This is a genomic window from Pseudoalteromonas rubra, from assembly GCF_000967655.1.
GTDB lineage: Bacteria > Pseudomonadota > Gammaproteobacteria > Enterobacterales > Alteromonadaceae > Pseudoalteromonas > Pseudoalteromonas rubra_A.
In genome coordinates, this window is sequence record NZ_JXYA01000011.1 from 57,672 (window position 1) to 115,342 (window position 57,671).

The following is a 57,671-nucleotide window of genomic DNA, read 5'->3' on the forward strand; positions in this document are numbered from 1 at the left end:
GACGACAGCACTTTTGATTTTCATGCCGTCAAAGCGGCTATCAGATTGGAGCCGTGTTCGTTTATAGGGGATTTAGACCGCCTGGCGGCTGAAAACGGCTACACGATGGAGTGCACTTGGAGCCAGCTGGCGGCGGACAAGCTCGACCTGATCTTTACCCGCAAAGATGAGGTAACCCGACCGGCTATCTTGTCCAGATACAGCTATAACGCGGTTAAACTAATCAATAAGCCTCAATTAGGCAAGATTTCAAACGTTCTGATCCCCGAAGTGAAGCGTTATATATCAGGCCAGTTGCCCAAACACTTGTTGCCCGATGCCTATATATTGCTGGAAGACTTCCCGATCAATTTCAACGGAAAACTCGATTTGAAGAAGCTGCCAAAGGTAAATGTATTTGATGATAAAGGCTATGTTGTCCCACAAACTGAAATGGAAGGGGTACTTCAGGCTGCCTGGCAGCAGGTCCTGAACCAGGAGAAAGTGAGCGCTGACGCCGACTTTTTTGAAGTGGGCGGCAATTCACTGCTGGCGGTTAGGCTGGTATCTGAAATTCGTCAACACCTGGAAATTGATATGCCGGTCAAAGCCGTATTTGAACATTCGGGTTTGCAAGCTATGGCCGTTTACGTGGATGACTTTATTCAGAGTGCGCAATTGTTGAGTCGTATGAATGCCATGCCCGTGGCCGATAAAGCCGATGAAATCGAGTGGTAATATGAATAATATTAAAAGCATTATCGCATCGTTGGCCGATCAAGGTATTAAAATATACCTTGAAAATAACAAGCTAAAAACATCGAGTGCCCCGGGCGCAATTACGGCGCAAATTGCACAGCAGATCAAAGCGAATAAAGAGGCACTGATAGAATGTCTGTCTGTGCTTTCGTCGCAGGGCAAGCAGGGTAAAGTGACCCGGCAGGCACGCGGCGATACTGCCGTGCCCCTGTCATTCCCCCAGAAGCGGATCTGGTTTATCGACCAGTTGCAAGGTGAAACACCGGAGTACAATATGCCGTTGGCGTTAAAGGTCAGCGGTCGCTTGAATCTGGAGTGGGCAGAGCGGGCGTTGCGCGAAATTGTCCGGCGTCATGAGGTTCTACGCACAGTGTACGTCAAGTACCAAGGGAATGTTGTGCAGACGGTGCGTGACGATCTTGAGTTTAACCTGAGCCGCTATGATCTTACCAATTTACCACTTTGCCAACGTCAGACTCATTTGCATGAGCTGGTGAAAAGGGAGGCTGATAGACCCTATGACCTGAGTGCGGATTTAATGATCCGGGCTACCTACGTCTTACTGGAAAATGAAGCCGCGGCTGAGCCCCAAGGTGCATTGTTGCTAAATATGCATCACATTGCCTCGGATGGCTGGTCAATGGAAGTCCTGTTCAATGAGTTCGCCGGCTTGTACCGTGCGTTTTCAGAAGGCCAAGCCAGCCCGTTGCCACCGTTAGCCCTGCAATATTCGGATTATGCCCTTTGGCAGCGAAACACGTTTCATGGTGCTGCGCTGGAGACGCAGCTGGCGTACTGGGAGGCCCAACTGGCAGGTATGCCTCAGGAACATGGCTTACGGTTGGACACAGCCCGAGGTGATAAGAAAAGCCATCTCGGCGCTGAGGTATGTGATCAATTACCGGCGCAGCAGGCGCAAGCCCTTCTGGCGTTGTGTAAGGAGCACACCCTGACCCCCTTTATGTTGCTGCATGGTGCGTTAGCCCTGTTGTTGGCCGCGCATAGCGGTCAACATGACATCGTGATTGGTACACCGGTCGCAAACCGGACCCAGGCCGAGCTTGAACCGCTGATCGGATTTTTCGTCAATACCCTGGTGCTCAGAGCAGATACGCGCTGCGAAACGGTGAGCGATTACTTTGCGCATATCCGCCGGGTAAATCTGGAGGCGCAATCGAATCAGGACGTGCCCTTTGAGCAGCTGGTAGAGCGGTTGGGTATGCAGAGAAACGCAGCCAGTACGCCCTTGTTTCAGATCATGCTGACAACAGGTACGGATTTTTCTCTTAAGAGCGCAGCCGGGCTCGAACTGCCTGGTGTGACTTTCAGCGGTTTGGCTGCCAGTGCACCGGCGGTTAAATTTGATATGGATATCCATATAGATTTAGATGCGTCTGGTGTGTATTTAAATTGGACCTATGATAAGGCGCTATTTAGCGAAGCCCACATCAAACGACTGAATACGCACTTATGTAGGATATTGCTTAGCTTGGCTGGGCTTGCATCCGGCCACAGCCGCTGTGACATGCCGCTTACACAGTTGCAGATGCTGTCCGATGCGGAGGTGGATCGCTTACTCAATGGCCTTAACGACAATACCCGGGCCTATGACCGCACCTCTTGTATTCACGAGTTGTTCGAACGACAGGCCGCAGAAGCCCCGGATGCGATAGCGCTGGTTTATCAGGAACAGGCCATCAGCTATGGTGAATTGAATCAACGCAGTAACCGGTTGGCGCATTACCTAGTCGAGACCTATCAGGTCAAACCGGATATGCTGATCGGCATTTGTGTCGAACGCTCTTTGGACATGATCATTGGCCTGCTGGGCATTCTCAAAGCCGGCGCGGCCTATGTGCCACTGGATCCCGATTATCCCGCATCTCGCTTAAGTTATATGTTGGACGATGCCGATTTAAAGCTGGTGCTGACACAGCAGGCGATCCAAGACAGGCTGGATTTGCAAGGCCGTCACGGGGTGATCTTAGATGCGCCTCAGCATTGCGAGTGTGTTCAGGGGTATCCGACCGACAACCTGGCGAAACAGGAGTTAGGTTTGACGTCCGCGAATTTGGCGTACGTGATCTATACCTCGGGGTCGACGGGTAAGCCCAAGGGCGTGCTGATCGAGCACCGCGCTTTATGTGGTTCGACGCTCAACCGGCTCGCTACCTATCAGAACATCGATGCTTTCTTGCTGTTGTCTTCGTTTTCCTTTGACAGCTCGGTCGCGGGCATTTTTTCCACCTTGTGCAGTGGCGGCAAACTCTGCCTGGTGGCGCAATTTTCGAATAAAGACATAGCACAAATTACCTCGGCGTTGGCCGAGTTTCAGATATCGCACTTTCTGACGGTGCCCAGCTTGTACGAAGCCCTGCTCAGGTATGCCAAGGGCGACGCGCTGAGGCATCTTCGGCAAGTGACGGTAGCTGGAGAAGCCTTTTCTTCACAACTGGTGGAGTTACACCACAATTCAACGGTGTTTTCAGGCGCCGCTCTATTTAATGAGTACGGCCCTACTGAGGGCACTGTTTGGTTTTCAGTCAAGCACTTGTTGCGCGGCGCTCAGGTCTCTATTGGAAAGCCCATCGCCAATGCCCAAGCATTTGTTTTAAATCAAGCGCAGCAGCTGGTGGCACAAGGCGTGGCGGGGGAGCTCTATATCGGCGGTGAAGGTTTGGCGCGCGGTTACCTCAACCGGACTGAGCTGACAGCCGAGAAATTTATTCGCAACCCCTTTGCCGATGTGATGAAAGTGGCTTCCAGCGCCCGTTTATATCGGACCGGCGATTTGGTCAGGATGCTGCCAAATGGAGAGCTGGAGTTTATTGGCCGTACCGATGAGCAGGTTAAGGTACGGGGATACAGGATAGAAACCGGTGAAATAGAACAGCAGCTGATCGAGCGGTCCGAGGTGCGTACCTGTGTGGTCTGCATCAGTGCGTTACAGCAAATCCGGGCGTATGTAGAGCTGGAGTCAGGGGTGAATGAAACTCAGGTCGCGGATGCAGCGGCCGAGCTTAAACACCACCTTGCACAGAACTTACCCGAATACATGGTGCCCAGTTCTATTCTAGTTGTGGATCGGTGGCCGCTGACGCCTAACGGCAAAGTGGATAAAAATGCCCTGGCGCAGTTAAACGACAGCTTTGGGGCGCAGTCCTATATTCCACCTGAAAATGAAACTGAATTGGAGCTGGCATCTATTTGGGCAACCGTTTTAAATCGGCAAGTCGATGAGATCAGTGCCGATGCTTGTTTTTTCGAACTGGGTGGGCATTCGCTGCTGACACTTAAGCTGATGGCTGAAATAGAGCTGCGCTATCCGAATACCCTCTCACTGGAACAGGTATTCAAGTTCAAAACCGTACGCCGCCTGGCCGACAGGATCAATCAGGTGAGCAAGGGACACAGTGATGAAGATACAGCGCCAGCGCAAAGCCAGTTGGTTGTAATTAAACGCCATGACTCGAGGGCTAAATCGGTCTTCTTTATCCCGGGCATTGCCTCTTTATCCCATGTGTTTGCTGAGGTATTTCAGGCACTAGGCAACAGCCCCCTCAACCTGTTTGCATTTAATCACCCGGGTATAGTTGACCAGAGCCCGGTGTTTACCTCGATAGAAGACAATGTAGCCTGTTTTAGCGAAGCGATTTTAGCTGCAGCAGGGGGCGAGGAAGTTGTCATCGCAGGTCACTCATACGGCGGTGTGCTGGCGTTTGAAATTGTTAAGGCCCTGTCTGAAAAAGGCGTAAAAGCTAGGCTTGTCTTGTTGGACACCTACTTAGTTCAGCAGGGGCGGGTAATATTTGACGATCTGAACGAGTCGGACTGCGAGGCGGCATATGCAATGGCCGACTGGCGACGTGTGTCAGACAAGATCAACGCCAGCTATCGGATCCAAGCGAGATTGTTAGAAGCCTATCAGGCGCAAGCGTTTGTCGAGGAAAGCAAACCTATAATCTTGTACTCGAACGATCAAAAAGATTCTTACAAACAACAGCTTAATGGTGTTTGTTCGCTTTTCCCAGGAGGGGTGAATAGCGTCCGCGTCGCCGGTGATCATTTCTCCATGTTGACGGGCGAAGGCGCTCTGGCGATCGCGCAAGAAGTAAAAAACATAATCTAAAGTCAAGCAGGCGGACACCGCCTGCGTTAAGGAAGCAGTATGGTTTTAAACATAATAAAGAAATACACCCGACAAATTGTACTTTGCAGTATTGTCGGGGCGGTCAGCGCCTTTTTCAGCATTTGGCTGATCTCTCTGATCTCGGAAAGCCCCCTTGAAAGCATCAATGCCGATGCACAGCGCTGGGCACTGCAGTTTTTCCTTGGCATCGTCGGGCTCTTTACCATCAGCTCACTGGCCAATTACTTTATGACAAAACTAAGTGTGAATATCATATTCGAAGTGCGGGATAACTTAGTTAAACGCATATTGAACACTAAGTTTTCTACCTTAGACAAAATTGGAGGACACAAGGTACTGGCGACTGTGTCCTCGGATGTGAGTGATATCTCCCGCGCCATCTCAGCCATGCCCCAATACATTTATAACCTAGTCACTGTGTTGGTCTGCTTAGGGTTTTTAGCCTATAAATCGCCAGCCCTGTTCGGCGTACTGGTCGCGGCTTTGCCATTCGGCCTGGCCGTCTCGGTGCTTTTGGTCAATCGGGCGGAAAAGTACGATGAAATCTGGCGTGATAACTACGATGTTATGTACGAGCAGTTCAAGTGTTTGGCCGACGGCGCAAAAGAGTTAAACAACAATCAAAAGCGCAAAGGCGTTTTTTACAATAATGGTTTTATCCCTTCATTAAAGCAAATCAAGCAGTCTAACCTGAATTCGGAGCTGCTGTGGAACCTGAGTGAAAACTGGGGACAAACCTTAATTTTTATTCTGCTGGGTGTGATTCTGCTGTCACACAGCGTTTTCGGGCTCGGCGAAAGCTCAGCCATATTATCTTTTATCTTTGTTTTGATCTTTATTCAGGGGCCTGCAGATGTATTGCTGTCACATCAGGAGTCCATCGCAAAAGCCTTTGTTTCTGTACGCAAAATAGACAGCCTGGATATTTCCGAAGACACCCGCATGCATGAATATATAAAGGATGAAGCGCTGTGCGGAACGTTTGAGACCCTAAAAATAGAAGGGCTGAAATTCAAGCATGACAGCGAAGACTCAGTGTTTGAAGTGGGGCCTGTAGATCTTAACATCAATAAAGGGGAGTTGCTGATCATCAACGGCGGCAACGGCTGTGGTAAGTCCACCTTCGGCAAATTGCTTGTCGGTCTCTATGAGGCAGGTTCTGGCTCTATTTCTATCGACGATCTCAAAGTCGAGGAACACAACAAAAATCAGTATTTAAACTTGTTCAGTGTGATCCATTCCGACTTTTACTTGTTCGACACCTTGATCGACCGCGATGGCAATACACCTTCGGACGCTAGTATCGGCAAATACCTAGAGAAACTGAATCTGCACGACAAGGTCACCGTGGTGGACGGTCGCTTCTCGACTACTAAATTATCTCATGGTCAGCGTAAGCGACTGGCACTGTTAGTAGCCTATCTGGAAGATGCGCCTGTTTACTTCTTCGATGAATGGGCGGCCGACCAGGACCCGTACTTCAGGGAGTTCTTCTATATGGAGTTATTACCCGAGATGAAGAAAAACGGCAAGACCATCATAGTGATCAGCCACGACGATAAGTACTTTCACATTGCCGACCGGCTTGTAACTTTCGACGCTGGCAAGATCAGCCGCATTGAAACGAACCAGACCGACCACAGCAGCGAAATGTCTGTATCCGCCTGAAAAATAAACCGGGTTAAACCTAGTGTACCCAAGGAATAACCAGAGCAAATTATGAGAAAGGAGTAATTATGGAAGCAGTACTGGATTTTCATCAACACAATCTTGCTACCGACATTCAGACCGGCACTAATGCTTGTACGCTGAGCAAGAGCAGCCTGGCTGAAATACTCAGTGCCATCCGTGCGGAAAAATTGAGCTATACGAATGAAAATTTTGAAGAGTTCTATTGGCAGTGCTTTTATGCCTCATTCAAGCTGCCAGTGGATTTTCAGAAGTTTTTGTTTGATTTTAAAGCTCTTGAAAGTGAGAGCTACTTGCATATCAAGGGGTTGCATATACCGGAAAACTTGGGGCCGACGCCTTTGTCATTTGCCCAAGCCAAGAACGTCAAAGTGAATGAAATCAGAACTTTAATGTCAGTCATTTTATCCAGGTTTGGCCTTGTTTACGCATTCAAAGGGAAAAAGAATTTCGATTTCATTGATGATGTCTTTCCTATTGAAGCCCATAAAACCGAACAGTTGGGCACTAATAACAGCTTCCTCGAATGGCACGTTGAAGACGGCTTTCACGATGCTAAGGCTGACTGGGTGGCCCTGTACTGCTTAAAAGGGGATCTGGACGCACAAACGTATCTGTTTCAAAGCAAAGACATAAGGCTGGATGAGCAGACCATGGCAGAGCTGCGCAAACCCAATTTTGAGATCCAAGTTGATCCGACCTTCAGTGGTGCAGGCGCGCCGAATAAGCGAGTGGCGATCTTGAGCAGACACGCGGAGCCTGAAATCGTTTTCGATCCGGCTTACATGGTATGCCTGACCGAAGAAGCGCAGGCGGCGCTTACTAAGTTGCAAGATTTTATCAATGAAAATAAGCGGAGTATCACGTTAGCACCGGGGGAAATGCTGGTGTTTGACAACCGCAAAGTGGTGCATGCAAGAAGTGAATACCAGCCGTTATACGACGGCACCGACAGGTGGTTACTAAGAGCTCTTGTACTGGAATCTAAATTTAAAGCCAGAGAGTGTTTTTCTGCTGGCACACTAATGGTTGAGTAGAACAATGAAAAAAATAAACGGATTAAGTATCAGTGCTGCAGCACTGATACTGAGCGGTTGTACTTTTGCGGATCACAATAAAACGCATGTAGCATCTGATCAGCAAAACACAGAGGGTTACCAGGCAAAAATTATTAGAACCGATTTTGGCGTACCACACATCTACGCCGATTCCCTGGGCGCACTAAGCTTTGGGAACGCCTATGCACAAGCGCAGGATAATATTTGCCTGTTGGCTGATAACTATATCCGGGTCAATGGCGAGCGCTCTTTATATCACGGTCCGGATCGCAAGGAGACAGGTGACAACCTGAACTTAGTGGGAGATTTCGGCTTTAAGTCCCTTGAGCTCGTTGCCAAAGCTCGTGAATTATGGCCGGGCCTTTCAGCAGACTCGAAGGAAATCGTTTTGGGGTATGTCGCCGGTTACAATACTTACCTCAAAGATATCGAGCTGAAAAATGCATCGTTACCAGCTGCCTGCAATACGGCGGCCTGGGTTAGGCCAATTGAGAAAGAAGATGTATTGGCACACCTGTTCTCAATTGCGATGATCCCGGGTATCGGCCAATTTTTTGATGAGCTGTATGCGGCGAGTCCGTCACACAGTGATGTGCAGGTTGCGCGGCGACTGATAAAACAGCAGCCTGCGCTCGGCTCTAACGCGTGGGCGATCGGCAAGGAGAATGCGCAAAACCACAACAGTGTATTATTGGCCAATCCGCACTTTCCCTATGAAGGCAGCCTCAGGTTCTGGCAGGTTCATCACACTTTAAATGATGGAATGGATGTGATGGGTGCGTCCTTGATTGGATTCCCTGGCGTCGTGAATATCGGGTTTAATCAGGCGATCGCCTGGACCCATACATTTTCAGAATCCGAACATTTTGTGCTATACAAAATGCAAACCGGCGGTGTGGATCCAATGCACTATGAAATTGACGGCGAAGTCAAGCATGTCTCTAAGAAACGAGTGAGTGTAAAAGTAAAAACCTCGCAAGGAACTCAGTCGGTAGACAGGGACTTTTATTATACGGATGTAGGCCCCGTTCTTGTAAATGATGACTTGCCATGGACACAAGACAGCTTTTTTGTGATCAAAGATGTGAACTTGTACAACACTGATATGATCGATCACTGGCTGGCGCTGAACCGTTCAAACACAATAGCCGATGTACAGGATGCGTTTAAAAAGTACAACGGGCTGGCGTTCAACAATACGCTTTTGACTTCGAAAAGTGGAGATGCGCTGTATTACGGGGATGTGTCTGTTCCTAAGTTATCGCAACTGGCCATAGATACTTTGACTGAAGAAGCGGAGCTGGCGTATATACGCCAGCATTATGGCGTCACTGTGTTGCCCGGTCACGTGTCGGCGTTCATATTTGATGGGTTCGAGGACTATACAGGCACGCCCAAACTGCTCAATCAGACGTATGTGCAAAACTCCAACGATTCTCATTGGCTGACAAATCCACAGACGCCCCTGACCGGCTTTTCTCCGTTATTCGGAGATGAAAAGGCCATTCAGTCATTGCGAACGCGCATGGGGCTGAAGCTATTAAAAGAGGAGTTGAACGACCCCGAAGGGATCTCTGTGTCTGACGCCCAAAAAGCGTTGTTCTCGCAGCGAGCGTACTTATCTGAGCTGATCCTGTCGGATTTAAAGGCCTTGTGCATTAAAGCCAGTACGGCTGAGTTGAGTCAGACCGTTCGCGCGCAGGTCAATGCAGGTTGCGATACGCTGCGGACCTGGGACGGCGTATTTGATGCAAACAGCCGGGGCGGATTTGTGTTTCGGGAGTTTGCATTTTTATTGGACCAGCGGGCTCATTTTGACGTGCCGTTCAACGTCAATGAGCCGACAACCACCCCCAGACAGTTAAAACAGGACCCTACTGTACTTGAAGTCTTGGCCAGAGCAGTGGCGAACATTCAAGGGTCTGGTCTGGCATTGGATACGGAAATAGGTGCACTTCAATTTGTTCAAAGCACAGATAAATCGGGTGCGCCGTTGAAGGCGATCACAAACTGGCCGGGTTTGTTTGAAGAAGAAGGTGGCTTCAATATGATTTCTTCTCTGAACTGGAACAGCTCAGTGTTTCCTCAATATCAGCACCCTGTTGTGTACGACAGTGTGACACGAGAGCCTCTGGCTTCCGGCTTGACAGAGCGCGGTTATCACATTCGCTTTGGTCCAAGCTGGTTGATGGTGGTCGGATTTAGCGATCAGGGGCCTGAGGCGAAAGGCTTGCTAACCTACTCTCAATCGACACACTCTGAGTCTGCATTTTTTAAGGACCAGACCGAGTTTTATGCCGAAAACAAGACGTTGCGAAAGCTTCCATATACTAAGGAAGAGGTCCAAGAAGCTAAGATTTCTACAACACTCGTCAAGGAACACACACGTTAACTGGAGCTAAAAAGGCTGCGCCGTTATCACTGATCTCCGGTGCAGTCAGAAAATTGAGTATGAACAAGAATAACTATGTTGAAGAGGTGTTTGTCGCACGTGAGACAGACGCAATTTGTTATGCACAGCGCTTAGTGGCGTTTGAATCTGTGACCCCTTCAGACGGGGGCAGTCATCAATGGCTTAGAGAGCGGCTGGAAGCCATGGGGGCCAGCGTTGAAGAGTGTAATCGTAACGGTGTCAGCAACCTCATTGCTTGTATAGATAAAGGCGAAGGGATGAACCTAGCCTTTTGTGGGCATACGGATGTAGTGCCTGCTGGCAATATGCAAAAATGGTCATTTGCGCCGTTTTCCGCAACGCTCCACAATGGCTATCTCTATGGCCGCGGCGTTGCCGATATGAAAGGTGCGATTGCCGCTGCTCTTGATGCGTTGGCATATTGGGCTGAGGATGATGCGGTTACCGGAAAATTCTGGATGTTAATCACCAGTGACGAAGAAGGGGAAGCCGAATTTGGCTCCAGAGAGATTATCAACCTGCTGCGATCCAGAGGGGTCACACTGGACTACTGTATTGTTGGTGAACCCACGGCGGACCGATATTCAGGGGACCTAATAAAAATAGGGCGCCGGGGCTCCGTCAGTATGGACATCGATTTATATGGCAAAAGCGGGCATGTTGCGTATCCGGAGCAAGGTGTGAACGCGGTCCACAAAATGAGTCAGGTGGTGGCGCAGCTGGCAGCTATCGACTGGCAGGATGAAACTGCGGAATTCAACGGCACCAGCCTGCAAGTTACTTATATCAACTCGGGCTGCTGGACAGATAATGTGATCCCGGAAAAAACCTCGATCAGTTTGAATGTCCGTTATGCACCAACAACCGATGAAGCGCTCATCACAGAAAAAGTGACTCAGGTGATCCGGGAAATTTGGCCACATTTTGAGCTCAAAAGCTACCGCAGCTGCGTGCCTTATCACTCAGTGAGCGTGCCACTGCAACACCGCAGTCTGATTGGTGCCGCTGCAGAATCGATCCGCGAAACCGTCGGCATCGAGTGCCAGTACTCGACCTCGGGTGGCACCTCGGACGGGCGCTTCTTTCAGGAGATTAGTCATCAGGTAATCGAGCTTGGCCTGCCCAATAAAACCATACATCAGGAGAATGAAAGGGTGGCGGTGACGGAAATCGAAAATCTGGCCAAGATCTATAAACAGTTATTCAGCAAGTTGACACACATTTAAAGTGGGTATCTGCGCAGTAGAATTAGGAAACACAATGAATTCAGAATTACATACCAACCCAGGCGAGCCGGTCGACTTTAAAAGTAATCTAAAGTTGTTGCAGGTTGAGCGAAACGACATGAAAACCATGGAATGGGTGACTGAAAACGGTGCTTTTATTGAACAGCAATTGAAGCAATGTGGCGCCTTGCTGGTAAGGGGGCTCAATGTGTCCAGCAGCAAGCAGTTTGCGGGCATACTTGAACGGGTTTTCGGCGGCGAACTGATCGATTATACGTACAGATCGACGCCAAGGACCGAACTTAAAAGCAAAATTTATACAACGACTGAATACCATGCCGATAAGCAGATACTGCTTCACAATGAAAACGCGTATTCTAATCAGTGGCCGCTCAGGATAGGTTTCTTGTGTATGTTGCCTTCGCAGACGGGTGGGGAAACCCCAATCTGCGACAGCAGGGTCATTTATAAGGCCCTTCCCAAAGAAATCGTTGAGGAGTTTGAGCGTAAAAAAGTGAGATATGTAAGAAACTACGGCAGTATGGATTTGCCTTGGTCTGAAGTCTTTCAGACCGATAATAAAAAAGAAGTGGAGCATTTTTGTCAGTTGAATAATATCGGGTTCGAGTGGACGGGGGAGAGCGAGTTAAGGACCTTCCAAATTAATGAGGCGAGCAAAGTGCACCCCCATACAAAGGAAAAGGTGTGGTTTAACCAGGCGCACTTATACCATATCACTAGCCTGGATGAAGATGAAAGAAACAACCTGCTCACAATAGTGGGAGAGGACTGCCTGCCGCGCAATGCGTATTTCGGAGACGGTACCGATATTGACCCTCAGGTGCTGGACATCATTCGAAACGTTTACAAAGAAAATATAATAGCCTTCCCGTGGCAAAAAAACGATTTATTGTTGCTGGACAACATGTTGTTTGCGCATGGTAGAAACGCGTATAGCGGGGAGAGAAAAGTGTTAGTGGGCATGTCACAGCCTTTCTCGGCAGCATAAGGCGATCACGCTTTATTATTAATCTAAGAGCGGCGAGTTTGCTTAATCTCAAAGCGCAGCCAACTTCATGTTTAACTTCAGGCTTCAACCTGAGTTGTTGGTCATGGCGGTTGCGCACTCGACCGACTACAAGAGAAGTACTATGAAAGAAATTGATACCTTGCTCCAGCAGCACCAAGTGCCAAAGGGGCCGGGTTATTCCGTCGCTGTTTATCAAAACGGTAAGGTGGTTTATAGCGGTGCGGCAGGTCTGGCGGATATAGAGCGAAGCGTGAGTCTGACTGCGGCGTCGGTATTTGACATTGCCTCGGTATCTAAGCAGTTTACTGCCGCAGCCTTGGTGATACTGGAGAAACAAGGCTTACTCAGTTTGGACGACAGGCTGGTCGATTATATCGATGGTTTGCCCGAATACTGCAACAGCATTAGCCTCAGACACTTGCTGAACCATACCAGTGGTTTGCGTGATTACAACGAGTTGCTGTTTCAGGCGGGTGTTCAGCTCGATCAAGCCGTGAGCGACAGTCAGGCCCTGGCCATGATCAAACGTCAGTATGCACTGGAATTTGCGCCGGGAGAGAAATTCGAATACTCAAACACAGGGTATTTTTTACTCGCTCTGGTGGTTCAGGTCGTGACTGGCAAAACGCTTAGCCAGTTCAGCCAGCAAGCGATCTTGACGCCCCTGGAGATGACCAATAGCTATTTCTGGGGAAGAGCAGGCCAGGATCAGCCCCCGGTGGCAAAGGCCTATTGCGACGAAGGTATCGGCGGTTATGAGCCACAGATGGGCAACTGGCAGACGCTGGGAGACGGCGCGCTTTGCACAAATACGCAAGACTTGCTCAAGTGGGACAACATTTTTTACACGCAAGATCCATACTGGCGGGATGTCGCCGCGCGATTGCAGCAACCGGGTATGCTCAACAATGGAATGCCGACAGAGTACGGGCTGGGGCTCGAGTTTAGCTGCTATCGGGGCCAGCCAATCGTGTTTCACGACGGTTGCTGGGGTGGTTATTTGTCGCAATATCTGCGTTTTCCCGAGCAACAGCTGTCCGTGATTGTGTTGAGCAATGACGCAGACGGCGACCCTATTGGGCTGGCTGAAAGTATCGCTGATATTGTGCTTGCCAATGACCTGGTCGACGATCAGGTCCTGCCTGAGTTGGCGCAAAGAGAAGCGTTTAGCGAGTCTATGCTGCAAGCCCTGCCAGGCAGGTATGAGTTTTTGCATGAACCTGAAAACGGCTTTGAAATTGTGCGCAGTGGCGAGCAAATTACTTTGCTGTTTGGTGGTGAGCAGGTTTTATATCATGCAGGCGACGGCCAGTTAGTCAACGACGCTGGCCAGTTAACGGTGATATTTGATATGCAACAAAACCAGGTTGTGTGCTGGTTAGGCGCACGCACCGGCAAAGCCTATAAAGTTAGAAAAATTAACTATTTTCAACCTTCTAAGGCAGATTTAAATAGACTGGTTGGTCTTTACTTTAGTGAAGAGTTGGACACTCAACTTGAAATTAGTCATAACGGGCGAGCATTAGTGATGATCAGCGCTGAAGAAGTGTACCAACTGGAATATAGCGAGTCAGATTTACTAAAGACCAGTCATGAGGATATAAGCAGGTTGAGAATTCAACAATGCCAAGGCACTGTGAGTTTGTTCACGGGTGTGCATAATGTATTGAATATAGAATTTGTTAAAATTTAAATGCTGTTGAGTGAGCTGTGTTGTTGAAGTTTCGCAAAGAAAAGCTCTATTTGCTGCCCGGTATGATTGACCACAACAAAGACGCTCAGCGGCAGTAGCTAAATTCAGTTTAGTTAATTACATTGTAAAAACCGCTCTGTGATTTAGAGCGGTTTTTTTGTGATCTTTGGCTGCACTTGTTTGTGACTTAGGTTTGGCACGCCTTGGTAGTCTTTGCAGGTGTGTTTCAACTCACCCCATCAGAACTTTCCATCAAAACTTTCCATTAGAAAACGCCATTATCATTTTGAATATCGCCCCCGCTGAAAAGTGAGTAAATGCGCATGGACAGGTCCAGGGCCTGGATTGAGTCCCAGTGTTCTACAATGCGGCCGTCTTCGATGCGCCAGGTGTCGATGATGTTGATGCCTTTTTGGTCATTGCCGCGGTGATCTTTATCCAGCGTGGCGTGGGAGTGAAAAATCACGAAGTCGCCGTCGGCGTAGATGTGTTTTACGTCGTAGCTGTAGTCCGGGTAATCCTCTACAAATTCTTGTAAAAAGCCGACCAGACCGGGAATTTTATCTGGCAGGTTGCGGTTGTGCTGCACATACGCACTGTCGTTGTAATGCTCTAATACATAATCAAAGTTGTGGTTGTTCATCAGGTTTTGCACAAAGTCGGTGACCAGGCGTGCGTTTTTCTGCTCCTGCTCGCTCCAGTTTGGCTTTTGTAACTCGCTGAAATTAATCGTCGGTGCGTCTTTACCTGCGGCAAAGGTCATGGTGCTTACCAGTAAAAGTAGGGTGGCGCTTAGGGTTTTCAACATGGGGTGCTCCTCAGTTGCAAAATTGGGCTTTAAGTCTCATCTGGTAACCATAGTAATTATTAGTAACTTCCTTTGCAAGAAGGCACAAAATGCGTACCAGGGCACTTTTTGGTAACCCAGGTTGCTAGCAATTGGGGTGATTGAGTGTACGCTGGCGCTGCGTATTGCACCTTAAAAAAGCATGACGGAGTAGGCCATTGTGGTGGATTTTTTGACGTAAGATTTTGAAAATATTTGAAATAAAAAGAAAAGCCGGACTCAACTAAACGACATAAGTACGATTCTGTGCCTTCACCCGTTCACTGAGCCAATTCAAGCCAGACAAAAATACACGGCATACCAATACGCGAGGTTTTTTTGATGGCTGGGGCTTTAGTGCTGAGCGGTTCTGCCGCCAGCCGGGTGTGCCGAGCTGAAAACACGACAGCGTATCTGGTGCCAAAAGCAAGCACCGCACTAAAGCTGTTTTATCAAAGCAGGAGCCGCCTCGATTATGCCAATGGGTAAATTTGGGTACACATTGCGTACCCGTTGTTGTATATTTTTAAGGCTGAAAAGATCAGCAGATATGCATACACCGCCCTTAAGACGGGTAACCGGTCGTCGGTAGTACAGGCGATACGGGTAGCAGGCTAAGGGCTATCAGGCCGGTGCGCAGCACTACATCACAGGGCCAAATTGTTGGCTGGCTGTGTTGTTAGCCTTTAACAGGCTAAGTTGTGTTGCTATGTACTCGGGCAAGGTCGTTATTATCGGCAATCTGTTTGGCCCTGAGCCACACGCTTACATGTAATTGGTCTCTCTGTGAGCGGCCGATCCAGGGGGGGGGTTGGTGCTGGCAGTGTTGGTGCTATCTGGGTTTCTTTTTGCGCCCGCTTTTGATGTATAATAAGTCATAAAATCATGGGTTTATTCTTATATATTCGAGTAGTCTGGTGTCGGTTTAGTGCACCGAGTTGAATTCGGGAATGACAAAGGAAGGTTTAACGGATGCACAGTGTCGATCCACTCAGTCTATTTATTTCACATTTGGCGCCTCAGTGTGAGGTGTTTTCGCATGTTCAGCTAAGAGCTCCCTGGGGGATAGAAGAAAACAAGCAGGATAACTGCAGTTTCAGCTTTGTGAAGGAAGGAAGTTGTATCGTTGAGCTGGCTACCGGCAATACCGTGCAACTGAATTCCGGGCAGTTAATGTTGCTGCCTTATGGCACCGCACACAAAATCATGAGTGATCATGGGGTACACTGCCAAAATAGCAGAGAGCTGTTTGTTGAAAGCGCCACCAGTGCTGCTGATATGGTGATAGGGGGACAGGGCAACCCCTGTTACATGATGTGTGGCTGCTTTGTGTTTTCTCCCATTCAGTATTGGGGTGGCACGCAGATGAGCAGCTCTTTGCCTGAAGTGATCATCATAGATGCGCCGCAACACGGTAAGCTGGACACCATCTTGTCGTGGATTTATGAAGAGAATAAAACGCCGTCGGCCGGGCGTTATTTGGCGCAAAAAGGGCTGCTCGAATTGTTGCTGGTCGAAGTGCTGAGAAGCCTGGATCGCACGTCTTTTAATCCCAGCTGGCTGCAGGCTTTACACGATAGGTTTTTGGCACCTGTGATGCTGGCAATTCAGGAGCAGCTGCAAAAAGACTGGAGTCTGGAAGAGCTTGCAAGCATCGCAGCGCTGTCTAAATCGTCTTTTTCTACCCGTTTTAAGCAAGTCACCGGTATATCTCCGCTTAACTTTGTGCGGCAATGGCGTTGCCTGGTGGCGGCCAGGTTACTGGCATCTACCAACCTGCCTCTTAAAAAAGTGGCGTCAGAATGTGGCTTTCAGTCACCAGATGTACTGATCCGAAATTTCCGTCAGTTTCATAATCTAACCCCTATCCAGTTTCGCAAAGTACATCGGCTAGATACCCCCTAGCCGATTTTTAAACTCTTAATTTAAATCAATATTTGTATTTACTGGCTCTTCATTCCAATCGCCAGTGCAACTGCATATTGTCTGCAAAATACAGTGTACCCCCTGTCGTTGAGTTGGCTTAACTGAGGACGACCAGACACCTGCTTTGTGATTTCAACACGAAAAATCGACGTTAAATTCAAATTTGTAGATGTAAAAAATTAGTTGCACTTTTGGCAGTAGTAATTTGGGAACGGCTCAAGTTAACGTAGCGCCATTAATTTTTTCATGAGATTAGGAGCATGTATGTCAACTATCAATTCAGCATTTGTGACAGGTGGAACAGGGAATATCGGCAGTGCAATTGTGCAGGAGCTGCTGGCGCATAAGTACCAGGTCAAAGTGCTATGCAAGGATGAAGACAGTGCGGGCAAGGTCACGCAGATGGGCGCAACACCGGTGTTAGGGTCGTTAACCGAGCCGCAGGCATGGGTGAATGAACTCTATGAGTGTGACGCGTTTATTCATACAGCCTGTACGTTTGACGAGCACATGGCCGACGTTGACCACGCAGTGATGCAGGCCATTGCCAACAATGCGTTACAGCGCATCAATCCGCTGATCGTCGTTTATACCGCCGGGTGCTGGACATACGGCAGTCACGACGCCGTGATCACGGAATCAACACCCAAGCAATCTGTGGCCGACTTCCAGTGGATGCTGGATAGCATCGAGTTTTTATCGGGTAAGGAAAACATTGATCTGCGAGTGGTCAGCCCGGCAAACGTGGTCAGCGAGGAAGAGCACTTCCTGCCGCCTATTCTGAGCTGGGAGCTAGAGCGTTGTGGCCATCCTGCGCTACCAAAAGAGGCAACCCAGACCTGGTCACTGGTGGAGCGTAAAAATCTGGCGCAATTGTATCGCCTGGTGGCAGAAAACGGCCGCAACGGAGAAGAGTATATCGGTTCAGCCGAGCACCGTGCTCCGCTAAAAGATTTACTGCAAAAGCTGTCGGATCAACCGCTTGAGTGTGGCTTAGAGTCACAGTGGGCAGAAATCTACGGGACCTGGACCGAGGGTTATAGCCTGACGCAGGTTTTTTCAAGTGACAAGGCGATCAGGGAACTTGGCTGGCAGCCAAAGACGTTTTTAAGTTAACAGTACTATCGGAAGTTTCAGTCAATAGTAACCATTATTATTTTAAGGGGTAATATTTTGAAAAAGCATAAGTATGTCATTATTGGCGCAGGCCCAGCAGGTTTGCAAACCGCCTACTTTTTGCAGGCGTTAGGTTTGGATTATCTGGTTCTGGATGCGGCGCCTGCATGTGGAGCGGCTTTTGTTAAGTACCCGGTACACAGAAAGCTGATTTCTATCAACAAGGTTTTTACCGGAAGTGATGATTATGAGTTCAATTTACGCCATGACTGGAACTCTCTGTTAACCGACGATCAGGGCATTAAGTTCTCTAATTACGATACTAACCTGTTTCCGCATGCGGACAGCATGGTGGAGTATCTGAATGGATTTAAAGCGCGTTATGACCTGAATGTTCAGTTTGACTGTCAGGTAACCAACATTCGTAAAACGGACAAGTTTGTTATTGAGACGAAGGCTGGCGATGTCTTTGAGGCAGAAATATGTATTTACGCGGGTGGTTTTACCAAAGCGAATCTGCCGGAGAATATTGATGGATACGAGCACGTAGTCGATTATTCCGACATGGATATCGAGCCAAGTCACTATAACAACAAAAGGGTGTTAGTGATTGGTAAAGGCAACTCGGCATTTGAAACCGCCGATCACCTGGCGGGCAATGCGGCGCTGATCCACATCTGTAGCCCAGAAAAGCTAAAGTTTGCCTGGCAGTCGCATTACGTTGGTCACTTGCGCGCCGTAAATAACAATATCCTGGATATGTACCAGCTGAAATCTCAGCATGCCATTATGGACGCCGACATCAGTCACATCAAAAAGGTGGGCGACCAATATGCCGTGACCTTCCACTACAAGCATGCCAACGGCGAAGTCGAAACCATTATGTATGACACTGTGTTGTCGTGCGCCGGGTTTAAAATGGCCGACGATATCTGGGGCGAAGGCTGCGAAGTTAATACGCAGTTTAACGGCAAGTTCCCGTGTCTGAAGCGTAATTTTGAATCGAGCAATATCAGCGACCTGTATTTTGCTGGCACCCTGACACACGTGCTGGATTACAGAAAAGCAACGTCCGGGTTTATCCACGGGTTCAGATATTGCTGTAAGGCGTTGGTAAATATACTGGCCAAACAGTACGAAGGGGCCAGCTGGCCGGGTGAGGCTGTGCCAGCATCGGCAGCAGACTTTACGCAATCCATTATTAAGCGTGTTAACCGAGCCAGCTCGCTGTGGCAACAACCGGGATATTTTTCTGATGTGGTCCTGGCTGAGCAAGGACAATACATTAGCGACATTCCGGCTGAGTATGCGATTGAGCTGTTTAGCAGCAAAAGTGTCTATTTCGTTGTGACGATGGAATATGGTCATTCCGAATCAGGTGACATTTTTGAAGCTGAGCGCATCAACAAGGATGCCTACAACCAGGGCCAGGAAAGCCTGTTCTTACACCCTGTGATCCGTGAGTATCACTTTGGGGTTCAAACGTCAGAGCACCACATTATTGAAGATTTGGAAGCAGACTGGACAGATCCGGAGATGGTTGAGGCACTTGAGCACTACCTGACGCAATGTATGGTTGCTTTGAGTGAACAATCCACGCAAACCGCGGATCCTGAGCGCTCTAAACTTGGTGAGGATGCATAAAATGTACACCAGTGTTTATCCAATTACTTACTATTTTTATCCAATACTCGAAGTGTTGTCGCGCCCGTCTTTGCAGCAGGACTTTGAGAGGACCTTGGATAGTGAGCGTAACCACGATGCGGAAGCTGTGTTATATCTGCACATCCCGTATTGTCAGGATCTGTGTAAGTTTTGCCCGTTTCACGTTCGTGTGCAAAACAGAGCGGAGATCATGTATCGCTATGTAGATGCGATGTGTGCTGAAATTGACATGCTGAGCCAGCGTCGTTATACCGCCGATATTGAATATCAGGCAGTGTATTTTGGGGGGGGCTCTCCGTCGACCCTGCCGCCAGAGTTGATTGAACAGCTCATAGTGAAGTTACGCAATACCTTTAAGTTTAAACCTGACTGTGAGTGGAGCTTCGAAGGCGAGCCAAATACACTCTCCGACATCACGCGATTGAACATCCTTAAAGAGCACGGTATTTCCCGTATTTCTTATGGTGTTCAGACGTTCGATCCCAAAATGCGCGATCTGCTGAACATTAACGCCGACCTGGAGAATGTACACAAGTGTCTTGAGCTAGGCCGGAAACTGGAATTCAGCGATATCAACATTGATATGATGTATAACCTGCCGGGACAGGATATTAATCAGCTGAACCTGGACTGTGCACAGCTAGAGCGCGACCAGTACGACAGCATCGACTATTACAATTTGCACTATTATGGCTTTCCCAAGTCATTTTTGAGCCGCATGGACAGTGGCGATATCCCGCCAAAGCCTTCTGAGTTTTCTCAGGTTGCTCAGTATTTGCAGTTAAAGCAACGGCTACAGGAATTGGGTTATTGTAACCCGGCCGATCAGCACTTTTCGAAGTTTAAAACGCTTAACCACTTTATGCGCCTGCTGTGGGGTGGGGGTTATGGTCAGCACAGTGCAGAAACGGTCGCGATTGGCTCTTCTGCCCGCGGTTACATTAATGGCCAGGTGTACCTTAATGAAGAGCGCGATTCCACGTATGTGAAGCGTGTGAATAAAGGTGAATTACCGCTGATGCGCTTCTCTGACTCACTGGAAGTTCCGGCGAACCGGGGTGCCTTGTTTGGGCTCAAATTCTTCAGAATTGAGAAACGCTTCACGGACGCGATCCGCAGTATCCCTGCCGGGTTGATCGAGCAGTGGATGAAAGAAGGCTTAATGTACGAAACGGCTGAGGCATTCCATGTCACTGAGCAAGGTAAGCTCTGGCTTGTGAACATGGGTTACGACCTGATGGAAGACCGCCAGACCGGGCTTGCGGGTATGTCACGGGAATCGCTGGAAAGCTCAAGTGCAACCAGAACAGGGACTTTCTAATATGGCGCACATCGTTACTATCCACGCGTATCCAAATAACTATTTGGTGTCTGAACTTTTACGTGTTGCTGATCGCTTAACCCTGGTCGTACCGCATGGGTTTGACGCGAGCGCGTTGCAAAATGTAGACGAAATTCTGTTTTGCGATTTGGACAATGACGAAGACTTGCTTCGGGACATTCGAGCGCTGCATGCTCGGTGTCCTGTTGAGGCCATCGTGCCGATTTACGAAGGCAGTGTGCTCAGCACTGCCTTGGTGGCGCGGGATTTACAGTTGCCGCATTGCGCGCTTGATGCTGCCAAAAAGAGCCGTGACAAATATGCCAGCTATCAATGCTGGCATCAGGCAGGTTTACCTGTGCCTTTGACATTTCCCGTCGGACAGCTCAGCGATCCCGATATGAGCTGGCAATCCCAGTTGCCGTATCCGGTGATAGTTAAGCCGGTTGACGCGATGAGCAGTCAGGGGGTTGTGAAGGTCAGTTCAGATCAGGCGTTTTTGGCGGCTGTTGAGCAAATTACGCAACATATTGGCCTGCAATCACGTGGTTTTGAACGCAGCTTATATAAGTTTGGTCAATTTGAACTGCCCCTTATCGTACAGGAATTTTGCCCGGGTGAAGAGCTGGGGATCGACTTGTATGTGGATGGAGATACTGAGGTGCTGTTGGGGGTTTTTCAAAAAGCCAACGCACAAGGCCCGTATTTTCCTGAGTCTATGTCAGTGTCTCCCAGCAACTTTGAGCCCGCTCTGGAGCAGGCCTTGTTTGAACTGGCTGCACAAGCCGTGCGGGCATTGGGGCTTACCTGTGGCGTTGCGCATGTTGAAATTCGCATGACAGACAGCGGCCCGAAAATCCTGGAAGCAGGCCTGAGACCGGGTGGTGCTTATACGGCCGCTGCCATTGCCCTGTTACTGGGCGTCAGCTCGCTGGAATTGCAGGCGCGTTTATACCTGGGTTTGTCTGTCGAATTACCAGAGCGAACCAATATCGGTGCCGTGTTATATGGTGGGGTTTTGTATCCAGACTCCGGCACATTGACCGGGATTGAAGGGTTGGAGGTGTTTGAGCAGCTGAGTGGAGTGAAAGAAGTGAAGCAACTGAATCAGGTTGGAGATGTTGTCAGAGCCATGCCTAATTCCGCCCAGCCTCACCTTTTATATTACCTGTTGTCGTCGGCGACACGAGAGGACGCTTTGCAGATACACGAGCGTATTCAGAGTCAGGTGCGTCCAATCATCTTGCCTGATAGCGACCGGATCAGCGCTTAATATATTAATAGAAGGATCAAAGCATAAATGAACATTCGTTTACTCAAGGTTTTCGTGGTTGCAATGTTGGCACTGTGGAGCTCGCTGACATTTTTAGAAAACGTGGTTAGCTACTCTTTGCATAAGGGGCAGGTTGCCGACGTGATGGCGATGGGCAACATACCTGACGTGTTTTTGTCTGCGCGTCCTTTTGTCAGGGAGCTGAGCCCTGATCTGGCGCTGCTTGGCATCATGATCGGTAAGTTTATTGCTGCTGTCTGCTTTGTGCTGGCAACGGCAAAAATGTGGTCTGCAAGAAACAATGCCCAGGCATTTAAGCATGCCAAACAATACGTACTGGCGGGGGCGGTGTTTGTCAGTGTTATGCTCTTTACTATGTTCTTTATTTTCGCCGATATTGTTTACATGATCTGGTTGCAAGGCGCTGAAGCCGCCATGGTGCAGCAGTATGCGTTCATGTATATCCTGGCTATTTCGGCACTCACTATGATGGTGATGCAGAATGAAGACGACAACATGCAACTGACTGGTGGAGAAAGACATGGCTAATTCAGCTCTTCTTGACCAGTTGGACAGTGTACTTGCCCATTACCGGAACACTCATGACGATGTCGAAGATGTCGTCTGGGAGGTGATGGATGAACTCAAGTGGATGCTGGTCGAAAACGATTCGTTCAGGTTCGCAGTGAGTAATGCATTGAGCTGCGCAATAGCCAGCTCCTATGGGTGGCCCGAGTCACCCTTACACACTGCGCAGCACAGTTCCTCACTGTGGATTTGGCGAGAAAAAGAGGCTGTTGATTTCTTCACATTTTTTATCGCGTTTTTGGTCAATATCCCAACGCCACAGAGCAGCGTGTTGTTTTATCTGTGTCTCTATGGCCTGTTTCACCAAAACCCGGCCGCATCCGAACTCTTCTGTCAGGGGGAGGGGTTGCAGTGGAGCCACCGTTTTATCCGCGCCAGAGGCCGGTTTATGGACAGCTCTGCATCCTGGTCGATAGAGTGCCAAGCGGTGTGGCGAAAGGCGATGGGTGAGCAGTCCTGGCAGCGCTTTGCTATTCCCGCGAATGGGTTTGAAAGTTACAACCAGTTCTTCACCCGCGAGCTTCGCGACCCCATTCAGCCAGCCAGTGACGAGGAAAGCCATTATATTGCGCCTTGTGATGGCATCGTGAATGTCGTTAATCAAAACCTTGGCCCTTTCTCTCAGTTGGGTACTAAATTTGAAACGTCGCTGGATGTGACCACCTTGCTGTATGGCAGTGAGCACAGTGAGGCTTTCTACGGGGGGACTGCAACCTCAACGGTGTTACTGCCTACAGACTATCACCACATTCATGCCCCCATCAGTGGCACGATTGTCGAATCTCGCCTGGTCGGTTGTGACAGTGGCGTGGTGTTCGGCATGTCCGGGCAGTTTGAGCGGTTTTACAACGACGGTAATGTTGGCGGTTACAAAACGCATTATGGCGCATTTGGCGTGTACCACCGTTACTACATCATTATTGAAAACCCGGTGTATGGCAAAGTGGCGCTGATAGCAATTGGTCTTGACGATGTGAACTCGATTGTTTTTAAGGATCACGGTCGCACCCAGTCTTTGGCTGATGATCCCCCATTTCCAGTGGGCAGTACCGTGCAGGCCGGGCAAAAGCTGGCATGCTTTCAGTACGGTGGTTCAACCGTGTTGACCTTGTTTCAACAAGGCGTATACCCCGCTATTCGAGTTAAGCAAGGTGCATCGTTAGGCGCGCTGAGTCCGATCTGAGTTGTCCAGTATTGGAGCCGATCACATTTCATACTAATTTTACTTATGAGAGAGTCTATTTATGGTCATTAAACGTTGGCTGCTCACACTGATCGCGTGCGCATGTGTTGTGGGTTCCCTGACCACATTCAAAGTACTACAAATACAGCAAGCCATTGCTTATGCTGAGTCTTTTCCTGAACCTTCGGCGACAGTAGAAGCGGTTAAACCTGTCTCCAGAATGTTACAGCACAGAATTGAAACCATTGGCGAAGTTATCACGCCGCAAACGATTGAGTTGCGCAATGAATTGGAAGGGCGTGTGGTTGCTGTGAACTTTGATTCTGGTCAGAAAGTCAAAGCTGGGCAGGTGTTACTGCGTCAGGATACGTCAGAGGAGCGCGCGCAGCTGGCGGCATTACGCGCGAAATCCAAACTGGCGAAAGCAAAACTGGAACGTACCAAGCGGCTGGCCGAACAGAACACAGCCAGTGCCGACCGGTTAGATAATGACCGCAGCGAATACCTGGTTATCCTTGCCGAAATCGAGGCGCTACAAACGCGCATTGAACGCAAGACCCTGGTTGCCCCATTTGATGCAACCGTTGGCTTGCATGAGCTGGCAGTCGGTGAGCTATTGTCTGCCAATACCCATATTACCACTTTGGTTGGGGCGCAGGATTACGTCTGGGTTGACTTTAAAGTGCCCTACAGAAGTACAGATCAGTTTGCTGAGCGCAAAGTCTGGGTCGAATTTACCGATGGCCGGCAAACACACGCTGAGGTGATTGCTAAAGAAACATTGTTGTCTGAGTTTTCCAGAACACAAAAGTATCGTGCCAGGTTACCTGGGGTGCTGCCAGCAAATACGCCACTGAGAGTATTTGTCCCGCTGGGAGAGCCAACCAGTGAGCTTTATGTACCGAGCAGTGCGGTATTGCAAGATGGCATGGGCCATTATGTGTATAAGCTCGAAGGTGAGCAGGCACAGAACCAATACCGGGCAGTTCGCCAGCCTGTGACACTGATACGCAGTGAGCAGGAGCTGGCGGTGATCAGTGCCGGCGCAGATCTCAATGAAGCGCACCTGATAGCGGCCAATGGGGCTTTCAAACTGCAAGAGCAGTTGCTGGTGTTTGTCTCTGAGCGTGAAACCGGCAAAGGGGCAAATCAGTTATGATGAATACTCAAAAGCGGTTTGTCGATGTGTTTGTCAGGCGGCCCATCTTGGCCGTGGTGCTGTCATTATTATTACTGCTGCTGGGGCTGCGTGCGGGGGTAGAACTGCCTATCTCGCAGTATCCTCAGGTAGAAAGTTCCTCTTTGGTTGTGACCACCACTTATGTGGGCGCCTCAGCTGAGGTGGTTGAGGGCTTCATTAGTGCGCCGATTGAGCGGGTGGCTATGACACTGCCGGGTGTGGATTATGTCGATGCCAAAACGGTTGAGGGGCTCAGTACCGTGACAGCCTGGATGAAGCTGAACGAGGACAGTTCCACGGCTCTGGCTGAGTTAGCTTCGCGGTTAGATCAAATCAAATATGAGCTACCACAGGGAGCGGAAGATCCGGTTGTCAATGTTGTGCGAGCAGACCGGCCTGCGGCGGTATTTTATCTCGATGTGGTCACCGATCATTACTCACGCGCCGAAGTAACGGATTATCTCACCCGATATGTAAACCCCTCACTGGCGTCTATTGAAGGCGTGCAACGCATTGGCCTGGAAGGGGGCCGTAAGCCTGCGATGCGAGTCTGGCTTGATCCATCAAAAATGCTGGCCTTTAACATCAGTGCAGAAGACATCAACAGCGCGTTGCAACGCAACAATGTGATCTCGACCCTGGGGCAAAGCAAAAACCAACAACGCCGCATTAATATTCTTGCCAATACAACGCTCACCAGCGCACGCGAGTTTGAACAGATGGTGATCCGTGAGCATGAGAATGCGCTGGTGCGTCTGGCCGATGTCGCAACGGTTGAGCTGGGCGAAGAGGAAGGGGCGCTGAATGCGCGTCAAACACAAAGTGATGCGGTGTATATTTCTGTGTGGCCCTTGCCGGGTGCGAATGAATTGGCAATTGGCAATGCGTTATACGACCAGATTGAAGAAATCAATCAGACGTTGCCCAGCGGGCTGGAGATCCGCATTGGTTTTGATGGCACCTTATTTATGCGCGATGCCATCAATGAGATATTCATCACGCTCGTTGAAACCATCCTGCTGGTAGGCGTTGTGGTTCTGCTTTTGATGGGCTCCTTTCGCACCGCAGTTGTGCCGCTTATTACCATCCCCATTTCTATTTGTGGCGCGGTAGCTGCGATGTATTTAATGGGTTTCTCGCTCAACTTACTGACCATTCTGGCAATCGTACTGAGCGTGGGCTTGGTTGTGGATGATGCCATTGTCATGGTCGAAAATGTCTCCCGATATATGAGTCAGGGGGTGCCTCGCATGCAAGCCGCGTTAATGAGTGCCCGCCAGTTACTCAATCCCATCATCGCGATGACCATTACTTTAGCCGTGGTTTATGCGCCTATCGGGTTTTTATCCGGGCTGACCGGTGTGCTGTTTAAAGAGTTTGCGTTTACTCTGTCTATCTCCGTGATTATTTCGGGCCTGGTCGCATTGACCTTGTCGCCCGTACTGAGCGCATATGTCTGTGCGCCCGGTGGTAAGGAAAGCTATTTGACACTGCGTGTGAACCGCTTGTTTGCTCGTCTGACGAATCGCTATAGCAAGATGCTGAATGTCGTTTTTAAATGGGATGTGCAGATCTTGTTTGGTGGCGTCATTATTGCGCTGCTGGTGGTGCCTTTCTATATGTTTTCTCACAAAGAGCTGGCGCCCATCGAGGACCAAAGCAGTATCAATATTATCTTTGAAGCTGCGGGGGACTCGTCGCTGGAGTACACCACGGATTATATGCAGGACGTGACAGCGAGTATGATGCAGGTGCCTGGCGCCAAATCCATGTGGCAACTGATTGGCCCTGGAGGCGGGTTCGGCGGTATTGAGTTCGTGGACTTTGCTGATCGCGACATGGCTGTACAGGACATGCTTGAGGATATCTATATCAGCGCGTCACAAGTCACAGGGCTGACGGTATTTCCGGTGCTGTTTCCCGCGCTACCCACTGCCGGTAACTTTGATGTTGAGCTGGTGGTACAGTCCGGCGACTCCCGGGAAGAAATGCTCGAATATGTGCACAAAATGATTGGCGCGGCATATCAAAGCGGCCAGTTCCTGTTTGTCGATACCGATCTGAAAATAGACTTGCCACAGGTGGAGCTGAAACTAAACCGCGAGCGTATTGCCGATTTGGGCATGGATATCGCCGATGTGAGCCAGCAGCTGGGGGTGTTAATGTCGGGCGATCACGTTAATCATTTTGAGCTGGCGGGCAAAGCATATCGCGTTATTCCCATGATAGAAGGCCATGCGCGACAATCGCCGGAATCACTGCTGGCGCTCCATCTGCGTGCTCCATCGGGTGAGCTTATTCCCGTGTCTATGATAGCGGATATCGAGCATGTTGTTGCACCACGCGCGCTGGGTAAGTTTCAGCAGCAAAATGCGTTCAGGATCTTCGCAGGGTTAGTGCCCGGTACCACCAAAGAGCAGGGGCTGGCGACCCTGGAGGAAGCAGCTAAAGGCCTGTTGCCAGAGACGTATAGCATTGATTATGCGGGAGAGTCTCGTCAGTTAAGGCAAGAGGGCAATACCTTGTTTGGGGTATTATTGTTGGCCTTGCTGTTTGTGTATTTTGTCTTGTCGGTACAATTTAACAGCTTCCGGGATCCTCTGATTGTGCTCATCGGCTCTGTGCCGTTGGCTTTGTCGGGTGCTATGCTGTTTCCTTTCCTTGGGCTGACCACCATTAATATTTACTCGCAGATCGGGTTGATCACCCTGGTTGGCCTTATTGCGAAAAATGCCATCCTGATCATTGAGTTTGCCAATCAGTTGCAGCGTGCCGGTAAGGCAAAAGCCGATGCCATTGTTGAAGCCGCCAATACGCGTTTGCGACCTGTGTTGATGACCACCGCTGCAACGGTGCTGGGTCACTTCCCGCTGGTGCTGGTATCTGGCCCGGGAGCTGAAGCACGTAACAGTATTGGTATCATCCTGGTGTTTGGCATGCTGATAGGCACCATCTTTACCTTGTTTGTGTTGCCATGTGTCTACCGGCGTCTGGCTGAAAACCACCATGCCGCTGAGGATGCGGAGTTTGGGGGCACTGAGAAAACGCAAGGGCTGGCAAGTGCCTAGTAATCACTGCCACTGATTTTGCCGATAGGGATCTGCCGCAGTGATGCTGTCGGCAGATCCCATTTAAGCCAATCCCAGAGTAACTCGTGAGTAACTCATGAGTTACTCAGCCCCTCTTTGCTCGCCTTACTTATCGTGTGCTGCACCTTGTTTATTATTGTCTTCCGGTTGCGGTACATCATCGGGCTCTTGTTCCGCTGGATCGTAGTCACGGGGCTGGGTGTCGCCCACTTCATCTTCATCCACAACCAGCATTTGTTCATGTGCTGTGGTTTCTTCAATCCGCGGGTCCATGGTGGCGGCCAGCGGTGAGTTAGTGACATCGGAGGTGCCCACCACGTAGTCGCTTGGTTCGGGGCGCTCGGCTTTTTGTCGTGAGTTGATGTACGTGAGCAGGGTAAACATCAGCACCGTGAGCAGCGCAATCGAGGCATACAGCGCCTGATGACCAAAGGCGGCCATCAGCTGGGCATTGACCGCAGAGCCAAGCGCTGCACCGCCACCAAAGGCGACCAGCAGCGCCGAAGAAACGCCAACCCTGTCTTCGTCATCAACACGCGAGTTTGCCAGCGCAGATGACAACGGATATAAGGTAAACGCAAACAGACCAAAGATAAAACTCAACACATAGGCGGTTTGCTGCGAAGCAGGCAATAAAAACAGCAGCAGGCTCACCATACCAATGATCACCGCGTTGCTGCGCAGCAAAATACTACGGCGGATCTTGTCTGAAATGATACCCATCGGCCATTGTGCCAGTAGCCCGGCAAAAATGGTGATCGACATAAACAGGGCGATTTCTTCTGCGTTAAAGCCTGAAGAATGCGCGAAGGTCGGTGCAAGGCCATAAAAGCTGCCGTTGATGATCCCGGCAAACAGAATGGCAGTCATTGACTGGGGCACCTTACGGATGTAACTAAATAGGCTGACCTGAATGGGTTTGAGTGGCTTGGGGTGGATCCTGCGGGTAGTTGAAATCGGAATGATCCCGACCGACAGCGCCATACAAACCAAAAACAACGGTGCGTAGCCCAACTCTGGAAAGTGCGACAGCGCATATTGCCCCGCCACCATGCCCAGATATGAGGTGATCATGTAAAAAGAGAACACCCGGCCACGGGATTCCGGTGCTGCCTGCTCGTTCAGCCAACTTTCGAGCACCATGAAGTTACACATCATCCCGAGCCCGACAATTAAGCGCAGCGCCAGCCAGATATAAATATTATCGCTCACCCCGTGGGCAGCCACACAGGCGGTGACCGCCGCGGTGCTGGCTGCAAAGGTGCGGATGTGCCCCACCGATTTGATCAGGTGATAACCCAGTTTAGAGCCCAGTAACAGGCCCAGGTAATAACACGAAGTCAGCAAGCCTATCCAGAAGGTCGAGACCCCTTGCTTGCCCAGATATAAAGCCAGATAGGTGGTCAGTAAACCTGTACCACCGATCAAAAACAGGTTGGTAAAATAGAGCGACGGGAATGATTTCATTTGATTATTATTTATACGCCAATACAGTCACATAGTAGATGAACAATGGCGCTTTGACTAGCAAACTTTAGGTCAGAAAGGGTGAGTACCTGCGCATTAGCGTCGGGTCAGCGGGGGCACCGGCCCCCAACACAATGACACTCTTACAGCGCCCGTGCAAACATTGCCCAAAACATCACCCGGACGTGTGATTTGGCTACAATATCAAACTCTTCTTCTCTGCCCGCGCGGTACTTTTCTGCCATTTTAGCGTGCGCAAAGTCGATCACCTCATTGGTATAACCGGCATACCAGCTGAAAGGCGATTCACCCTTAAAGTGCTCGGCAAACTGGGCTTTGGCCAGTCCGGCATGAATAAAGGTCTGCACATCCCGGATATAGTCCTGAACGAACTGCACATCGGCTTTGTAGCCCAGATTGCTGTGGCCGGTGACCATCACGTCCCAGTCCAGCGCCATCAGAGTATCTATGTCATTTTTGTAGGCAATAGCGTCTTCAACGTTCGAGAAGCTGCGAAATTCTAGCTGATCCGGGTGGACCAGATCGATGGCATGGATGATGGTGCGTCCCTGATCCTGAATTAATAACGCCGTGTTGTCCTGAGTATGACCATTAAAGTTGCTAAGTGTTTTAAATGTGTGGCCTTCGAACTTAAACGTGTCGCCTATGATCTGAGTGACTGGCGCGGGCGCTGTCACCTTGTGAGAATGTAGTGCATCGCGTACCTCTGCGGTGGCGTAAATCTCAATGTGGGTGTCGGCCAGTGCTGTTTGGATAAGCCTGGAGTCGCCCACATGATCGGCATGGGCGTGGGAATAGACGATGCCACTGAGCGGCTTGTCAGTGAATGATTTAATGGCGGCGAGCAATTGTTTGCCTGTGCCGTGCGGGGCATCGATTAGCAGCACACTGTGCTGGCCTATCACCGCCGTGACATTGTAATTGGCCACGGATATCCAGTACACATTCTGGCTTAGCCGCTGCACTTCATATGGTTTCACAAAACGTTCTCGGTGGCTGCCTGCTACTTTCTGATGGTGTGCTGCTATCTCAGTGGCAGAGGCGGGTTTGTAAATAAAGTCACCAGCCAGAGCGGTGGTGGTTGAAAGCATAGCCAGTGCGCCGAATAAAGCATATTTTGATGTGGTCATGAGTGTTTCCTGATGCAGTCGTGTTACGTTTCTCAGGGCCAGCCAGCACAATATGTGCCCTTAAAACTAATAAAAGTATCAAAATGGCCCTTAGTATCTTTTTGAAACTATAGAGTTCAGATATACTCAGATCAAGTAAGCACCAATTTGTAAGCTAGTATGGCTGGGGTAACCAATGACAAAAAACAAGGCGTTACGCACAGAAGAAAATGACATTAATTTAGGTGGCTGCCCGATGACCTCAGTCATGAACGTGATCGGCGGCAAGTGGAAGGTGATCATCCTGTTTCACCTGCGTGACAACACGCTGCGTTTTGGTGAGTTGAAAAAGCGCATTCCAAAGATCACGCAAAAGATGCTGACTCAACAGTTGAGAGAGCTTGAAGCCGACGGATTGGTCTCTCGTGAGGTGTATGCCGAGGTGCCGCCCAGGGTGGAATACACCAGTACTTCATTATCGGATGAGCTTAGGCCAATTCTGGATATGCTGTGCGAATGGGGCCAGCGGCAACAGCGCCAGAAAAACTAAAAAAGGCGACACCCAGGTGTCGCCTTACATCTTACTCTCAATATCACTTTGTTTGGTGTTTAGTTACAGGCACCTAAGTCTGTCCAGTAATTCCAGGCATTACCCACATTGGAGTTTTGCGCCGGGTTTTTGCCACGGTGCCACCAGTTGCTGTGGTATTTGTGGCCATTGTAGGCTACTTCATTACCTGAGCGGTAAATCTTGCTGGCCGACCAGGTTTCCAGGCCGCTGCAACCGCTATTATTATTGCCATCTGTGACAGAGACTGACTGAGTCACGGTATGCGTCGCGCCAGCATCATCGGTCACTGTCAGAGACACCTGGTAGCTACCTGCATTAGCAAATGCATGGTTTACGTTTGCACCTGTGGTTGCGAAGCCGTCAATATTCCAGTCGTAAGCAACAACCTGGCCATCCGGGTCGCGGCTGGCGCTGGCATCAAAACTACAGGCAAGGTCGGTACAGCTTGCGGTAAAGCTGGCAACCGGCAGCTGGTTGTCTTGCGCGCCGCTACAACCGTTGGTGGCAATATAATCAGACGCAGCCTTGGCTTGCACTAAGCCATGACCGTACTCATGGTCACGACCGGCTGCACCTAAGTCGATGGCGGTGGCATTCAGGGCGTTACGGATATCGACATTGCTACAGCTTGGGTGCTGGCTCCAGACCAGCGCGGCAACCCCGGCTACGTGTGGGCTGGCCATCGAGGTGCCGGATTTTTCATCGTAATCCAGAATGGCTTCAAGCTGCACTTCGACCGTGCTACCCACAGATGACAGAAGGGCTGTACCGTCTTCCTGCGACAGAGAAATCACCGGAATGGTCACGCCATGTACGCCATCTCCTAAGGTGCCACCAAAGGAACCCGGCGCATTGTTGTACACTATGGCTGCGACACCGCCACCGGCCTGGCAGTTGGCGGCCTTGTCTTTAAAGGACGCGCCACCACGTTCAATTAAACATACGCTTTGCGTTGCGGCGCAGGCACTCAGGCCCTGACCACAATCAACCAGTTCGGCACTGACCTTACCTTCAACCGAGTTGGTCATGCCACCGCCTTTCACAAATACGCCGTTGGCGGTCACGCCAGCCGTAATACCAGTGCCACGCGGTACCGTTGATAAAATGTTGGTGCCAGGTGCGGCAATCTCGACCTGCGCATTGTACTGAGATGAGCTGTTCTTAACCCGGTTTTCATCAATGTTGGCCACCGATACCACAGTATCATAGCTGGCCGGGTAACTCAGGGTGGCGTCGCCGCCGTTACCGGCTGCTGCGATCAGTAGTACGCCTTTGTCATAGGCCGCCTGCAGACGCTCCTGGAAATATTGGCTGGGGCTGCCACCACCTAAGCTCATATTGATGACTTTAGCGCCATTTTCAACACAGTTATCGACGGCACGAGCAATACGTGAAGTTAAACCTTGCTTGCCGTCATTGTCGAATACGCGCACGTTATGCACGCCAATTTTGTCATTGGGCAACACACCAACCACACCCTGGCCATTTTTCAGTGCCACTATGGTTCCGGCAACGTGAGTACCGTGACCTGAGCCATCCTGATACCAGGTCAGGCCGCCCGGCAGATCGGTAAAGCCAGTGGCATTTTGTGGCAAGTCCGGGTGACCCAGATCATAGCCAGAGTCAATCACACAGACCTTAAACAGATCGGCGTTGGTGTCTTGTAATAGCGACGCCTGTACTTCGGCCAGACCATAAGGCGACACTTCAGCGCTGGCGGTCGACGTGAAAGGCACGTATTCATAATCTTCTTCAATGTAGGCATACTGGCCAGAGGCTTTTAACTGAGCAACCTGCTGTGCAGTCAGCTCCATGGTGACCACAGTGCCATTGTCGTCATTTGACAGCACTTCAGCCGCCGGCTCAAAGGCAAAGTCTTGGCTGATGGCGGCGCGCTCAAAGCGGCTGGCTTGTGGTGCAAAAATCGCTAAATCGCTTTGCTTGAGAATGTATTGCTTGGTTTCCTGTGCGTTGACGGCGGTTGATGACAGTGCTGATAGCGCAAGGGCTAACGAGGTAAGTCTGAATGTATTGGTCATGTTACTTCCTACTGATATTTTTGTTGTTGCTACTTGTTATTTTTGCTGCATCCAATGCAATGAGGTTTGATTTATTGTCTATTTTGTACCCCATTGAGGATCAAACTACCCCTTGAGATTGTTATTTGCAACCCATTGTTAATTAAAATTACACAAATAAGTAAAAATGGTGACCGTTTGAGGTACTTACTCATGCCGAGGTGTTTTTATAAGGAAGCTCAGAGTTGGGCTGTATGTTGCTGGCATGTGCCTGTTGTGGCGGATAAGCACATATAGTCCAGGCACTGGTAAACCTGGTGGGCGTGTAGGGAAATCTCACGACTGTAAATGGCGTATAAAGTCGAGCACGCGCAGTGCTCGTCGTTGTCTATACCCGCTGAAGTGGTGCTACGGGCATTCAGAGCATAGTCTTGAGTAAAAAGAACGCGCCCATGCTGGCCAACACCACAATCAGCGTGTTTTTTACCAGCAGGCTTAATACGATAGCCAATATTCCCCCCAGCAAAAAGGGGTTGATTAGATCATGCGTATTGAATGTTACTTCGCCAAATATAATGGGGGCAGCCATCGCAGTTAAAATACACGGCGCGGTAAAGCTTAAAAACCGCTGTACTCTCATATCGAGTTTGATGGGCAGCTTTTCCATGAAAAAGGCATAGCGCATAAAGAAGGTGATCAAGGCCATTAAAAAGATCAGATCATAACTCATAGTGCGCCTCCTAATCGCTTTCTTTATCTAAACAATAACCGACGACCATACCGACCAGCGCAGAGAGCAACAGATCGTTCGGGACCTCGAGTTTATGAAACAAAACTGCGCAACAGGCTGAGACCAGCACCGCGACTAACACTGGCGAGGATTGTATATTCGGGACCACCATGGCAATAAAAGTGGCAGCAATAGCAAACTCGAGCCCCAGGCTTTCAAGGTTTGGAATACTGGTACCCGCCACAATGCCAGCCAGTGTTGACAGGTTCCAGATGGCATAAAACGTGGCGCCTGAGATCAAGGCATAGTAGAGGGGAAAGTAGCCCAGCTCCTTACGCTTATTCTCCGTGACGGCAAACATTTCATCGGTCAGCAAAAAGGCCATCAGCATTTTGTGATGTAAAGGTAAGCCCATGGCATGACTGCGAAAAGTGGCTGAGTAGAGCAAGTGGCGTGAGCTGATCACGGCTGTACTGCCCAAAATGGTCGCGATACCCGCACTGGCGCCCGTCAGGGTCAAGGCAGACAATTGTGCTGCGCCGGCAAAGACCAGCAGCGACATCAGTTGTGACTGCAGCGGACTCAACCCCACTTGAATGGCCAGTGAACCACATAAAATCCCCCAGGGGATCACGGCAATGGATAAGGGAAGAATGTCAAAAAATGCGGCCAGTTTGATTGACCTGACCGGCTGTGCTTGCTCCGTGCTCATAGTACCTACCTAAATCTGTGAGTGGCATGACAACCTGCGCGGATGACAATGAAGACTGAATGGGTGTTGTCGCGAAGGCTGCTTGTTTTTATTATTTTAGATTCAGAATGTACCTTGAACAGAACCTGTGAGCAATAATTAAGCACTAAAACTTCATCAGGTTGTGGGCTTTATTGGAGCACGTTTACTGTCGTTAAGTGTGTTTATTGGTAATAGAGAGGTCCGGCTGTGAAGGCCAAGTCATTGGATAAATCTCGGTCAGTACGGGCGCTAGTCACTTGATTTGGGCAGCACCAGTGTAAATTGGCAGCCCTGATCTGGCTCACTGTGGCATTCTATGGTGCCCTTGAGCTTTTGCGTCACAATATTGAACACAATGTGCATCCCGAGCCCGGTGCCACCGTGGCTGCGTCGGGTGGTGTAAAAGGGCTCAAAAACTTTATCCCGTGTTTCTTCGCTCATACCGGCGCCGTCGTCAGTAACAATCCAGGTGAGCTGCTCTGGTGTGTCCTTTATGGTAATGCGGATGGTGCCGGGCTGTGTACCTTCATCAAAGGCGTGTTTAATGGCGTTGTCGACCAGGTTTGTGAGGATCTGGGCAATTGCGCCGGGGTAGGTCGATAGGCGAGCCTCCGAGGGAAAATCGGTTTTTACTGTGACTTGAGTGTGCTTCCACTTGGGGTGCAAGCTGGTTAACACATCGTTGAGATAGTCCGGCAGGTTGATGGTGCTGAGCTCTTCTATGGACTGATCAACCGCCACTTGCTTAAAGTTTTTCACCAGCTGGGCTGCACGACCCAGATTCGACTCAAGCAGTTGCAGGCTTTCTTGTAAGGTGGCAAAAAACTGTTCCAAGTGGTCTTTGCTAAGTTTGCCACTGGCCAATTTCTGCTCGCATTCTGCCAGTGCTTTGCTGGCGTATGAGCCTGCGGTTATGCCAATGCCAAGCGGGGTGTTAATCTCATGGGCAACGCCAGAGACTAAGCGGCCAAGGCCGGCCATTTTTTCCTGTTGTACCAGTTGTTGTTGAGTAACTTTGAGGTCTTCATGGGCGGTTTGCAACTGGTTAAAGGTACTTTCAAGCTGCGCCACAGCATCGGCGTTGGCCAGTGCAATGGCGGTATAGTTAGCGATAGTGCGCAGCATTTGCACATCGTTGTCGCTAAATGCATGCGGCTGAAAACTTTGCACGGTTAAACAGCCGATGATCCGGGTATCAATAATCAGCGGCAGATAAACCAACGACTCACTCTCGGCGCCGCTGACCGGCGCTGCAATGTGGTCGACGTACTGCGTCAGCTCACTGATCTGATTGACCCTGAGCTCTTTTTGTTGCGTGACGCACCACACGGCAGGGCGCTGGGTGTCGGACAGGGCATATTCAAATTCGGGCAGCTTTTGCCCTTTTTCAATCGCCAGTCGACAGGAAATACGCTGATTTTCACGGTCGAGGATCCCGACTACAAAGACGTCTGCGCCCATCAACTCATTCACGTGTTTATAGACACGTTCCAGCACCGATGAGAGATCTAACGTAGAGGTAATGTCTTTGCCTATGGTGCCCAGCATTGAGATATTGGCGGTGCGCGATTGCACTAGGTTATCGAGGGCGACTTGTTGTTGTTTGAGCTCTTTAATGCGCCATAAATACGCCAGGTATAACAGAGAAGTGATCAGCAGCAGTAGGCCCAGGCGAAACCACCAGGTCTCATACCAGGCCGGTAACTGGATCACTGCCAGGTTTAACTGATGCTGGCTCCATTGTCCCTTGCGGTTGCTGCCTTTGATCTTGAGTTGATAGTGACCGGGCGGCAAGCGGGTGTAGGTAATATGGCGTTTACTGGCATCGACCGGGATCCACTGCTCGTCATAACCGACCAGCTGATAGGCGTAACGATTGCTGTGTGGTGCAGTAAAGTCCAGCGCGGCAAACTCGACGGAAAAGCTGCGGGTGCTCGGAGGCAGCACCAGTTGTTTGGGTACTGTGACGGGCTGATTATTGACAGCTAGCTCGCTTATCACCAGTGGCGGGTGATAGGTCCAATGCCTCCAGCGCCCGGGGCGCAGTAACAGGATCCCTTTTGTGCCACCAAATACCAGCGTGCCATCGCGCAGTTTGGTATAGGAGCCCGTCCACATGGTCCCGGTGTCCCAGTCATCGGCAACACCCAGGTCTTCAAAGCTTTGCGCTGACGGGTCCAGCCAGCCATAGCCATTCCAGATCCGTCCCTGCGCATCTTCCATCAGGTTTCCTGCGGTACCTGTGGGTCTGCCCGCCAATTGATCCAGTGACTCGAACTGTGCCTGATGGCCATCGAAATGAACCAGTCTGTCGAGCCCGTGCGGGGTCGCGACCAACAGGCGCCCCTGGCTGTCAACCAGCAAGCTTTTGATGTAGTTGTCTGAGAGCGTGTCAGTGGTTTGTGCCCGGGCACTGATCTCGGTCACGGTTTTCGCTTTCAGATCAAGTACCAATAAACCAATGCGGGTGCCGACCCACAGCAGATCCGGGGCCATATAGGCCATCGTCAGGACCGGCTTGCCTGACAGCAGAGTATGATTTTTAAAGGCGCTCAGTGGCTGTAGCTGGCGGGTTTTAATGTCCATCAGCGCTAACCCTTCGTCGGTGCCAACCCATAGCTGTCCATTGGCGGTTTCCTGTAACATCACAACCTGATAACCGGGCAGACCATCGGCTTTGCTGTAACGTGTAAACTGCTGACTCAGAGGATCGAAATGGTGCAATCCGGTATTGGCCGATCCGGTCCAGACGCTGCCATCAAAGGTTTGCCGGATCACCCGGACATAGCCGTCGGCGAGCTTGCTTGGATCGCCAGGATCAGGCCGGTGACCGGCTACCACACCCATGCTGGGATCTATGATATCGATCCCTGTTTGTGCATTACCAACCCAGATCTGGCCATTGTCCAGCTCCGTGATGCTGCGGACATCTTCATGACTGAGCGAGTGGGGGTAGGACAATCGCCGAACAAACGTTCTGAACGCACCATTGTGCGGGTTATGGCGATTCAGCCCGTTGCCCCAGGTGCCCGCCCAGATCAACCCGGAGGCATCAACAAGCAGGGCCCCCATAGAGTCGAGGTTGATACTATAGGGGTTAAGCGGATCATGGCGAATATGTCGGATCACCGCACCGCTGTTGGCATTAACCACAGTGATCCCGCCTCCGGAGGTGCTGAGCCAGATATGCTCGGGATCTGGCTGTATAATGCCATTAACCCAGTGGTGGCTGAGGCTGGTTGGATCGCCTGGGCGATGGTGGATACGGGTCACCTGATCCGAGCCCGGCATGAAAAAAGCAGCGCCATGATCTGTGGTGCCAACCCAGATAGCGTGATTGGCGTCCTGAAACAGGCGAAACACATTCTGTTGATTAAATGCAGCCAGGGTTTCACCACTCAGAGGTTGCTGCCAATTGGCCTCCCCGGAGGCGTGCCCGTTTGGTAAAGTGACGCGGCAGAGGCCCGTTTTACTGCCCACCCACAGTGTGTTTGTGCCCCTGAGTAACAGTGAACGCAGGCGCGGCTGGATAAGCGGCTGATCGCAGCCGGTTATTTTGAGCCGCGAGACCCGACCTGTGGTGGCCTCGATGTGATTCAGGCCGTTGTCCGTTGCGGCGTAAATGTTACCCTGATCATCTCCGCTTAGCGCACGTATCGTGTTGTTATACAGGCTGTTGTTATCGGAGGGGTTATGCTCAAAACGTTTAAAGCGTCCTGTTGCAGGGTTGTAGACGGATATTCCATCAGCAAAAGTCCCTATCCAGACTCGACCATCCGGTGCCACCCATAATGATCTGATAAAGCTGCCTGACAGGCTGGTATCATCCTTTGGGTCATGCAGAAAAGTCACAAAGCGGTAGCCATCAAAGCGCAGCAGACCAAACTGGGTGCCGATCCAGATAAACCCGTCCCGATCCTGCGCCAGCGCGGTAACTACCCCCTGAGGAATTTGTTCGTTGTCGCCTATGGTCTGAAAAATTAATTCGCCCAGTTCGAAAAAAGAGTTGCCGGTCGCCGGTTGCGACGGGTGTACGCTTGTCTCAGTTGCTGTGACTGCTGTAAAGGGCATCAGATAAGTACATAACAGTAATAATAAAGCCACTACGCGCCGCAGGCCTGGTAATCGAATCACTTATGCTCCCCCAGATTTAATGCGCTGAGGTAATACCGGTATATGCCTATCCAGTATAGATAACCCGGCCCGGTATGCGCCGTGTTTATTGCGGCTTATTTTGCTTGATGGCTTCAAGATAGCGGCTCTCAACAAAGTTTTTCTCTTTACTCAGATGGGTTAGCTTTTGCCGGGTCTGTTCCAGCTCTGCTTTAAGGGCCGCGACTTCTGCGCTGCTGCCGTCGCCCTCATGTTCTACAGAGAGTTGATCTATCAGTTGATTTTGCTCCTCTATCTGGCGTTTGTACTGGTTTAGCAGGGTTTGTGTTTGCTGGTCGCTCATCGCATTGGCAGGTGCCCCTGCTTTGTCTTGCCGAAGTTGCTCTATTTCTTCTTGTAGCTGGGTATTGGCCTGGCGCAGTGTGTCGGTGGACTGGAACTGATGTTCCAGTTTGGAGCTGACATGACGCAGTTTCTTGCCACTATTATCGAGTTCGCCTTTAAGGCGTTTGATGAGTTTATGGGAGCGGATCAGTTTTTTGTTGAGCTCGTTAATGGAGCCTTGTTCTTCTTTGGTGATGTGGTCGGCGGTGGATGCCCGGATCTGCGAGAGCTGATTTTCCAGCGTCATCTGTACTTGCAACAGCTCTGAAATGGTCTTGCTGTGCTGCTGAGTAAACTGGCTGGCCCGCGCGACTGATTCGCGACACTGCGCCAGTAATTCGTCGTTCTCTGGTGTGCTTGGTTTGTGGTTTAAAAAAGCCCCGGCAAAGTGGCGAAACTCTCTTAAAATCAACAATAAAATATAAAACCAGGCCGCCAGGATCAACAGCCCCACATTCACTGCCAGATATTGGTAAACTTCGAGAGGAACCATACGCTGAGTTATGCCGCGTTTGTTTATCAATAAGATAAGTTTAGTTTTCGTTCAGAATTCTGCCTATACTGAAGAAGAATAATTGCGTTAGGGTAAAGAATGAAAGTTCTGATCGTTGATGACAGCCATGCAACCTGTGAGATCATCCGGCGGGCCCTGCAACAGTTTGAGTATCGCAAGCTGTTGTTGCGCTGTGCCAGCCGTGTTGATGAGGCGATGACGCTAATAGCTGATTGGCAGCCGCAGATCATTCTGACCGACTGGCATATGCCGGATAAAACCGGCATTGAACTGCTGGAAACCCTCCGTGTCAGCCACCCCGAGCTGCCGGTCGCGATGATCTCGACGGTGGACGATGCAACGCAGATTGAGTACGCCACCTCACTGGGCTGCGCATTTTTTCTGTCCAAACCTTTCAGCGATGATGCACTGCGCAGCGCCATCATGCCCTTGGTGCTGGAGCAAGAAGCCAACGAAGTGATTGCCGAAGATGAAGCGGTACCGCTTCGAGAAGAGCTGGCTTTGCCTAAAACAGACTTGCTGGAACGCCTGATGCAGAAAAACATCAGCGATTCTCTGATGTTAAAACCTATCCAGGCACAGCAATTAGATGAAAGCAAAGTGCCCTGCGTGATGGTAGTTTACGCTGAGCGCGGCAGTCAGAAACCTCGGGTAATTGGCGTGTTGGATGTATATGCGGCCTGTGTGCTGGCCAGCAGCCTGCAAGTGATCCCGCAAGAAGAAGCCCACAAAGCCATACATTTAAATCAGATAAATCCAGAGATTATGACGGCGTGTAAAGAAGCGCTGGCAAAAACTGCGTATGCATTTCTGGATAAGCAAAGCAAAATGAGCTTGTTCGTCAGAAGCTGCACCATTTTATATCAAAGTCACCCCAAACTTGAGCGCTTATACCAGTACCCGCTCGACAGTCGGCTTGATTTAAGCTGCGAGCGCGAAGGGATGGCGCAGGGTAAGATGCTGATCGTTGGGGTGTAAGGCCGGTGTGCCTTGGTGAGAAGAGACATTGACTCTGAGCCGCATTTAGATATTATGTGCTCAATATTGACGGAAAAACACCCAGGAGGACGATGATGATAGTAACCAAACCGACCGGGCAGACTGGCCTTAACTAATCTAACTTAAAATCGAATTTAGTCTAGCCAGCACTCCTTTTCGCCCGGTATCTACCGGGGCAAACAGCCCCTTTCTCAGTTATTAACATCATTGTTAAGGGGTCGTCATGACCAATTTTCAGAACCTGGCCAAAATAGGCTGGACACCTTATTTTCAACAACAACTGACACTGCAAGAGTGGAGTGATGCTCATCCGCTACGGATCATCTCGCAGCACAGGTCCTGCATCTCAGTACAAGGCGAAGCGGGGACCTATTCTCTGCCACTCACACCGGCAATGGACGCGCTCGTCGTGGGCGATTGGATCCTGGTTGATAGCGAGCAGCGATATATCAGGCTGCTGGAGCGCTACAGTTGCTTCAAGCGCAAGGCGCCGGGTACGCACGTGGCGTGGCAGTTAATCTCGGCGAACGTTGATACCGCCTTTATATTGTGTGCACTGAATGAAGACTTTAACCTCAGCCGGCTGGAGCGATACCTCGCTCTGGTTCACAGTTCGAGCGCTCAAGCCGTGGTAGTGTTAACCAAATCCGATCAGGTTACGCATGCCGAGCAGGCGCTCGATGCGGTACGTCGGCTTGACGCCGCTTTGGATGTGCTGACTCTGAATACGCACGCCCCCGAGTGCGTTGAACGTTTGTCTCCCTGGCTTAGCGAAGGCCAGACGGTGGTATTACTTGGTTCCTCTGGGGTTGGGAAGTCAACGCTGACAAATACCCTGATGAACACACAGCATCAGCGTACCGGCGGGATCCGAGAGGACGATGGCAAAGGACGCCACACCACCACACATCGAGAGCTGGTGACACTGCCATCGGGCGGATTGTTACTCGATACGCCCGGAATGCGGGAGCTGCAACTCGGTGGTTGCGAGACAGGGATCAGTTCGGCATTTGCTGACATTGAATTGTTGGGTGAGCAATGCCGATTTAATGATTGTCGGCATGAGCAGGAGCCGGGCTGTGCAGTACAAGGCGCGATTGAGTCTGGCGCACTCAGCCAGAGGCGGCTTACCAACTACCTCAAGCTGAACCGGGAAAATGCATTTAACACATCCAGCCTGGCGCAGCGGCGTGCTAAAGAGAAGTCGTTTGGTAAGATGGTGAAGCAGGTGGTGAAAAACAAAGCCCGTTTAAAAGACGGCTAGTTCTGGTTTAAGGTCGTGCCTTTGGCATGACCTTATAATACTTTAAATAGCTCAATTAGTTACATATCTTATCTAAAGGTGCATTATGGCTTTTAAGAACCGCAATGTAAGGCTCTGTCTTTCAGTCCTGTTGCTTGCTGCTGGTATCACAGGCTTGGTTGCTGGGTGTGCAACAACGGATGAGCAAGTGAATAGAGCATCTTTGGTGCATCGTTACACAGATAATCAAAACGGCATAGATGGACTGGATAATGTGCGCCGCCTGTTATTCGATGACACCCGCAGGGTGCTGTACGCGGTCAGTGCGGATGATGACTCTCTGGCTGCGTATCGCGTGGCGGATGATTTATCACTGACTATGCTGGATATGATGTCGGGCAATCAAGCGCACGGCACTTTGGTGGGGGCGTCGGATATGACATTTTCTGGTGCTAACCGAGATATCCAGGTGGTCAGTTTCTATAGTGGCGCGGTTGCGCAGTTTCGTTTGCAGGACAATGGATCGCTGCATTTAGTGTCTTATGTAACCGATAGTATTGATATCCAACGGGTATTTAAGCAAAGTAAGCCCATTTCTGCACAGGAAGATACGCTGGCGCTCTTAGGCCCTTATGCCATTGCCGGTAGTCGCAGTGGGATCAGTTACGTGGCCTCCAATGTGTCGCAGGCTCTGGTCAAAGTAACCTCAACGCAGGGCAAGCTGAATGTGAAACAGATCCTTCGCGCCAGTCAGGTTAAAGCGCTGGCGGGGGCGGTATCGGTTGCCTTGTCACAAGATGAAAGCCAGGTCGCGGTAGCTGGCATGCAGGCGAACCAGGTCGCCATATTCAAGGCGGGGGCCTCTCAGGTACTCACTTTGCAACACACCTTAGGGGATGAACAACACACAACCCTGGCAGAACCCGTGTTTGTGGCGTTTGTGCCGCAAACAGCAGGCTTGATGGTGGCAACGCAATCAGGCGTTTATCATTTCCAGCAGGACCCCGCTGGACGCTTTATGCTGTTTGAGCAGCTCAGTGTTGCCGATCTGCAGTCACTGGCTGGTGTAACGCGCATGGTATTTTCGCCTGACGGACACTGTTTGCTGACATTGTCAGAATCGACTGATCAGGTCAATGTGTTTGCTCGTCAGGCAAACGGGCGTTGGCAGTTTTCTGAGCTGATTCATGTCGCGGGGGCAAAATCGCCAACCTCAGCGGCTTTTCTTTCCCTCACTCAGGTGGCAATTAGTTTCGCAAAAAGCGATATGCTCAGTATCTACGCCAATGTATGTACTTACCAACATGGTGAGCGATAAATCAGCAGCGCGTTTCAGACGCTGGACATAAATTAGTGAAGTACGGCAGATAACCGCATAGAATTTCTATTTTTGAAATAATTCGTCATATTTGTAACAGGTTTTAACGCTTAGAGTGCGGATATTGTCGGGTTTTTGTTGAACTTCATTTCTTTTCCCTGTTAGTCTAGTGCTCTGTGATGATTTGAATTTGTAAAATATTCTTTTTTATTGAAATAATGCCTTGCCAGAGGTAACTTCATTGGCCCTGAGTAATCACTTGGTTTGGCTGATTATCGTCTATCAATTATTGGAAAGTTAACCGCTTTGATTGAATGCCATGTCTTCGCTAAAAGATATTAAACTGACAAAACTCGGAGCATTTGTTCTGGATCTGAGCGATCAGGTTTTATATCGCGATGCTGACGAGGTTGCTATTGAGCCTAAGGTCATGGCGTTATTGCTGTATTTGTACGAAAATCGCGACAGATACGTAAACATCGAAGAGCTGCACCAGGAAGTTTGGTCAGACCGCATTGTGTCTGACACTGCGGTACGCAGTGCAGTCAAAAAACTCAGGCTAATTTTAGGTGATAATGATATCGCCAATGCGCGTTATGTGAAGTCGGTTTCAAAACGTGGCTACAAACTCGTTTGTGAGGTAGCGCCTGTTGATAGTCTTGAGTCAGGCGACGTGCCACCTAACGACGTACTCATCAATGACACATCACCCGGGGACGCTAAAGAGAGTGCGAAACCGAACCCCAATCCAACCTCTGGCGCTTCTGAACTAACTCTCGGGCCTAATAAACCCGCTGGTGAAAGGTGGTTTACTACTTGGCTGGCTTTTGCCATGGTGTTGGCCACGGTCGTGGGTTGGGTAAAGTATGATGCAATTAGCACCTTTATCAAGGAAGCCCAGGTGGTGAAGGTGGCCGATTTAGATCAGGTAACGTCTTTTAATGGTGAAAAGCTGGATCTTTCTGTTTCTATCGATGGTCGTTATGTTGCTTTCAGCGGTCGTACCTCGATACAGGAAGATCGTCAGGTCTATATTTTTGATAGACAAAATGGTACCACCAGGCAGCTAACATATAATGCCGTGAATGTTGTCTCTGTACAGTTTGCTCAGAACGACAAGGTATTGGTGTATGTAGATTTTGTAAACGGAAAGACAGCCTTACGTTTGCTTCCTCTGACTATGGCAGAGCCGGAGCAGGGTCAGATTACCCTGCTTGAAGGTGTTGAGTCTATTGGTTCCCTTTCAGAAGGGCGTCACCCTACTGAAATATTGTTTCCCATGATCCAGGCTGGGGCAGAAGATAGTATGCTTTACGCGCTGGATCTACAGTCTCGCCAATACTCTCGATTATTCACCCTCAGTGAGCCTAATGAAGCTTTGTATGATGTCAGTATTTCTCCAGATTTGAGACACTTAGCTTTGTTAAAAGCAGGCCAGGGACATCATCATGTGGTACTGCTAAACCTGGAAAATAAAGAGCAAACGCTAATATATAGCAGGAAGGCACCGATTCGTAAGGTGGAATGGAAAAATCTGCAAACCCTATTGCTACTGGGCAGAACGGGCCTTATCCAGCTCGACCTGGAGACAGGAGAAGAAATCAAACTGATTGAGGACAAAGAGACATTGTTGCGTGCTATGGATTCGCACAATGGGACCGATATTTTCCTGACTCAACAAGCGTTGACTCGGGCCAATCGTTTGTATCTGGAGCAATCGCTTGGGGCACAGAGCCAGGTTTTGAATGTCATTGATACAGAACCTCAGATTGTAAACATGTACTATGATGACAGCTCTGAAGCGCATAAATGGGTTTTAATCCTGCAAAATGAGACCTTTACAGTAGGTCGGATGTCACTTGATACACGTAAGGTAGACCCTTATTTGGTCAGTAACGAAGTGCTGGAGCTGTTAAACATTTCTCATGCTGCCAAAGGCATACTGCTGAAACAAGGGGGCAAGTTAGCGCTCTTATCTATGGAAAGCAGGGAAGTTGAGTACATCACTTCCTCATCAGAAATAACCAGTGATGCCGTATTTAGTATGGATAACCAGCATATCTACTATGGCGTGAACGTCGCTGGGGCATGGGAAATACAGAGTTACAGTATCGAGACTAAAATGAGCGCTTTACTGCTGCCTAAGTACCGCTCTATCCGCCCGGTTGGCGATGGATATATAGCAGCTAAAGCAACCGCAGGTGATGGCCCACTGTATTACTTCAGTGATTTGGACAGTGAAGCAATCGCCCTTAATCATAAAATTGACTTCAGATATATTTGCCGCTGGTATGTCAGGGGGGATCTTGTTATCTGGAGTACATTTGATTCCCGCAAGACTTACCTTCATACACTTAACTGGCGTACCGGTGAATACAGCCATGATGCACATCGCCTTTACGCATTTTATCCTACCATATCCGCAGATGCCGCTGGCAGCAAAGCCTTGGCCTTATCTGTACAAATAAATGATACCGCTGTTGTCGGAATGACAATAAATCACTAACATAGATCCCTGAAAGAGGTCCCCTTTCTAATAACTATTATTGACCTCTGTTTGTACTTTACCCAATCAAATAAAAGGATCATCATTTTGACTCAAGCAATTAAAAGCATTGCCTATGCGTTGACTGTGGTATGCGCATCAATGACATCGACAACTTCCTTAGCTTCCAATGACGATAATGTAGGCCCAGTCAAAGAGTGTCGCGTAGGGCCTTTCTGCGAATGGCCTGTACAAGGGGCTAATCCGAAGGAATAGCATTGCTATTATTTCTGAATAGAAAAAGAAAATAAGCCTTTGATATAAAGGCTTATTTTTTTGGTTATAAAAAATAGATGTAACAGTTGTTTAGAAAATTGAGATAAGTTTTTATATTTTCATCCGAGTTAGCAACAACCGGGCAGGGATTGATGAAAGGTTGTAACTGAGTTTGCAGTCTGGCGCAGTTTGCCAACACTGTCAGGGAAGATGGTTGACATGCGACAATGTCTCTTGCAAGGAAAGGAAGAGATAAGTACCAAGCGCACAAGGAACGAAAACGCAGTGCTTGGTGTTAGCTCAATAGAAGCCTCAAAATTGGTTTGTTGTCTTTTTCGGGGTTTTTGTTTCACTCCGTGCAACATATAGGCGCAATAACAATAATAACAATAATGTCCAGAGCAACACAGGGAGAGCAACAGGGACAGTGTTGAAAGCGCTGAAGTGAGTGCCTGTCACATGCAGTATCAGCGCTCTGGGGTTTTTTACAAGGATAGATCGATGAGCGTCAGGGAGTGATTGCCGGCGATGCAGTGGTCCTACTGCCACTGCATCGCTGGTCAGATTCATCAATAGCATTAACAGGTTATGCTTGCTGTAACAGGAAAATTGTTTTCCGTACTAAAATAATAATAACAATGTCATCACTATATGTAGGGTTGTCAAACAACAAGTCGTCACAGCTACTCGTCAATACGCCCTAATCGGCGTTCGTTTGTCAGCCCTGTTTTTTCTCGTATCCAGGGATCTGCTCGTGGATCACCTCGTCAATCTGAATGGGTTTCAGGAATTGCCTGGCATACTTCAGATACACTTTTGACTCAACAAAGACGTCAAACAGATCCGGGTCTATGTGATCACCCAGTTTCATTTTTCCCATAATAAATAAGCACTCACTGAGCTTTTTGGCATCTTTATAGGGCCGATCTGCTGCCGTCAGCGCTTCAAAAATATCTGCTATGGCCATGATCCTGGCGGGTATGGACATCTGCTCGCGTGTCAGTCCTCTTGGGTAGCCTGTGCCGTCCATTTTTTCATGATGGCCGCCAGCAAATTCCGGTACGCGACGTAAATGTTTAGGAAAAGGGAGTGCTTCAAGCATTTCCAGCGTGATGTCCATGTGCCGGTTGATGATCTTACGCTCTTCAGTGGTCAATGTGCCGCGCGCTATACTGAGATTATAGACTTCATTGTCAGTCAGTAAGGGGTGCTCTTCTGTGCCGATCCGGACCGACGTTTGCTCGGCGATGCGCTTAACGCGCTGCTGATCTTCTTCACGCATAAACTCACCTCCTATGTTGGCATGACGCAAAAATTGTCGATCTTGCTCTAACTGGGTGAGTTTTTCTTCTAATTCCGCGCTTAGCTGGTTAACCTGTGCTTGTTCATCATCTCGCTCAAAACGAAGTATGCGCTTGGTGTAATCGAGTTCGAGATCCCGCTTTGCCAGCTCAATTCTGGTATCAATCAAGGCGATTCTGTCGTTCACCGACTCCAGTTTGGTGGCTTTATCCATCACATACTCGGGGATGGCAATCTTGCCACAATCGTGTAGCCAGCCTGCTAAAGATAACTCGGCCCTGTCGGCTTCGCTCATTGAGAAGTCAGCCATAGGACCTGATTGTGCGTCGTGCACCGCTTCGGCAATCATCATAGTGAGCTCTGGTACCCGGCGACAGTGACCACCGGTATAGGGGGATTTTTCATCAATGGCTTTCGCTATCAAGCGGGTAAAGGCTTGAAACAGTGTTTCCATACCATCGATCAACTGGCGGTTAGTCAGTGCCACAGCGGCCAGTGCACCAATAGAGCAAATCATCTCCGTTTGCTGCTGAGAAAACGGGACTATTTTGCCTTTACTGTGCGGGTTAATCAGCTGTAATACGCCGTTGAGCTCTTGCTCATGGTTGAGTAACGGGATCGTCAGTACTGACTGAGTGTGGTACCCGGTTTTGGCATCCATTGCCCGCGCCGCCGAAAGGTCATATTCCTCACACTGATAGACGTCGTCTATTTTGATCACCTCGCGTTTTGCCGCAGCCAGTGCGACCAGTGCGCTTTCATTACACAGACCATTTTCCAGATAAATGGGGATGGGAGGGAAGGGGATCGGCTGCTTTGAAGTACCGCCCATATGCATATCCAGAGGACCGTTTATCAGCGTGGCAAACTGCAATTGCATGTCGTCAGATACAGAATAAATTGTACCGCCGTCGGTGGCGCTGAGCTCCATCGCAGAGAGCAGGATGTTTTCCAGCAACCTGTCGGTATCGTGCTCAGATGCCAGCTCAATGGCCAGTTTGAGCAGATGTTGTAGTGCAACTTGCGAGCCTGCCTGCTCAAACTTACTTGCGATGTTTCGAATATGCTGTTCCATAACTCACCTGCTATTTCGATGTATGGGTGTAGCTGCCATCCCACTGCGCACCGGGCGGATTTGCCTGTAATACCAGGATCCGCTCTTTCATTAGCGTATAAATTTTTCGCTCTGGTGCGCGTTCTTTAAGTTTAGTAAAAGCTGACAGTGCCTGCTGCCATTGTTGCGATAAATAAAGTGACCAGGCCTGCTTATGGGCCTCCAGCTCATCGCTTATCTCAGGGGTGATCGTATCTTGGCTACAAATCGGCTCATACACAGTCACGGCCTGGTTTTTACCTTTGACCTTCACCTTATCAATGGGGCGACATATCAGGCCCGGACATTGGGCATGGGTGGTTTCATTGATCAGGATCCCGACGCCATAGAACTTGGTCAGGCCCTCAAGGCGGGAGCCCAGATTAACGGCATCGCCCAGAACGGTATAGGCACGACGATATTCAGAGCCCATATCGCCCACGTTCATATCTCCGGTATTAAGGCCAATGCCAATTTTAAAAGGAGGCAAGGACTGCTCGCGCATTGGGGCCTGGAGCGCCTCCACTTGTTCTTGCATAGCCATGGCACAGCGTACAGCCAGTTCCGGATGTTGTTCAACAGGCAGTGGTGCGTTCCAAAAGGCCATCACCATATCACCGACATATTTGTCTATGGTGCCCTGGTGCTCGAAGATGATCCGCGTAATGGGCGAAAAGTACTGGTTAAGATAAGACTTGAGCCGCCCGGCATCGAGGGATTCTGAGATGGTGGTAAAGGAGCGAATATCGGCAAACAGCACAGTAATATCACGCTTTTCACCTTCCATTGAAACGCTGTCCGGGTTATCCAGCATGGCCTGAATATGGGCCGGTGGCACATATTGGTCAAAGATTGATTTGATCTGGAGCCGCTCCTTGTGTTCCCTAACAAAACCCAGGCTGCCGAGGATCATCGCCTGACTGACTAACATGGCCAGAATGGCAACTTGAGGTAAATCCAGCCTGAGGGCAACCCATAAGTAGATACTCAGTACAATAAATAAGGCGCTCAGGCAGAGTGTAAAGATCGCTATCCCGAGCACCTCGAGTCTGGGCAAAACCAGAACGCACAGAAAGCCCAGTAACAACAACAGCATAATGACGGCGCCATCCATCCAGTTTGGTCTGCTTGGTAACAGCTCCGGAAACACCAGGCCTTCAAGGACATTCGCATGCACTTCCACACCGGGGTATTGCACGCCCACTGGGGTTGTTCGCAGGTCGGCGTGGCCAACGGCAGACGTGCCGACAAACACAATCGCCTGATCAAACAAATCTCTATCAATTTCACCATTCAATACGTCTGCGGCAGAGACATAGGGAAAGCTAAAAGCCGGGCCACGATAGGGCACATTTACCCGGCCATAGTCATCCGTCGGTATCAGTGCAGTACCCAGCCTGATCCCGGCCACACTATGCCCTGTACCAAAGGGCTTAGTGACCACTTCAACCTGCTCGGCCATGGTATAAAGCCGCGCGGCTTCCAGTGCCAGTGCCGGATAGAGCTGCCCCTGATGTCTGGCCAGCAGCATAGAATTGCGAATAAACCCATCGCTGTCGGGCGCGCTGTTAATAAAGCCACTCCCCGGGCTATTTTGCTGTAATTCTGTGACATTGGCGACATGTCCGGCAAAGGACGGAACGGGCAAGGCAGTGGCAGAAATGGTGCTGAAAAATATGGTTTCAGGCAATGTGCCTACCTGGATCTCAGGTTGATGCTCAAACAGCAGGCCAAGTACGGTATCTGTATCCTGAAGACGGCTGGCAAATGCCTCGTCGGCGTCAATGCTCGGTGCCAGAGCGTTTAATGCGTGTGTAACGTCTGGCGTAGCCGCATTGCTGAGGTGCTCCAGCACTTGTTGTGCAGGGTTCAATTCCGGTTCGGAAAACAAGATATCGTAGGCAATCACAGCGACACCAGCATCGGCCAGCTGAGATTGCATGCGTGCCATCACATGACGGCTCCAGGGAAAACGGCCAATTTGTTTCAAACTGGGCTCGTCAATATCGACAATCACGATCGGTAAAAAAGAGCGAGACTGCATAGAGAGTGTTGATTTAAGGCGCAGATCATAACCCAGACCTTCAAGACGTTTCAGTGCATCGCCATAGGGCGAGGCGGGAGACAGAGTCAGCAGTTGCAGCAGGATAAAAAGGGCGATAAGGCAAATGCCGCACAGCCATTGCTGATAGTATTTACGCCACAATCGCGGGAGGCTCATGGCAGAGTCAGTCCCTCGCGTGCCAGAATCGTGGTAAAGGGCCTGTTCTGACGCTTAATATCCGCCGCTATCTGATCCAAGGCTGTGTCACTGCGGTCCGGGTCGTGGCTGATTAAAACAAGGTGCTTCACCGCGCCTTGCTCGGCCAGCAGCAGGGCATCTTTGATGAGGGAATGTCCCCAGCCATGTTTGAGTGGGTAGTCATCCGGTACAAACTGACCATCGTGGATCAAATAATCTGCGCCTTTGACAAAGTCCACCCATTGCTGAAATGAGGTGACAGGCAGGCCAGGTGGATTGAGCTCATTGTCGGTAGCATAGACTACGTCAATGCCGTCAGCGGCTATCCGGTAGGCGCTGCCACCGCCTGGGTGGTTCATTGCGCAGCGTTGAATATCAAAGCACTCGTAGTGCCAGTGGTCCTGAGCCTGCGGCACAACCTGAATGTCAGCCGCTAAAGTGGTGTGCGGCACGGGAAAGTAGCTCCCCAGCATTTGTTTTAAGATGGCGTCCGGGGCGTGCTCTTCGGTGACACCGGGCACTATGGTGATCTGACGCTTGGCAATGTATGCAGGAATAAAAAAGGGAAAGCCCTGAATATGATCCCAGTGGTTGTGGCTCAATAAAATATAGAAAGGCTGGCGGACATGCATCAACTCCTGGCCCAGTACCCTCAGCCCGGTGCCCGCATCCAGAATGATGCGCTTACCGGCGTCGCTCTCAAGGGTGACACACACTGTGTTACCCCCATAGTGCACGGTTGTTGGGCCAGGTGTGGGGGTTGACCCCCGCACACCATAAAACTTTATTTTCATACCTAACCCTTTGGTGACGTTTAACTTACTTTGTCACTGTTGAACTACCTGGCCGGCTTGTAAACTCACCCTGGCGGGAGACGACTGCTGTATCACAAAGACAAACTCTGTACTGCTGCTTTGTTGTAGTACCGTTTTCAGCTCGCCACTAACTGTGCTACTGAACAACTGGGCGCCATCCTCATCAAAGCTGGTATCCCAGCTACCTGGTGATTCGCTCAGAAGTAACTGTCCAACATATAAAGCGTTAGAGCTGCTGGATTGGGCAAACAATAATAATTTGCCGTTGCTATCTATCCAGGCCTGATGCAGTCGCACTGTTTCACCTGACAGTTGCTCAAACTTAAGCACACCACCATCGGCAAAGCTGGTATCGAGTGCCCCGGAGCTGGTCACCCGCACTACAAAGTTACTGTTCCCCGCGTAGCCAAAGACAATAAAACCCTGGCTGGCATCGACCACCGATCCTTTCAGGGTGATGTCATCTCCCGCGCTCAGGCCAATATCCAGCAAGGCCAGGCCGTCTGTACCAAAGCTGGTATCGGGTGTGCCTGTCACGCTGGCCTTGGCAAGCAGCAACTGCGGCGGTGTGGGTCCCGGCTGGCTCTGACCAACGCCAACCAAGGCGCTCCCTACAGTATGGATCATAGATACTTTGTGTGCATTGGCGCTGCAACTGGGTATACCAGGAATGGTGTATGGGAAGAAATTAGACAAGGCTCCTGAACTGGAAATGATAAAGGCCTTGCTGTGGGTGTAGCAGCTGGTTATGGCCTGACCAAGGGCCAGAATATCCCCACTTGGTAGTATCGTCAGCTGAGTGAGGTCTAGAGCTGTGGCTTCAGCCTGGTAGTCGCTGGCCTTCAGGCTCAACACACCGCTACTGGCAAAGCTACTATCGAGCGCACCTAGGTTACTGAACTTGACTAGCGTAGCCATCGCCTGTTCATCACCTGCCGATACAGACACGGTGCCCGAAGCGCTCAGTAAAACAGACCCATCGCTGTTTTCGTTAAGTGCGCCAACAGTGGAACTGGACATGAGACCCATGGTGGTTAACGGCACTGTGGATACTAGGCCCAGGTTGGCAAAGGAATTGCTCCTTTGCCCGATATTATCCAATTTCAGTACATAGGGCACGGCCTGTGGGGTGCTTTGCCAGTTGTTGGCCTGACCGCTGAGTAGAAGATGATCCAGTGACCCACTAAATGTGGAGGATTGTCCAGCGACAAATTCCTCATCACGACGCCCAACACTGACAGTGCGCTGACCAAAGGACCCAAAGTTCTGGTTCAGCTCTGCTGCTGTCGTCACTTCACCCAGCCAGTGTTCTGACAGGTAATTGTTACCCAGGTAGGTAAACTTCTGGCCAGCGAACAACAGTCCACCTTGTGTTTCGAGTAAATTGAATGCCTTCAGCCCGGTACCGTGGTAGATGCTGAAACCATTGCTGCCCGGCAGCCAGTTGGTGTCTATCTCACCATTAAGTCCCACCTTGACCACTTGCACAACCTGATCATTACCAAAGATGCTGCGCTGAAGGCCGAGGTAATAGGTGTCACTGTCTGCAACTATACCGATACCGGAAGCGCTATAGTCTGATATGTCGTTGGCTGAATCTGCCGGAAGTTCGCTGAGCTGATAGACGCGCTTGCCAGTGCCCGCAAATGCGCTATCCAGCACACCGTCCATGGTTAATTGCAGCAAATATGCAGAGCGCACTTCACCGGATTCATCAAGTGTTGTCAGCCCTGTGACCAGCAGCGTGTTACTGTCCTTCACTAGTACATGGCGGGTAGTGTCATTAAATGCACTGCCATCTGGTACGCTATCTGGTACATCGGTAATGTTGATTTGTAACAAGCCACCCTCCTGGAAGCTGGTATCCGGTGCCAGAGTGCTGCGTGTGAGGCGCATTAGCATCACGTCCTCACCTGTTTCGGTCGACGTGATCTCGCCGTATACCAGGTAATCACTGGATGGTAAGGTAACCATGCCGCGTGCATATTTGGTGGGTGTTTCTGCCAGACTTTGGGTTGCAGAGACTTCGCCTTGTGCCGTGATCCTGGATAGCGTGACTGTGCCTGAGGTGGCAGTGCTGGTGGCGCTGATATTACTCAGGACAGTGACTGTTTCATTGTCTTCCAGCGCAATGGCAACCGGGGTCACAAAGACATTGCTGCCCAGCGGTAACGTCATATAACCATTACCATTGGCATAACTGGTATCCAAAGTACCGTTACCCAGTAAACGGAACAGCAATAACTGCTGCGAACTGACCGTTTCATTTGGTTCTGCGAAGCTGACATACCCGGCGACATAAATACGCCCTTGATCGTCGATGGTTGCAACTTTTGCCCAAACATCATGAGGTATGCCGTCAATGACGATACCGAAGTCACTGTCAAAGTTACCCGATACGGCAAAGCCATTATCCGGCTGGCCATTACTGAGCTGTCTGCTGACGTACGCACGATGGATATTGCGTTTGGCTGTATCATTATAATGACCTACGGCTCCGACACTCACTAACTTGCCATCGCTTTGTAAAATTGTCTGCCCCGGGCTATGGAACTCAAGGCTGGCATTTAGCGCTAATGTTAAGCTGCCATCATTGCCAAATTCACTGCGCTTAGTCGCAACGTAACGCGGTGCGGACTGGGTAACAACAATACTGATCTCGCTTTCGGCGCAGAGCTGGGGTGTGCCCAAGTCACAGACGGTGACCGTCAGCACATAGGTTTGTGCGCCATTGCTGGCAAGTTGTTCGGCATCGGCCACGGTGACTTTACCCGCGCTATCAACTGAGAACAGCGCTGCATTAGTACCAGACAGCTGATAGCTGAGGGTGTCGCCATCCGGATCTGAGGCACTGATCTGCAAAACCAGCGCTCCGTTGCTGATATTGGTCTCTATCTCTGCCGACCCGGGCTCCACAGAAGGCGCGTAGTTTTTGTCGCTCACGGTGATGGTGACCGTCGCAACGTTGGAAATTTCGCCTAGGTCGTTGCTCACCACGTAACTAAAACTATCACTGCCTACGAAGTTAAATTGGGGGGCGTAAAAGGCTATGCCATTGGCTGAATCTATTAAGGCACTGCCATGGGACGGTTCAATAACAATCATAATGCTATTGATCAGCAGATCGCGTCCTTTGGCCAGATCATTGTTCAGGATGGAGATGCCCACATCCTCATTTTTGTCGGTTTGCGCACTGTCATTCACGGCCACCGGGGTGGTATCCGGGGTCGTGATGGTGACGGTCACGGTGGCGGTGTTAGAGAATGCGCCCAGGTCGTCCTGAACACGATAGGTAAAGGTGTCTTCCCCTTCAGAAGTACCGGTATGAATATAGGTAATTGTCCCGTTGCTACTGACCTCTGTGCTACCCATTTGCGGGCTTTGTACTATTTCGACGGTGCCAGCTTGCACTGTGCCATCGGTGTCACTGTCGTTATCTAGCACTGCGATGGTAACGGATTGGGCAACTTCGACGGAGGCGCTATCGTTGCTGGCTACGGGGGCCATATTCAGTCGCTCAACCGTGATAGTCACCGTTGCCGCGTTAGATACACTGCCTTCATTGTCCTGTACCTGATAAGTGAAAGTATCACTGCCCGAGAAGCCACTATTTGGGGTGTAAATAAAGCCACCCAGGCTTACCGTATCGAGTGCCACACTGCCGTTTTCTGGTGCCGTCACCACGTTCAGGCTGTTGTAGTTCAGGCTGCCATCGCTGTCGCTGTCGTTGGCCAGCACATCTATGGTAACTGGCCTCTCTTGCTGTGTTGTTGCGCTGTCATCTGCGGCGACCGGGGCGATATTGTCTCCCGTCACTTCAATAAACACATTCGCGATATTAGAAACGGCGCCCAGATCATCCTTAATTTGGTAGGTAAAGCTGTCACTGCCGCGATAGTCGGCGTCACTTTGGTAGATAAAATGGGTATTGTCGCTGCTCAGGCTGACGCTGCCATGGCTGGGCCCTTCAACCAGGGCCAGGCTGGTCAGGTCCAGGCTACCGTCAATATCCTGATCATTGGCTGCCACCAAAACGCTGATGGATTGTCCCTGTGCCACTGTCACACTGTCGTCGCTGGCCAGCGGCGCGTCATTCACCGCAATAACTTCAATTATCACAAATGCTTGTACGCTGGCTGTGCCATCGTCTATCTGATATACAAAATAGTCTTGTCCGTAACTGTTCTGCTGCGGGGTGTAGCGAAAACTGCCCGTTTCACTGAGCTCCAGCGTGCCCATGTTGGGCTGTTCAATAATTGATAAAGCAAGCGGATCGTCATCGGCGTCGCTGTCGTTTTCCAGCACACCGGGGAGCTCGACAAACAGCTGCTCGTCTTCGTTGGTTTGGTAGGTGTCATTCACAGCAACCGGAGGGAAGTTACTGACTTCGGTTTCGATAAGCAGCGTGATGGTGGCCGTGTTTGAGCCGCCATTGCCATCCTCTACCCGGTATTCAAAGCTGTCTGTGCCAGTAAACTCCGGCTCGGGTTGGTAGCTAAAACTGCCATCCGAATTGAGTGTCAGCGTTCCATGTTGCACATCCGTCACTGGGGTGGTGTTCACCGTGAGTGTATCACCATCGAAGTCGAAGTCATTGACCAGTAACCCTGTGCCGCTGACGGTCAGTACGCTGTTTTGTGCCAGTGCATAGTGATTAGCAAAAGCGATGGGATCCTGATTGACACGTTCAATCAGTAAACTGACCTCGGCCTCGGCAGTTACCCCTTGGCTGTTGTTGATGCGATAGCGAAAGCTGTCTGTGCCAAAAAAGGCCTCCCGGGGTACATAGGTAAAGCGGCCGTCGGCAAACAGCGTCACGGTGCCGTTTTGCGGAGCCCGTACTGGTGTGGTGACCAGTGTCAGTGGCGTCAGGCCATTGGCGTTATCATTGCTAAGCAGGTTGCCTGAAATAGACTCAAATTGTACGCCACTAAAGCTGTCTGTAACGGCCACCGGGGTGATTAGATTGGTGGCTGCCAGCATCCGTGATTCGCTAAAAGCGCTTTCACCGCTGCCATCTATGCCGGTGATCCGGGTGTAGTAGTGTTTTTGTGGGTCCAGGCCGCTAAAGGTATGGGAGGAGTCAGTCAGGGCTATGACCCGCTGAGCGCCCGGCAAGGTGGTAATGGCGCGTACATCATCAATGGGCGACTCTGCCAGATACGCGTTATAGCGCAACAAGCTGGGCAATGGCTGCCAGTCGAGCGCTGCATTGCCGTCACTGCGTGGGGTGCTGTTAAATGCGATGCTGCGTGGTAACCAGGTAATTTGTTGGGTGGCAACGGTGCTCAGGTTGCCGCCATTGTCTTCTACCCAGACCTGCAATTGCAGGCTGCCGGGCTGTTGTGAGAAGTTGGCCGGGTTGACCCCTGTTTCAGTAAATGCGAATGGATCGCTGCAATTACCATCGCACAAAACCTGTGCCTGTTGCGCGTTTTCAAAGCCAAGCAGCACCCGGCTTACCCCATCGGGATCAGTAATGGCATCCAGAGAGACGGTCAGGTTGCCCCGGTAGGTGCGCTGATTATCGGGGAAAAGGACTGTGCCGGTGCCATTGACGAATTGCGTATTGACTACCTGACGGGCGGCCAGGTTACGGTTAGCAAATCTGGCCTGATAGTCAAAAGGGATCAGATTGGCTTGGCCTGATGGCGCATCTGGTTGCTGATCGCTGTGATCTTGTGCTGCAGGTGTGTCTGCATCAGGGGTTGCTGATATGGTGGTTGTCTTGTCACCATCGCCTGAACAACCCGTTAACAGCCCAGTGCAAAGTAGCGTCAGAATGCCCAGTTGGTGTAATTGCGAGCGCTTCATCCCCCATCCCCCTAAGGTTGACTCAAAATAAACAAGCCCGAAGCGGTGACACTCGGCTCATCAATTTCATTCAAATTAAAGTTGCCACGTAACTTGTTCAGCTCATCGCTAAACTGGGTATCGATCGTGCCTTCAGCGAGGTTTTGCCCGTGTGACGCAAAGTTCACCCCTAAGGTCATGCCGTTGGCATCTATCAGGCCATTAAAGGCGGCAAACCACTCGCCTTGTTGATCGTTAAAAGACAAAACGCCTTGTGGCAC

General features: G+C 50.2%; 36 protein-coding genes (2 of these 36 cut by a window edge). 23 read left to right on the forward strand and 13 right to left on the reverse strand.

Annotation, left to right across the window (positions count from 1 at the left end; all coding sequences use genetic code 11):
- The 8 genes from TW77_RS06325 to TW77_RS06360 form a co-directional block, all read left to right on the forward strand.
- Positions 1-717, forward strand: the end of a protein-coding gene (locus TW77_RS06325) for a non-ribosomal peptide synthetase (protein WP_046004125.1). Its footprint begins 4,017 nt before the window's first position; the window shows 717 of its 4,734 coding nt (coding positions 4,018-4,734); its start codon lies beyond the left edge, outside the window; its stop codon occupies positions 715-717.
- Position 718: 1 nt separating this feature from the next.
- Positions 719-4,867: a non-ribosomal peptide synthetase gene (locus TW77_RS06330; RefSeq protein WP_052713071.1), complete on the forward strand. Its 4,149-nt coding sequence runs from the start codon at positions 719-721 to the stop codon at positions 4,865-4,867.
- Positions 4,868-4,906: 39 nt separating this feature from the next.
- The gene (locus TW77_RS06335) at positions 4,907-6,556 is read left to right on the forward strand and encodes a cyclic peptide export ABC transporter (protein ID WP_046004126.1); all 1,650 of its coding nucleotides are present in this window, start codon (positions 4,907-4,909) and stop codon (positions 6,554-6,556) included.
- A gap of 68 nt (positions 6,557-6,624) precedes the next feature.
- Positions 6,625-7,614 (forward strand): TauD/TfdA family dioxygenase, encoded by a 990-nt coding sequence (locus tag TW77_RS06340; protein ID WP_052713072.1) that lies wholly within the window; start codon positions 6,625-6,627, stop codon positions 7,612-7,614.
- A 4-nt stretch (positions 7,615-7,618) separates the two neighbouring features.
- Entirely contained in the window at positions 7,619-10,027 is a 2,409-nt protein-coding gene (locus tag TW77_RS06345) for a penicillin acylase family protein (RefSeq protein WP_046004127.1), read from the forward strand.
- A 59-nt stretch (positions 10,028-10,086) separates the two neighbouring features.
- Positions 10,087-11,274 carry a succinyl-diaminopimelate desuccinylase gene (gene dapE, locus TW77_RS06350; RefSeq protein WP_046004128.1) on the forward strand — a complete coding sequence of 396 codons (1,188 nt, stop codon included), beginning with the start codon at positions 10,087-10,089 and terminating at the stop codon, positions 11,272-11,274.
- A 34-nt stretch (positions 11,275-11,308) separates the two neighbouring features.
- Positions 11,309-12,283, forward strand: coding sequence for a TauD/TfdA family dioxygenase (locus tag TW77_RS06355; protein WP_046004129.1), 975 nt, complete (start codon positions 11,309-11,311; stop codon positions 12,281-12,283).
- Between the two features lie 142 nt (positions 12,284-12,425).
- Positions 12,426-13,997 carry a serine hydrolase domain-containing protein gene (locus TW77_RS06360; protein WP_052713073.1) on the forward strand — a complete coding sequence of 524 codons (1,572 nt, stop codon included), beginning with the start codon at positions 12,426-12,428 and terminating at the stop codon, positions 13,995-13,997.
- A gap of 265 nt (positions 13,998-14,262) precedes the next feature.
- Here TW77_RS06360 and TW77_RS06365 read toward each other — a convergent pair whose 3' ends face one another.
- Positions 14,263-14,805 (reverse strand): nuclear transport factor 2 family protein, encoded by a 543-nt coding sequence (locus tag TW77_RS06365; protein WP_046004130.1) that lies wholly within the window; start codon positions 14,803-14,805, stop codon positions 14,263-14,265.
- A gap of 360 nt (positions 14,806-15,165) precedes the next feature.
- Here TW77_RS06365 and TW77_RS25090 point away from each other — a divergent pair, with 360 nt between their 5' ends.
- From TW77_RS25090 to TW77_RS06410, 10 genes are all read left to right on the forward strand, one after another.
- Entirely contained in the window at positions 15,166-15,312 is a 147-nt protein-coding gene (locus tag TW77_RS25090; RefSeq protein ID WP_156158614.1) for a hypothetical protein, read from the forward strand.
- Between the two features lie 483 nt (positions 15,313-15,795).
- A complete protein-coding gene (locus tag TW77_RS06370) occupies positions 15,796-16,728 on the forward strand; it encodes an AraC family transcriptional regulator (protein WP_046004131.1) in 933 nt (310 codons plus the stop codon).
- Between the two features lie 285 nt (positions 16,729-17,013).
- Complete coding sequence (locus tag TW77_RS24165; RefSeq protein ID WP_052713074.1) at positions 17,014-17,865, forward strand: NAD(P)H-binding protein; 852 nt, start codon at positions 17,014-17,016, stop codon at positions 17,863-17,865.
- Between the two features lie 57 nt (positions 17,866-17,922).
- The gene (locus TW77_RS06380; protein WP_046004132.1) at positions 17,923-19,509 is read left to right on the forward strand and encodes an NAD(P)-binding domain-containing protein; all 1,587 of its coding nucleotides are present in this window, start codon (positions 17,923-17,925) and stop codon (positions 19,507-19,509) included.
- Position 19,510: 1 nt separating this feature from the next.
- Entirely contained in the window at positions 19,511-20,851 is a 1,341-nt protein-coding gene (locus tag TW77_RS06385; protein ID WP_046004133.1) for a coproporphyrinogen-III oxidase family protein, read from the forward strand.
- A 1-nt stretch (position 20,852) separates the two neighbouring features.
- Positions 20,853-22,124: an ATP-grasp domain-containing protein gene (locus TW77_RS06390; protein WP_046004134.1), complete on the forward strand. Its 1,272-nt coding sequence runs from the start codon at positions 20,853-20,855 to the stop codon at positions 22,122-22,124.
- A gap of 27 nt (positions 22,125-22,151) precedes the next feature.
- The gene (locus tag TW77_RS06395; protein ID WP_046004135.1) at positions 22,152-22,673 is read left to right on the forward strand and encodes a DUF2165 family protein; all 522 of its coding nucleotides are present in this window, start codon (positions 22,152-22,154) and stop codon (positions 22,671-22,673) included.
- Positions 22,666-23,895, forward strand: a complete 1,230-nt coding sequence (locus TW77_RS06400) for a phosphatidylserine decarboxylase (protein ID WP_046004136.1) — start codon at positions 22,666-22,668, stop codon at positions 23,893-23,895. The genes TW77_RS06395 and TW77_RS06400 overlap by 8 nt, the downstream gene beginning before the upstream one ends.
- Before the next feature lie 61 nt (positions 23,896-23,956).
- On the forward strand, positions 23,957-25,054 hold the full coding sequence (locus TW77_RS06405) for an efflux RND transporter periplasmic adaptor subunit (RefSeq protein WP_046004137.1): 1,098 nt from the start codon (positions 23,957-23,959) through the stop codon (positions 25,052-25,054).
- Entirely contained in the window at positions 25,054-28,143 is a 3,090-nt protein-coding gene (locus tag TW77_RS06410; protein ID WP_082078858.1) for an efflux RND transporter permease subunit, read from the forward strand. Before TW77_RS06405 ends, TW77_RS06410 begins: the two co-directional genes overlap by 1 nt.
- A 126-nt stretch (positions 28,144-28,269) precedes the next feature.
- Here TW77_RS06410 and TW77_RS06415 read toward each other — a convergent pair whose 3' ends face one another.
- Positions 28,270-29,631 carry an MFS transporter gene (locus TW77_RS06415; protein WP_046004139.1) on the reverse strand — a complete coding sequence of 454 codons (1,362 nt, stop codon included), beginning with the start codon at positions 29,629-29,631 and terminating at the stop codon, positions 28,270-28,272.
- Positions 29,632-29,774: 143 nt separating this feature from the next.
- The gene (locus TW77_RS06420; RefSeq protein WP_046004140.1) at positions 29,775-30,782 is read right to left on the reverse strand and encodes an MBL fold metallo-hydrolase; all 1,008 of its coding nucleotides are present in this window, start codon (positions 30,780-30,782) and stop codon (positions 29,775-29,777) included.
- A gap of 175 nt (positions 30,783-30,957) precedes the next feature.
- On the opposite strand from TW77_RS06420, the gene TW77_RS06425 reads away from it, so the two are divergent.
- Positions 30,958-31,311, forward strand: coding sequence for a winged helix-turn-helix transcriptional regulator (locus TW77_RS06425; RefSeq protein ID WP_046004141.1), 354 nt, complete (start codon positions 30,958-30,960; stop codon positions 31,309-31,311).
- A gap of 59 nt (positions 31,312-31,370) precedes the next feature.
- Here TW77_RS06425 and TW77_RS25930 read toward each other — a convergent pair whose 3' ends face one another.
- The 5 genes from TW77_RS25930 to TW77_RS06450 form a co-directional block, all read right to left on the reverse strand.
- A complete protein-coding gene (locus TW77_RS25930; RefSeq protein ID WP_046004142.1) occupies positions 31,371-33,371 on the reverse strand; it encodes a S8 family serine peptidase in 2,001 nt (666 codons plus the stop codon).
- Positions 33,372-33,768: 397 nt separating this feature from the next.
- Positions 33,769-34,080 carry an AzlD domain-containing protein gene (locus tag TW77_RS06435; RefSeq protein WP_046004143.1) on the reverse strand — a complete coding sequence of 104 codons (312 nt, stop codon included), beginning with the start codon at positions 34,078-34,080 and terminating at the stop codon, positions 33,769-33,771.
- Between the two features lie 10 nt (positions 34,081-34,090).
- Entirely contained in the window at positions 34,091-34,792 is a 702-nt protein-coding gene (locus tag TW77_RS06440) for an AzlC family ABC transporter permease (protein WP_046004144.1), read from the reverse strand.
- 270 nt (positions 34,793-35,062) lie between these two features.
- Positions 35,063-38,947, reverse strand: a complete 3,885-nt coding sequence (locus TW77_RS06445) for a two-component regulator propeller domain-containing protein (protein WP_046004145.1) — start codon at positions 38,945-38,947, stop codon at positions 35,063-35,065.
- Positions 38,948-39,032: 85 nt separating this feature from the next.
- Complete coding sequence (locus TW77_RS06450; RefSeq protein ID WP_046004179.1) at positions 39,033-39,803, reverse strand: hypothetical protein; 771 nt, start codon at positions 39,801-39,803, stop codon at positions 39,033-39,035.
- 99 nt (positions 39,804-39,902) lie between these two features.
- On the opposite strand from TW77_RS06450, the gene TW77_RS06455 reads away from it, so the two are divergent.
- From TW77_RS06455 to TW77_RS24170, 4 genes are all read left to right on the forward strand, one after another.
- Complete coding sequence (locus tag TW77_RS06455) at positions 39,903-40,802, forward strand: response regulator (protein ID WP_046004146.1); 900 nt, start codon at positions 39,903-39,905, stop codon at positions 40,800-40,802.
- 244 nt (positions 40,803-41,046) lie between these two features.
- Complete coding sequence (gene rsgA, locus TW77_RS06460; protein WP_046004147.1) at positions 41,047-42,087, forward strand: ribosome small subunit-dependent GTPase A; 1,041 nt, start codon at positions 41,047-41,049, stop codon at positions 42,085-42,087.
- 85 nt (positions 42,088-42,172) lie between these two features.
- Positions 42,173-43,384 carry a hypothetical protein gene (locus TW77_RS25750; protein ID WP_046004148.1) on the forward strand — a complete coding sequence of 404 codons (1,212 nt, stop codon included), beginning with the start codon at positions 42,173-42,175 and terminating at the stop codon, positions 43,382-43,384.
- A gap of 319 nt (positions 43,385-43,703) precedes the next feature.
- Positions 43,704-45,890, forward strand: coding sequence for a winged helix-turn-helix domain-containing protein (locus tag TW77_RS24170; RefSeq protein ID WP_052713077.1), 2,187 nt, complete (start codon positions 43,704-43,706; stop codon positions 45,888-45,890).
- Between the two features lie 973 nt (positions 45,891-46,863).
- Here TW77_RS24170 and TW77_RS06475 read toward each other — a convergent pair.
- The 5 genes in view from TW77_RS06475 to TW77_RS06495 are tightly spaced (at most 33 nt apart) and all read right to left on the reverse strand, a layout consistent with a single transcriptional unit that may run on beyond the window.
- Positions 46,864-48,522 (reverse strand): GAF and HD-GYP domain-containing protein, encoded by a 1,659-nt coding sequence (locus TW77_RS06475; RefSeq protein WP_046004149.1) that lies wholly within the window; start codon positions 48,520-48,522, stop codon positions 46,864-46,866.
- Between the two features lie 10 nt (positions 48,523-48,532).
- Positions 48,533-50,761 (reverse strand): CHASE2 domain-containing protein, encoded by a 2,229-nt coding sequence (locus TW77_RS06480; RefSeq protein WP_046004150.1) that lies wholly within the window; start codon positions 50,759-50,761, stop codon positions 48,533-48,535.
- Positions 50,758-51,576, reverse strand: coding sequence for an MBL fold metallo-hydrolase (locus tag TW77_RS06485; RefSeq protein ID WP_046004151.1), 819 nt, complete (start codon positions 51,574-51,576; stop codon positions 50,758-50,760). The genes TW77_RS06480 and TW77_RS06485 overlap by 4 nt, the downstream gene beginning before the upstream one ends.
- Positions 51,577-51,609: 33 nt before the next feature.
- Positions 51,610-57,411: an Ig-like domain-containing protein gene (locus TW77_RS06490; RefSeq protein WP_046004152.1), complete on the reverse strand. Its 5,802-nt coding sequence runs from the start codon at positions 57,409-57,411 to the stop codon at positions 51,610-51,612.
- A gap of 11 nt (positions 57,412-57,422) precedes the next feature.
- Positions 57,423-57,671, reverse strand: the final stretch of a protein-coding gene (locus TW77_RS06495; protein WP_052713078.1) for a FecR family protein. The gene runs 1,014 nt beyond the window's last position; the window shows 249 of its 1,263 coding nt (coding positions 1,015-1,263); its start codon lies off the right edge, out of view — the gene reads right to left on this strand; the stop codon is at positions 57,423-57,425.

Coding starts and splice junctions, on each gene's coding strand:
- TW77_RS06365 (WP_046004130.1), bottom strand. CDS start 14,805: ATGTTGAAAACCCTAAGCGCCACCCTACTTTTACTGGTAAGCACCATG.
- TW77_RS06490 (WP_046004152.1), bottom strand. CDS start 57,411: ATGAAGCGCTCGCAATTACACCAACTGGGCATTCTGACGCTACTTTGC.
- TW77_RS24165 (WP_052713074.1), top strand. CDS start 17,014: ATGTCAACTATCAATTCAGCATTTGTGACAGGTGGAACAGGGAATATC.
- TW77_RS06330 (WP_052713071.1), top strand. CDS start 719: ATGAATAATATTAAAAGCATTATCGCATCGTTGGCCGATCAAGGTATT.
- TW77_RS06385 (WP_046004133.1), top strand. CDS start 19,511: ATGTACACCAGTGTTTATCCAATTACTTACTATTTTTATCCAATACTC.
- TW77_RS06370 (WP_046004131.1), top strand. CDS start 15,796: ATGCACAGTGTCGATCCACTCAGTCTATTTATTTCACATTTGGCGCCT.
- TW77_RS06400 (WP_046004136.1), top strand. CDS start 22,666: ATGGCTAATTCAGCTCTTCTTGACCAGTTGGACAGTGTACTTGCCCAT.
- TW77_RS06340 (WP_052713072.1), top strand. CDS start 6,625: ATGGAAGCAGTACTGGATTTTCATCAACACAATCTTGCTACCGACATT.
- TW77_RS06335 (WP_046004126.1), top strand. CDS start 4,907: ATGGTTTTAAACATAATAAAGAAATACACCCGACAAATTGTACTTTGC.
- TW77_RS06440 (WP_046004144.1), bottom strand. CDS start 34,792: ATGAGCACGGAGCAAGCACAGCCGGTCAGGTCAATCAAACTGGCCGCA.
- TW77_RS24170 (WP_052713077.1), top strand. CDS start 43,704: ATGTCTTCGCTAAAAGATATTAAACTGACAAAACTCGGAGCATTTGTT.
- TW77_RS25090 (WP_156158614.1), top strand. CDS start 15,166: ATGGCTGGGGCTTTAGTGCTGAGCGGTTCTGCCGCCAGCCGGGTGTGC.
- TW77_RS06345 (WP_046004127.1), top strand. CDS start 7,619: ATGAAAAAAATAAACGGATTAAGTATCAGTGCTGCAGCACTGATACTG.
- TW77_RS06420 (WP_046004140.1), bottom strand. CDS start 30,782: ATGACCACATCAAAATATGCTTTATTCGGCGCACTGGCTATGCTTTCA.
- TW77_RS06485 (WP_046004151.1), bottom strand. CDS start 51,576: ATGAAAATAAAGTTTTATGGTGTGCGGGGGTCAACCCCCACACCTGGC.
- TW77_RS06355 (WP_046004129.1), top strand. CDS start 11,309: ATGAATTCAGAATTACATACCAACCCAGGCGAGCCGGTCGACTTTAAA.
- TW77_RS06455 (WP_046004146.1), top strand. CDS start 39,903: ATGAAAGTTCTGATCGTTGATGACAGCCATGCAACCTGTGAGATCATC.
- TW77_RS06410 (WP_082078858.1), top strand. CDS start 25,054: ATGAATACTCAAAAGCGGTTTGTCGATGTGTTTGTCAGGCGGCCCATC.
- TW77_RS25750 (WP_046004148.1), top strand. CDS start 42,173: ATGGCTTTTAAGAACCGCAATGTAAGGCTCTGTCTTTCAGTCCTGTTG.
- dapE (WP_046004128.1), top strand. CDS start 10,087: ATGAACAAGAATAACTATGTTGAAGAGGTGTTTGTCGCACGTGAGACA.
- TW77_RS06395 (WP_046004135.1), top strand. CDS start 22,152: ATGAACATTCGTTTACTCAAGGTTTTCGTGGTTGCAATGTTGGCACTG.
- TW77_RS06435 (WP_046004143.1), bottom strand. CDS start 34,080: ATGAGTTATGATCTGATCTTTTTAATGGCCTTGATCACCTTCTTTATG.
- TW77_RS06360 (WP_052713073.1), top strand. CDS start 12,426: ATGAAAGAAATTGATACCTTGCTCCAGCAGCACCAAGTGCCAAAGGGG.
- TW77_RS06390 (WP_046004134.1), top strand. CDS start 20,853: ATGGCGCACATCGTTACTATCCACGCGTATCCAAATAACTATTTGGTG.
- TW77_RS06450 (WP_046004179.1), bottom strand. CDS start 39,803: ATGGTTCCTCTCGAAGTTTACCAATATCTGGCAGTGAATGTGGGGCTG.
- TW77_RS06475 (WP_046004149.1), bottom strand. CDS start 48,522: ATGGAACAGCATATTCGAAACATCGCAAGTAAGTTTGAGCAGGCAGGC.
- TW77_RS06415 (WP_046004139.1), bottom strand. CDS start 29,631: ATGAAATCATTCCCGTCGCTCTATTTTACCAACCTGTTTTTGATCGGT.
- TW77_RS06480 (WP_046004150.1), bottom strand. CDS start 50,761: ATGAGCCTCCCGCGATTGTGGCGTAAATACTATCAGCAATGGCTGTGC.
- TW77_RS06425 (WP_046004141.1), top strand. CDS start 30,958: ATGACAAAAAACAAGGCGTTACGCACAGAAGAAAATGACATTAATTTA.
- TW77_RS25930 (WP_046004142.1), bottom strand. CDS start 33,371: ATGACCAATACATTCAGACTTACCTCGTTAGCCCTTGCGCTATCAGCA.
- TW77_RS06405 (WP_046004137.1), top strand. CDS start 23,957: ATGGTCATTAAACGTTGGCTGCTCACACTGATCGCGTGCGCATGTGTT.
- rsgA (WP_046004147.1), top strand. CDS start 41,047: ATGACCAATTTTCAGAACCTGGCCAAAATAGGCTGGACACCTTATTTT.